The 57,671-nt window shown below is 65.5% G+C and carries 39 protein-coding genes and 3 tRNA genes (2 of these 42 running past the window's edge); 33 read left to right on the forward strand and 9 right to left on the reverse strand.

Annotation, left to right across the window (positions count from 1 at the left end; genetic code table 11):
- The 7 genes from BT115_RS12805 to BT115_RS12830 all read left to right on the forward strand — a co-directional run.
- Window positions 1-2,578: the 3' portion of a TonB-dependent receptor gene (locus tag BT115_RS12805; RefSeq protein WP_072322961.1), read on the forward strand. The gene continues 776 nt to the left of window position 1, outside the view; the window shows 2,578 of its 3,354 coding nt (coding positions 777-3,354); the start codon falls outside the window, past its left edge; it ends in the stop codon at window positions 2,576-2,578.
- A 189-nt stretch (window positions 2,579-2,767) separates the two neighbouring features.
- On the forward strand, window positions 2,768-4,165 hold the full coding sequence (gene ppnN / locus BT115_RS12810; protein ID WP_072322962.1) for a nucleotide 5'-monophosphate nucleosidase PpnN: 1,398 nt from the start codon (window positions 2,768-2,770) through the stop codon (window positions 4,163-4,165).
- A gap of 135 nt (window positions 4,166-4,300) precedes the next feature.
- The gene (locus tag BT115_RS12815) at window positions 4,301-4,456 is read left to right on the forward strand and encodes a DUF3309 family protein (protein ID WP_072322963.1); all 156 of its coding nucleotides are present in this window, start codon (window positions 4,301-4,303) and stop codon (window positions 4,454-4,456) included.
- A 74-nt stretch (window positions 4,457-4,530) separates the two neighbouring features.
- Window positions 4,531-4,665, forward strand: coding sequence for a hypothetical protein (locus BT115_RS18960; RefSeq protein ID WP_255369419.1), 135 nt, complete (start codon window positions 4,531-4,533; stop codon window positions 4,663-4,665).
- Window positions 4,665-5,267, forward strand: a complete 603-nt coding sequence (locus tag BT115_RS12820) for a DNA-3-methyladenine glycosylase (protein ID WP_072322964.1) — start codon at window positions 4,665-4,667, stop codon at window positions 5,265-5,267. The genes BT115_RS18960 and BT115_RS12820 overlap by 1 nt, the downstream gene beginning before the upstream one ends.
- An 83-nt stretch (window positions 5,268-5,350) precedes the next feature.
- On the forward strand, window positions 5,351-6,904 hold the full coding sequence (locus BT115_RS12825; RefSeq protein ID WP_072322965.1) for a PAS domain-containing sensor histidine kinase: 1,554 nt from the start codon (window positions 5,351-5,353) through the stop codon (window positions 6,902-6,904).
- A gap of 69 nt (window positions 6,905-6,973) precedes the next feature.
- Window positions 6,974-7,050 (forward strand) — tRNA-Asn (locus BT115_RS12830).
- 64 nt (window positions 7,051-7,114) lie between these two features.
- Here BT115_RS12830 and BT115_RS12835 read toward each other — a convergent pair.
- Window positions 7,115-7,636 (reverse strand): GspH/FimT family pseudopilin, encoded by a 522-nt coding sequence (locus BT115_RS12835; protein ID WP_072322966.1) that lies wholly within the window; start codon window positions 7,634-7,636, stop codon window positions 7,115-7,117.
- 130 nt (window positions 7,637-7,766) lie between these two features.
- Between BT115_RS12835 and uvrB the strand changes: the two genes are divergently transcribed.
- The 6 genes from uvrB to recD all read left to right on the forward strand — a co-directional run bounded on the left by uvrB (window position 7,767) and on the right by recD (window position 19,537).
- The gene (gene uvrB / locus BT115_RS12840) at window positions 7,767-9,791 is read left to right on the forward strand and encodes an excinuclease ABC subunit UvrB (protein ID WP_072322967.1); all 2,025 of its coding nucleotides are present in this window, start codon (window positions 7,767-7,769) and stop codon (window positions 9,789-9,791) included.
- Window positions 9,792-9,862: 71 nt separating this feature from the next.
- Window positions 9,863-9,937 (forward strand) — tRNA-Val (locus BT115_RS12845).
- A 166-nt stretch (window positions 9,938-10,103) separates the two neighbouring features.
- Window positions 10,104-10,523 (forward strand): CopD family protein, encoded by a 420-nt coding sequence (locus tag BT115_RS12850; RefSeq protein ID WP_072322968.1) that lies wholly within the window; start codon window positions 10,104-10,106, stop codon window positions 10,521-10,523.
- Window positions 10,524-10,590: 67 nt separating this feature from the next.
- Window positions 10,591-14,022 (forward strand): exodeoxyribonuclease V subunit gamma, encoded by a 3,432-nt coding sequence (gene recC, locus BT115_RS12855; RefSeq protein WP_255369420.1) that lies wholly within the window; start codon window positions 10,591-10,593, stop codon window positions 14,020-14,022.
- Entirely contained in the window at window positions 14,019-17,666 is a 3,648-nt protein-coding gene (gene recB / locus BT115_RS12860) for an exodeoxyribonuclease V subunit beta (RefSeq protein WP_072322969.1), read from the forward strand. The genes recC and recB overlap by 4 nt, the downstream gene beginning before the upstream one ends.
- Window positions 17,663-19,537, forward strand: a complete 1,875-nt coding sequence (gene recD / locus BT115_RS12865; protein WP_072322970.1) for an exodeoxyribonuclease V subunit alpha — start codon at window positions 17,663-17,665, stop codon at window positions 19,535-19,537. Before recB ends, recD begins: the two co-directional genes overlap by 4 nt.
- A 9-nt stretch (window positions 19,538-19,546) precedes the next feature.
- On the opposite strand, the gene BT115_RS12870 is transcribed toward recD, so the two are convergent.
- The gene (locus tag BT115_RS12870; protein ID WP_072322971.1) at window positions 19,547-20,557 is read right to left on the reverse strand and encodes an NAD-dependent epimerase; all 1,011 of its coding nucleotides are present in this window, start codon (window positions 20,555-20,557) and stop codon (window positions 19,547-19,549) included.
- A 233-nt stretch (window positions 20,558-20,790) separates the two neighbouring features.
- On the opposite strand from BT115_RS12870, the gene thrS reads away from it, so the two are divergent.
- The 9 genes from thrS (at window position 20,791) to BT115_RS12915 (ending at window position 28,380) form a co-directional block, all read left to right on the forward strand.
- Window positions 20,791-22,692 (forward strand): threonine--tRNA ligase, encoded by a 1,902-nt coding sequence (gene thrS / locus BT115_RS12875; protein WP_072322972.1) that lies wholly within the window; start codon window positions 20,791-20,793, stop codon window positions 22,690-22,692.
- 44 nt (window positions 22,693-22,736) lie between these two features.
- Window positions 22,737-23,264: a translation initiation factor IF-3 gene (gene infC / locus BT115_RS12880; protein ID WP_072322973.1), complete on the forward strand. Its 528-nt coding sequence runs from the start codon at window positions 22,737-22,739 to the stop codon at window positions 23,262-23,264.
- A 234-nt stretch (window positions 23,265-23,498) separates the two neighbouring features.
- On the forward strand, window positions 23,499-23,696 hold the full coding sequence (gene rpmI, locus BT115_RS12885) for a 50S ribosomal protein L35 (RefSeq protein WP_036114929.1): 198 nt from the start codon (window positions 23,499-23,501) through the stop codon (window positions 23,694-23,696).
- 14 nt (window positions 23,697-23,710) lie between these two features.
- Entirely contained in the window at window positions 23,711-24,070 is a 360-nt protein-coding gene (gene rplT / locus BT115_RS12890) for a 50S ribosomal protein L20 (protein ID WP_072322974.1), read from the forward strand.
- A gap of 111 nt (window positions 24,071-24,181) precedes the next feature.
- Window positions 24,182-25,174, forward strand: a complete 993-nt coding sequence (pheS, locus tag BT115_RS12895) for a phenylalanine--tRNA ligase subunit alpha (RefSeq protein WP_072322975.1) — start codon at window positions 24,182-24,184, stop codon at window positions 25,172-25,174.
- A 63-nt stretch (window positions 25,175-25,237) separates the two neighbouring features.
- A complete protein-coding gene (pheT, locus tag BT115_RS12900; protein WP_072322976.1) occupies window positions 25,238-27,619 on the forward strand; it encodes a phenylalanine--tRNA ligase subunit beta in 2,382 nt (793 codons plus the stop codon).
- A 1-nt stretch (window position 27,620) separates the two neighbouring features.
- Window positions 27,621-27,920: an integration host factor subunit alpha gene (gene ihfA / locus BT115_RS12905; RefSeq protein ID WP_036114917.1), complete on the forward strand. Its 300-nt coding sequence runs from the start codon at window positions 27,621-27,623 to the stop codon at window positions 27,918-27,920.
- Window positions 27,901-28,257: a MerR family transcriptional regulator gene (locus BT115_RS12910; RefSeq protein WP_036114913.1), complete on the forward strand. Its 357-nt coding sequence runs from the start codon at window positions 27,901-27,903 to the stop codon at window positions 28,255-28,257. The genes ihfA and BT115_RS12910 overlap by 20 nt, the downstream gene beginning before the upstream one ends.
- Before the next feature lie 46 nt (window positions 28,258-28,303).
- Window positions 28,304-28,380, forward strand: a tRNA-Pro gene (locus tag BT115_RS12915).
- A gap of 87 nt (window positions 28,381-28,467) precedes the next feature.
- Here BT115_RS12915 and BT115_RS12920 read toward each other — a convergent pair.
- Together BT115_RS12920 and BT115_RS12925 are read right to left on the reverse strand one after the other, a co-directional pair.
- The gene (locus BT115_RS12920) at window positions 28,468-29,898 is read right to left on the reverse strand and encodes a nitrilase-related carbon-nitrogen hydrolase (protein ID WP_072322977.1); all 1,431 of its coding nucleotides are present in this window, start codon (window positions 29,896-29,898) and stop codon (window positions 28,468-28,470) included.
- Window positions 29,882-30,463 carry a TetR/AcrR family transcriptional regulator gene (locus BT115_RS12925; RefSeq protein WP_072322978.1) on the reverse strand — a complete coding sequence of 194 codons (582 nt, stop codon included), beginning with the start codon at window positions 30,461-30,463 and terminating at the stop codon, window positions 29,882-29,884. Before BT115_RS12925 ends, BT115_RS12920 begins: the two co-directional genes overlap by 17 nt.
- Before the next feature lie 130 nt (window positions 30,464-30,593).
- Here BT115_RS12925 and BT115_RS12930 point away from each other — a divergent pair, with 130 nt between their 5' ends.
- Window positions 30,594-31,544, forward strand: a complete 951-nt coding sequence (locus tag BT115_RS12930; RefSeq protein WP_072322979.1) for a GGDEF domain-containing protein — start codon at window positions 30,594-30,596, stop codon at window positions 31,542-31,544.
- A gap of 16 nt (window positions 31,545-31,560) precedes the next feature.
- On the opposite strand, the gene serA is transcribed toward BT115_RS12930, so the two are convergent.
- Window positions 31,561-32,796 carry a phosphoglycerate dehydrogenase gene (serA, locus tag BT115_RS12935; RefSeq protein WP_072322980.1) on the reverse strand — a complete coding sequence of 412 codons (1,236 nt, stop codon included), beginning with the start codon at window positions 32,794-32,796 and terminating at the stop codon, window positions 31,561-31,563.
- A 110-nt stretch (window positions 32,797-32,906) separates the two neighbouring features.
- On the opposite strand from serA, the gene BT115_RS12940 reads away from it, so the two are divergent.
- A complete protein-coding gene (locus BT115_RS12940) occupies window positions 32,907-34,286 on the forward strand; it encodes an FAD-binding oxidoreductase (protein ID WP_072322981.1) in 1,380 nt (459 codons plus the stop codon).
- A gap of 86 nt (window positions 34,287-34,372) precedes the next feature.
- A complete protein-coding gene (pip, locus tag BT115_RS12945) occupies window positions 34,373-35,329 on the forward strand; it encodes a prolyl aminopeptidase (RefSeq protein ID WP_072322982.1) in 957 nt (318 codons plus the stop codon).
- A 247-nt stretch (window positions 35,330-35,576) separates the two neighbouring features.
- Here pip and BT115_RS12950 read toward each other — a convergent pair whose 3' ends face one another.
- The 4 genes from BT115_RS12950 to BT115_RS12965 form a co-directional block, all read right to left on the reverse strand.
- On the reverse strand, window positions 35,577-38,315 hold the full coding sequence (locus BT115_RS12950) for a lamin tail domain-containing protein (RefSeq protein WP_072322983.1): 2,739 nt from the start codon (window positions 38,313-38,315) through the stop codon (window positions 35,577-35,579).
- Between the two features lie 203 nt (window positions 38,316-38,518).
- Complete coding sequence (upp, locus tag BT115_RS12955; protein WP_072322984.1) at window positions 38,519-39,157, reverse strand: uracil phosphoribosyltransferase; 639 nt, start codon at window positions 39,155-39,157, stop codon at window positions 38,519-38,521.
- A 118-nt stretch (window positions 39,158-39,275) separates the two neighbouring features.
- Complete coding sequence (locus BT115_RS12960; RefSeq protein WP_072322985.1) at window positions 39,276-39,587, reverse strand: PsiF family protein; 312 nt, start codon at window positions 39,585-39,587, stop codon at window positions 39,276-39,278.
- A 118-nt stretch (window positions 39,588-39,705) separates the two neighbouring features.
- Window positions 39,706-41,205, reverse strand: a complete 1,500-nt coding sequence (locus BT115_RS12965; protein WP_072322986.1) for an aminotransferase class III-fold pyridoxal phosphate-dependent enzyme — start codon at window positions 41,203-41,205, stop codon at window positions 39,706-39,708.
- 216 nt (window positions 41,206-41,421) lie between these two features.
- Here BT115_RS12965 and BT115_RS12970 point away from each other — a divergent pair, with 216 nt between their 5' ends.
- From BT115_RS12970 to BT115_RS13005, 8 genes are all read left to right on the forward strand, one after another.
- Window positions 41,422-42,333 (forward strand): ABC transporter ATP-binding protein, encoded by a 912-nt coding sequence (locus BT115_RS12970; RefSeq protein ID WP_072322987.1) that lies wholly within the window; start codon window positions 41,422-41,424, stop codon window positions 42,331-42,333.
- Window positions 42,330-43,109, forward strand: a complete 780-nt coding sequence (locus BT115_RS12975; protein WP_072322988.1) for an ABC transporter permease — start codon at window positions 42,330-42,332, stop codon at window positions 43,107-43,109. Before BT115_RS12970 ends, BT115_RS12975 begins: the two co-directional genes overlap by 4 nt.
- 6 nt (window positions 43,110-43,115) lie before the next feature.
- On the forward strand, window positions 43,116-44,339 hold the full coding sequence (locus BT115_RS12980; protein WP_072322989.1) for a sensor histidine kinase: 1,224 nt from the start codon (window positions 43,116-43,118) through the stop codon (window positions 44,337-44,339).
- A gap of 38 nt (window positions 44,340-44,377) precedes the next feature.
- The gene (locus tag BT115_RS12985) at window positions 44,378-45,475 is read left to right on the forward strand and encodes a sensor histidine kinase (RefSeq protein WP_072322990.1); all 1,098 of its coding nucleotides are present in this window, start codon (window positions 44,378-44,380) and stop codon (window positions 45,473-45,475) included.
- Window positions 45,472-46,074: a response regulator transcription factor gene (locus tag BT115_RS12990; RefSeq protein ID WP_072322991.1), complete on the forward strand. Its 603-nt coding sequence runs from the start codon at window positions 45,472-45,474 to the stop codon at window positions 46,072-46,074. The genes BT115_RS12985 and BT115_RS12990 overlap by 4 nt, the downstream gene beginning before the upstream one ends.
- A gap of 85 nt (window positions 46,075-46,159) precedes the next feature.
- The gene (gene queA, locus BT115_RS12995) at window positions 46,160-47,209 is read left to right on the forward strand and encodes a tRNA preQ1(34) S-adenosylmethionine ribosyltransferase-isomerase QueA (protein ID WP_072323207.1); all 1,050 of its coding nucleotides are present in this window, start codon (window positions 46,160-46,162) and stop codon (window positions 47,207-47,209) included.
- 343 nt (window positions 47,210-47,552) lie between these two features.
- Window positions 47,553-49,244, forward strand: a complete 1,692-nt coding sequence (locus BT115_RS13000; RefSeq protein ID WP_072322992.1) for a ShlB/FhaC/HecB family hemolysin secretion/activation protein — start codon at window positions 47,553-47,555, stop codon at window positions 49,242-49,244.
- Window positions 49,245-49,290: 46 nt separating this feature from the next.
- Window positions 49,291-57,671, forward strand: partial view of a hemagglutinin repeat-containing protein gene (locus BT115_RS13005; protein ID WP_072322993.1) — the 5' portion only. 4,462 nt of this gene lie beyond the right edge of the window; the window shows 8,381 of its 12,843 coding nt (coding positions 1-8,381); its start codon is at window positions 49,291-49,293; its stop codon lies off the right edge, out of view.

Here is a 57,671-nt window from a genome sequence, read left to right on the forward strand (position 1 = left end):
CGGTTTCAAGAACGCCAGCAGCATGGTCGGCAAGGCCGGCTGGCTCGACAACAACCGCGACTACACCGAGTTCGACCGTAACTGGACGGCCGGTGCGACCGTCGGCGGCCCGATCATCAAGGACAAGCTGTTCTTCTTCGCGGGCTACGAGAAGGAAGAAGTCACGGGTCTCAGCTCGGGTGCCGTCAACGGCCTCGATCCGACGCTCAGCCGCTCGACCATCAACAAGGTCTCGCCGGGCGACCTGCAGAGCATCATCAATGCGGCGAACGGTCTCGGCCTGCAGCCGGGTACGACGAGCGCCAACGCCGGTACGCTGACCGACAAGCGCTACATCGCCAAGCTCGACTGGAACATCACCGACGGTCACCGCATGAACCTTGCGTACTCGCGTACCAAGGAAGTGAAGCCCAATCCGCAGGGCAACGGTACCTCGTCGATCGGCCTGTCCAGCTACTGGTACACCGTCAACTCCGACATCAAGAACTACACCCTGCAGTCGTTCGACGACTGGAGCGACATCTTCTCGTCGGAAACCAAGATCGGCTACAGCGACTACCAGCTCAACCGTTCGGTGCCGTACCAGCAGCCGCAGATCACCGTGCGTCTGAACAACACCGGCTTCGGTACCAGCGCCACCGGTCCGACGATCAACCTCGGCGAAGACCAGTTCAGCCACTACAACTCCGCGTCGGTGAAGAGCCTGAACGCGATGTGGGCGGGCACGCTGTACCTCGACGACCACACCATCAAGGGTGGCTTCGAGTGGGAGCGCAACCGCATCTACAACCTGTTCGGTCGTACCGAGTTCGGCGCGTACACCTTCGGTAACAACGGCCTGACCAACTTCGGCCCGGGCCTCTACAGCAACTACTCGCTGTACCAGCCGGCGCCGGGCTACTCGCTCGACGACATCGCTGCGAAGTGGGAGCTGCGTCGTCACACGTTCTTCCTGCAGGATACCTGGCAGGCGACCGATCAGCTGTCGATCCAGTACGGCTTCCGCGTCAACAAGTACCTGACCGACGACAAGCCGCTGTACAACGCTGACTTCCAGCGTACCTTCGGCTTCAGCAACGCCAACACGATCAACGGCAGCAAGCTCGTCGAGCCGCGCCTGTCGTTCAACTACAGCTTCGATAGCGAGTACAAGACGCAGCTGCGTGGTGGCGTTGGCCTGTTCCAGTCCGATCCGCCGACCGTGTGGATGACGAACCCGTACCAGAACAACGGTATCAACATCGTCACCTACTCGTACGATCGCCAGGCGAACGGCCTTTGCCGGCTCGGCTCGCAGACGGTTACGTGCCCGCAGTTCAGCGCGGACCCGTTCAACCAGCCGACCAGCGGTCCGGGTACGGTGCCTCAGCAGGCGGTCGACACGGTCGACAAGAACTTCAAGCTGCCGAGCGTGTGGAAGTCGTCGATCGCGTTCGATCGTGAGCTGCCGTGGCAGGGCATCATCGCCAGCATCGAGTGGCAGCACCTCGACGTGCAGGACGGCATCCTGTACCAGAACCTCAACCTCGGCGCCCCGACGGGCATCATGCCGGACGGTCGTTATACCTATGCCGGTTGCATCGGCGGTTCGACGGCACTCGGCGGCGCGACCGGCGCCAGCTGCGGCACCAACCTGGCGGGCGGCAACACCGGCGGAGCGAATGCCCGCTACCGTTCGAACGGCCGCTTCGCCCAGGGCGTGACCTACCTGACCAACACCCACAAGGGTGGTGCCGACACCGTGACGCTGTCGTTCTCGAAGCCGATGGCCGACGGTTGGTCCTGGAGCGTTGCCGCGACCGGCGGTCACTCGACCGAAGTGAACCCGGGCACCTCCAGCCAGGCGACCTCGAACTACTCGAACAGCGCCTGGTACAACCCGAACGAAGACGTCGCATCGACGGCGAACACCAACATCTCCAAGCGCCTCAACGCGTCGCTCACCTGGCAGCACAACTTCTTCGGTGACTACGCCACGAGCGTCAGCGTGTTCTACGACGGCCACACCGGCGTGCCGTACAGCTGGATCTTCGGCAACGACTCGAACGGCGACAGCTACTCCAAGGACCTGGCGTACATTCCGAAGCGCGGCGACGGTACGATCTTCCGCAATTCGGGTGGCACGGCCGCGGCCTCGCAGCAGTTGGTCGACCAGTTCTACAACTACATCCAGAACGACAACTACCTGCGCAAGGAGCAGGGCAAGGTTGCCAAGCGCAACGGCGCCACGTCGGCCTGGGTCAACCAGATCGACCTGAGCCTGAGCCAGGAAGTGCCCGGTATCTTCAAGGGCAACAAGGGCGAGATCCGTCTCGATATCTACAACTTCCTGAACCTGGTGAACAAGAACCTGGGCCAGCAGTCGTACATCGGCTTCCCGTACACCCGCACCCTCGCCAACTTCGGTGGCGTGGACCCGGCCACGGGCAAGTACATCTACAACCTGCCGACCGACGCCAATGGCAACTACCAGCCGGGCCTGAAGGGCATCTACGACGCCCCGACCGACAACAGCGCGACCAAGGTCAACCCGGTCTCCCGCTGGTCGGCCATGCTGACGCTGCGCTACACGTTCTAAGCGAAGGATTCGCTTGCTACACGACCGGCACCCGCGAGGGTGCCGGTTTTTTTGTGCGCCGACTGGGGCGCCCATGTCGCCGAGCCGCGGCTCTTGACCCCCGCCGACCTGTCGCGTGATGCTAGGCGGTCCGCTCCCGGGTGGGGGCGGGGTTCGCCGCTAATTCGCGGTCAGAAGGACAGTAACTCCATGAATGCCATCCACTTCGGGGAGCCGGTCAACGGCAAGACCGTCAGCGCTCGCGTATCGCCGGCCGGCGGCCTCGACATCCTTTCCCGCAACGAAGTCGCGCGTCTGCGCGACGCGAGCGGGTCCGGGCTGCACCAGTTGTTGCGCCGTTGCGCGCTCGCAGTGCTCACCTCGGGCAATCTTTCCGACGATCCGGGCTCGATCTTCGAGCAGTATCCGGACTTCGACATCCAGGTGCTGCAGGAAGACCGCGGCATCAAGATCGAGCTGAAGAACGCGCCCGAGCAGGCGTTCGTCGACGGCCGCATCATTCGCGGCATCAATGAACTGCTGGTCGCCGTGGTGCGCGACATCGTGTACGTGTCCACGCAGTTGGAAACCGGCGCGTTCGATCTCGACGATACCGTCGGCATCACGCATGCCGTGTTCGAGATCCTGCGCAATTCGCGCATTCTGCGCCCGCAGGTCGATCCCAACCTCGTGGTCTGCTGGGGTGGCCACTCCATCTCGCGCGACGAGTACGAATACACCAAGCGCGTGGGCTACCAGCTCGGTCTGCGCAGCCTGGACATCTGCACGGGCTGCGGTCCGGGTGCGATGAAGGGCCCGATGAAGGGCGCGACCATCGCGCACGCGAAGCAGCGCCGCAAGGGCAACCGCTACATCGGTGTGACCGAGCCGGGGATCATCGCGGCGGAATCGCCTAACCCGATCGTCAACAACCTCGTGATCATGCCGGACATCGAGAAGCGTCTCGAGGCGTTCGTTCGCCTCGGCCACGGCATCATCGTGTTCCCGGGCGGTGTGGGCACGGCGGAAGAAATCCTCTACATGCTCGGCATCCTGCTGCTGCCGCAGAACAAGGGCATTCCGTTCCCGCTGATCTTCACCGGTCCGCAGAACTCGGCGTCGTACTTCGAGCAGATCGATCGCTTCCTTCGCCTCGCGCTCGGCGACGAAGTGGCGAGCCACTATAAGATCATCATCGACGATCCCGCGGCCGTGGCGCACGCGATGGTGGCCGGCATCGACAAGGTGCGCAATCACCGTCTGGACAACAAGGACGCGTTCTTCTTCAACTGGGCCCTGGACATCCCGCTGCCGTTCCAGCAGCCGTTCCGTCCGACCCACGAAGCGATGGCTGGCCTCGCATTGCATCGCGGCCGTCCGCGCCACGAGCTTGCGGCCGATCTGCGTCGCGCGTTCTCCGGCATCGTCGCCGGCAACGTGAAGGAAGAGGGCGTCAAGGCGATCGCCGAACACGGCCCGTTCGTGATCGACGGCGAGACCGAGATCATGCTGGCGCTCGACGACCTGCTGAAGGCTTTCGTGGAGCAGCACCGCATGAAGCTCCCCGGCGGCACCGCTTACGAGCCGTGCTACGTGGTGCGTACGTAAGTCGAGCAGGACGGGACGGGCGATGCATCGCCCGTCCCGATGCTGAATGTGATGCGAGAGCACGTATCTCGCGTCACAAGGCCTAGACGGCCCCGCGGGCGAGGATGCGGCCACCAGCCACTGGCGGAGAGCCTCATGCTTATCACCATCCTTCTCATCGTCCTGATCATTGCCCTCATTGGCGGCCTGCCGACCTGGGGCTATTCCAGCTCCTGGGGTTACGGTCCCAGCGGCGGTATCGGTGTCATTCTCGCGATCGTCCTGATCTGCTGGCTGCTTGGCGTATTCTGAGCGTCCCGCCCCGGGGTGGCACCCACGTGGTGCGACCCTGGGACCGATGACGCGTAAGCGTCTCTGGAGCCGCCATGCCTCGCCCCCACCGCCCCGTGCCCGACACCGACAAAAGCCTTCCCGGCACGTCGCCGCCGCCCTTCGACCATGAACCGATCGAACGCCCCGGGCCGGATCCGGATACCGACGGCGAGCCCCTGGAGCCTTGATGGCGGGGCGTTCTCGCTGGCCCGGCAGCATCCTGCCCCGTGCGTTCTTCCAGCGCGATCCGCGCGTGGTCGGTCCCGAGTTGCTCAACAAGGTGCTCGCCTGTGCTGACGGGCGTGCGGGGCGCATCGTGGAAGTGGAAGCCTATTGCGGCGCCTTCGACCCCGCCGCGCACACCTATCGCGGCAAGACCAAGCGCAATGCCGTCATGTTCGGTCCGCCCGGGCATATGTATGTCTACTTCACCTACGGGATGCACTGGTGCTGCAACACGGTCTGCGGCGAGGACGGCGAGGGCTCCGGCGTGCTCATTCGCGCGCTGGAACCGCTGGCCGGTATCGAGCGGATGCGCGAAGCGCGGCCCAAGGTGCGCCGCGATCGCGAGCTGTGCAGCGGACCCGCCCGCCTAACCCAGGCCATGGGCATCACGGGTGCGCAGAACGGGATCGATCTCGTGCGTGCTCGGGATGGGTACACTGTCGTCGATGACGGAACCCCCGCTCCGGAGAACGTGCCGGGTTCGGCACGCATCGGTATCCGCGAAGGCACCGATCTCCTCTGGCGCTGGTTCGTTGCCGGCAACCCGAACGTCTCGCGACCCTGAATTCCGCGACGAGCTGAGTGAAGACGTCTTCACGTCTCCATGAGGGGTGCGCCGTTAGGTTGCCACCGCGGCCGAGGACATTCATGAAAAGTGACGACATCGACGAGCTAAGACGCAGCCGTGAGCAGTTCCGACTGCTGGTCCAGGGCGTCGCGGACTACGCGATCTACATGCTCGATCCCGAAGGGAACGTTTCCAGCTGGAACTCCGGCGCGGAGCGCATCAAGGGCTATCGGCCGGACGAGATCGTCGGGCTGCATTACTCGAGGTTCTTCGCCCCCGAGGACGTGGAGCGCCGCGAACCGTGGTCGAACCTGGCAGCAGCCAGGGCGTCCGGGCGGCTGGAAACGGAAGGCTGGCGGGTGCGCAAGGACGGCAGCCGTTTCTGGGCTCACGTGGTCCTCGATCGCATCGACGACGACGATGGGCAATTCGTCGGATTCGCCAAGGTGACGCGCGACGTCACCGAGCAGAGGAACACCGCCCTTGCCCTGGAGCAGGCGCGCAATGCGCTGTTCCAATCACAGAAGCTCGAGGCGGTCGGCCAGCTTACGGGCGGCGTGGCACACGATTTCAACAACTTGTTGATGGCGATCCACGGCAATCTGGACCTGCTCACGCAGCGTGACGACCTGCCCGATCGCGCGCGCCCGCTGGTGGCGAATGCGTTGAGCGGCGTGCGTCGTGGCGTGGCACTGGTGCAGCGGATGCTGGCCTTCGCGCGACGCCAGCAGCTTCATCTCGCCCCCGTGCTGCTGCCCGACCTCGTGCACGGCATGGCTGATCTCGTGCGTACGTCGCTGGGGCCGTCGGTGCTGGTGGAGGCGAGCTTTCCGTTGTCCTTGCCGCCGGTCATGGCGGACGCCAACCAGTTGGAGCTGTGCCTGCTGAACCTCGCAGTGAACGCGCGCGATGCGATGCCGGATGGGGGAACCCTGACCATCTCGGCCCGTGCGGAAAGCGTCCAGGATGGGCGTGCGCTCGGGATCGGCCCGGGACATTACGTCCGCCTGTCGCTGGCCGATACCGGCGAAGGCATGGATGAGGCCACGTTGAGCCGGGCCACCGAGCCGTTCTTCACCACCAAGGGGGTGGGCAAGGGGACGGGTCTGGGCCTGTCGATGGTGCACGGCATCGTGCAGCAGTGTGGCGGCGCTCTACGTCTGAGCAGCACGCGCCCGGGCGGCACGACCGTGGACATCTGGCTGCCGGTTGCCGGCGCCCTCGGTCTCGGAGCTGACGCTCCCCTGGCCATCGCGCCACCGACGCATTACGCCGCGTCCATGGATGGGCAGGCGACATCGATCCTTGTGGTCGACGACGACCCCCTGGTGCTCTCGACCACGGTCGAGATGCTTTGCTTTGCCGGCTACGAAGCCATAGGTGCGTCGTCCGGTGCGCAGGCGCTCAAAATGCTCGATGCATCACCCTCGGTGTCCGTAGTGCTTACCGACCACGCCATGCCCGGCATGACGGGCGTGGAATTGGCCTCACGGCTGGCGAAGACGCGTCCCGACCTGCATGTCGTCCTGGCCAGTGGCTACGCCGAATTGCCCGACCACACGCCCGGCATCCACGCGCGGCTGCAGAAACCGTACGGGCGCGAGGAACTGCTCGCCGCATTGCGCTTCGCATGAAATGCACCCGTGCCAGCGCTGCCAATGCTTGACAGCCCTACGGTACTTGCACAAAATACGTGGCTCCCCGCCCGAATAGCTCAGCCGGTTAGAGCACTTGACTGTTAATCAGGGGGTCGTTGGTTCGAGTCCAACTTCGGGCGCCAGATTGAGAAAGCCGTGCAGCCATGCACGGCTTTTTTCGTTTTAGAGCTGGCCCACAGCAGGTCGTCAGCGGCGCGTACCCGCCAGCGCGCAGGCGGTGGCGTCGTCGTCCTTGGCGTGTTCTCGCCGAGCAACGCCTGATTTGGGCACCACGATCGAGACCGCCGTGGCGGCTCGGCCGCGAACGCAAAGCGTGATCCTCTGGTTGTCGGCCGTCGTGCCGTCCTCGTCGAAGCGCACGGCAAGGCGGTGGCCGCGGTGGGCCGACAGGGCGGCATCGAGGGCATCTACGCGGTCGAACACCGTGTGTCGTTCCTCGTCGTAGGCGATCCAGCCGCGGGTCCAGTCCACCCAGTCCTCGCACGTACGGCCGTTGGCGCTCGCGCAGGTGCGCGTGGCATGGTTGCGCCTGACCGCAGCCGTGCGTGCGCGCTCCAGCGTGTCCAGCAGTGCCTCGGCGGAGGCCCCCAGGCGATGGCGCGCCATCGCTTCGGCCAGGCGGGGCAGGGCAATGGCCCCGATAAGGGCGACGATGAGCAGCACCGTCACCAGTTCGATCAACGTGAAACCACGGGAGCGCGGCGGCATGATTCATTCCGTAGTGGCCGGGGCCACGGGATGATCGCGGCCGGGCCCGACGCCGCCCATCGGGGAGTTACATCACGGCGTGTAGGCGTTCGCCGTTTAAACTCGACCTTCGAACCTGCATATAGCCGTCATGACCGATCGCTTCCAGCTCGTCTCCCCGTATAAGCCCTCCGGCGACCAGCCGGAGGCCATTCGCCGTCTCACCGAAGGTTTCGAAGCGGGCCTTGCCGCCCAGACCCTGCTCGGCGTCACGGGTTCGGGCAAAACCTTCACGATCGCCAACGTGGTCGAAAAGGTGCAGAAGCCCACCATCGTGCTGGCGCCCAACAAGACGCTGGCGGCGCAGTTGTACGGTGAGTTCAAGGAGTTCTTCCCGCACAACGCGGTGGAGTACTTCGTCAGCTATTACGACTACTACCAGCCGGAAGCCTACGTCGTGGCCTCGGACACCTTCATCGAGAAGGATTCGAGCATCAACGACCACATCGAGCAGATGCGCCTGGCAGCGACGAAGGCGCTGCTGTCCCGGCGCGATTCGCTGATCGTGGCAACGGTCTCGGCCATCTACGGTCTCGGCGATCCCGAAGACTACATGAGCCTGCGCCTCATTCTTTCGCGTGGCGAGCACATCGAGCAGCGGGCACTGATCCGTCAGCTCACCGAGTTGCAGTACGTGCGCAACGAAATGGAACTTCGTCGCGGTACCTATCGCGTGCGCGGCGAAGTGGTGGACGTGTTCCCGGCGGAATCGGAATCCGAAGCGCTGCGCATCGAGCTGTTCGACGGCGATGTGGAGAACCTGTCGCTGTTCGACCCGCTGACGGGTGAGGTGCTGCGCAAGGTGCCGCGCTACACGGTGTACCCGAAGACCCATTACGCCAGCACGCGGCAGAGCGTGCTGAACGCGATGGAGACGATCAAGATCGAATTGTCCGAGCGCCTCGAACAGCTCTATCGCGACAACAAGCTCGTGGAAGCCCAGCGGCTCGAGCAGCGCACGCGCTTCGATCTGGAAATGATGGCCGAGGTGGGCTTCTGCCAGGGCATCGAAAACTATTCGCGACACATGACCCGCCGCGGTCCCGGCGAGCCGCCGCCCACCTTGTTCGACTATCTGCCGCCGGATGCGTTGATGGTGGTGGACGAATCGCACGTGACCGTGCCGCAGCTCGGTGCCATGTACAAGGGCGATCGTTCGCGCAAGGAGACCCTCGTGGAGTTCGGTTTCCGCTTGCCGTCCGCGATGGATAACCGCCCACTGCGTTTCGAGGAATGGGAGCGTCGCGCACCGCGTGCGATCTACGTATCCGCCACGCCTGCGAAGTACGAACTGGAGCGCTCCGACAGCAACGTCGTGGAGTTGGTGGTGCGCCCGACCGGGTTGATCGATCCGGAAGTGGAGGTGCGTCCCGTGCGCACGCAGGTCGACGACCTGCTCGGCGAGATCCACAAGCGCGTCGCCATGGGCGATCGTGTGCTGGTCACCACGCTGACCAAGCGCATGGCCGAGAACCTTACGGATTACCTGTCCGAGCACGATGTGAAGGTGCGCTACCTGCACGCGGACATCGACACCGTGGAGCGCACCGAGATCATCCGAGACCTGCGTCTCGGCGAATTCGATGTGCTGGTGGGCATCAACCTGCTGCGCGAAGGCCTGGACATGCCCGAGGTCTCGCTGGTGGCGGTGCTCGATGCCGACAAGGAAGGCTTTCTCCGTTCGACCCGCAGCCTGATCCAGACGATCGGTCGAGCCGCCCGTAACGTGCGCGGCAAGGCGATCCTCTACGCCGACGAGATCACCGGCTCGATGAAGGAAGCCATGGAGGAGACGGCCCGCCGTCGCGAAAAGCAGGTGGAATACAACACGGCCCACGGGATCACGCCGAAAACCGTGGTTCGCCGCATTGCGGACATCATGGAAGGCGCACGCGCGGACGTCGGTTCGCGCGGTGGCAAGGGCAAGAAGGGAAGGGACGCGAAGAAGGTAGCCGAGGAAGCGCCGGACTACGGTTCGCTTACCCCGGAGCAGGTCGGCTCCACCATCAAGAAACTCGAGGCGCGCATGTACAAACACGCGCAGAACCTCGAGTTCGAAGAGGCCGGAAAGCTGCGTGACGAGATTCACCGTCTGCGCGAGCGGGCCCTGCGCTGACGCCAGGGCGCCGGATTTCCGCCCGACCTCTTGCAGGGGCGGGCGGCGGTCGGTAAACTGCGCAGCTCTTCGGGCGGTTAGCTCAGCGGTAGAGCACTACCTTGACATGGTAGGGGTCACAAGTTCGATCCTTGTACCGCCCACCACTTTCCCACAAGCGAAAAGTGGCTTGAAGACAAAGACTAAGGAGCCCGCAAGGCTCCTTTTTCGTTGCTCGGAGCCCGAGCACGAGGTCCGTCGCCGACATGTCCCCCGGCACTTAAGCCCCATGGCCGCTGGGCTACACTGACGTCTTTTGGTGGAGCGTCGCCAGTGGCCTACCTGCTGACCAAGTCCCTGCACATCGTCTTCGTCATCGCCTGGATGGCCACGGTGTTCTACCTGCCGCGGATTCTCGTCAACATCGCGGAGGCTGGCGCGGAGCCCGCCGTGAAGGCGCGTCTCGAGCTGATGGGGCGCCGGCTCTACAAGTTCGGCCACAGCATGTTCGGCCTGGCCTTTCTGTTCGGCCTCATCCTCTGGCTCTACTTCCACATCAGTGGCGGCTGGCTGCATGCCAAGATCGCGCTGGTCCTCGTGATGCTCGGCTATTTCATCTGGTCCGGGCGGTTGTTGAAACGCAGCATGGCCGGTGGCAGCCTCCCGCCGTCGCGCACACTGAGGTTGTTCAACGAATTGCCGGTGCTGGTGCTGCTCGCCATCGTCTATCTCGTCGTCGCCAAGCCGTTCTGAGGTCTCGCCCGGCGAGACGGGGATCGGCGATGATGCGACCCGACGTATTTCGCCCTGGAGGCGCTCGTTGAGCGACGCGCACGACATCGTGCCGGGCCTGATGGTCCTGCACGGCAATCGCCTTGAAGAACTGCGCGACGTGCTGGTCGGCTGGCTGGCGCGCACGCCGTTGCGTCCGCTCGAAGACGAGTGGGTGCTGGTGCAATCCAACGGCATTGCGCAGTGGTTTCGCATGGCGCTGGCGCGCGGTCGGGACGAGGGCGGCCTGGGCATCGCCGCGGCAGTGAATGTCGAGCTGCCGGGCCGTTTCCTGTGGGTTGCCTATCGCGCCGTGCTGGGCCGCGACGCCGTGCCGCCCGAATCTCCCTTCGATAAATCACGCCTCGTGTGGCGCTTGATGCGGCTCTTGCCCGCGGTGTCGCACGAGGCGGGTTTCGAGCCGCTCGCGGCATTTCTCGGCGCCGGCGACGACGCTCGCAAATGTCACCAACTGGCCGAGCGACTGGCCGACCTGTACGACCAGTACCAGGTCTACCGCGCCGACTGGCTCGACGATTGGGCCGCGGGGCGCGACGTGATGCGCGACGCGCGCGGTGGTGCACCGGACCTCGATGCGGGCGACCGCTGGCAGGCCGAACTATGGCGACGCCTTCTGGCGGACGTCGGCGACGCGGACGCCGATGGCCATCGCGCGGCCGTGCACGAGCGCTTCCTCGACGCGGTCGTCCATGCCGTGGAGCGCCCGACCGGGCTGCCTCGGCGGATCGTGGTGTTCGGCATGTCGTCGCTTCCTCGCCAGACCCTGGAAGCGTTATCGGCGCTGTCGCGCTGGTCGCAGGTGCTGCTCGTGGTGATGAATCCGTGCCGGCACTACTGGGCCGACATCGTCGACGATCGCGAGCTGCTGCGCGCAGAACGTCGCCGGCAAAGCGCGAAGCCCGGCATGCCGTTGCAACTGTCGGACGACGAATTGCATCTGCACGCCCACCCGTTGCTGGCGGCGTGGGGCAAGCAGGGGCGCGACTACATCCGTCTTCTAGACGAGTTCGATCACCCGGACAGTTACCGCGAACGCTTCACCGCGTGGGACCAGCGCATCGACCTGTTCGCCGAGCCGCGCACGGAAACGCTACTGGGCCAGGTTCAGGCGGCGATCCTGGATCTGGAGCCGCTGCCGGCGACGCCGCGCACGCTGGACGCCGACGACACCTCCATCGCCTTCCACGTGGCGCACGGTCCCCAGCGCGAGGTGGAGATACTGCACGACCAGTTGCTCGCGCGGTTCGAGGACGCCGCCCGTCGAGGCGATCCGATCCTGCCGCGCGACGTGATCGTGATGGTGCCGGACATCGAGACCTACGGGCCGCACATCGACGCGGTCTTCGGCCGCGTGCCGCGCGACGACGCGCGTTTCATTCCCTACAGCATCGCCGACCGCACGGCGCGCGGCACGGCGCCGATGATCATGGCGCTCGACATGCTGCTGGCGCTGCCCGAGTCGCGCTTCGGCATCGGCGATATGGCCGACCTGCTGGACGTGCCGGCAGTGCGTGAGCGTTTCGATCTCGGCGAGGACGACTTGCCGCTCCTGCAGCGCTGGATCAACGGCGCAGGGGTTCGCTGGGGCCTCGATGCATCGCAGCGCGCATCGCTGGACCTGCCGCCCCTCGAACAGAACACCTGGACCTTCGGCCTCCGTCGCATGCTTCTCGGCTACGCCGCGGGGCAGGGCGAGGCGTGGGGCGACATCGAGCCCTACGGTGAGGTCGGCGGCCTGGATGCGCGCCTCGTCGGACCGCTGTCGGATCTGCTCGATGCCTTGGGCGATCACTGGCGCGAACTTGCACAGCCGGCATCGCCGGCCGTGTGGGGCGAGCGCCTGCGTGCATTGCTGCGCGATCTGTTCGCGCCGTCCGAGCCCGAGGACCGCATGTTGCACATGCGTCTGCTCGATACGCTGGAAGCCTGGGAGCGCGCCTGCGCTGAGGCCTCGTTCGAACAGCCGCTACCGGTGGACGTCGTGCGTGAGGCGTGGCTCGCTCCTTTCGACGACAACGGGTTGTCCAAGCGCTTTCTTGCCGGCGCCGTGAGCTTCGGCACGTTGATGCCGATGCGCGCCATTCCGTTTCGCCTCGTCTGCCTGTTGGGCATGAACGATGGCGCCTATCCGCGCGCGCGGCCGCCGATGGATTTCGACCTGATGGCGCGCGGCGGCGCATGGCGTCCTGGCGATCGCTCGCGTCGAGAGGACGACCGCTATCTGTTCCTGGAAGCGCTGCTTTCCGCGCGCGATGCATTGCACGTCGGCTGGGTGGGCCGTAGTGCCCGGGACAACGCCGAGCTGGCACCGTCCGTCTTGGTCGGCCAATTGCGCGATTACCTCGCTGCGGGCTGGCGCGCAGCGAGCGGTGGCGACGCCTTGCCGGCGCTGACCGTCGAACATCCGCTGCAGCCATTCAGTCGCGCGTACTTCCAGGCGGGCGACCCGCGGTTGTTCACCTATGCCGGCGAGTGGCGCAGTGCACACGATACGCGCGACGAACATCGCGACGCGCCGCTCGAACCGCTCGTCGTCGAGCGGCCGCTGGCGATCGCCACGCTTCGCCGCTTCCTGCGCCATCCGGTGAGGGAGTTCTTCAACAGTCGCCTCGGTGTCCGCTTCGACGTGGCGGAAGCCGCGGCGGATGACAACGAACCGTTCTCGCTGGGCGGGCTCGATCGCTATGGCATGACCGACATCCTCTTGCGCGCCGCCCTGCGCGAGACGGAAAGCGATCCTCTCGCTGCCATCGGTGCCGCCAGTGCGCGCCTGCGCCGCAGCGGTGTGCTGCCCATGGGCGGCTTCGCCGACATGGCCGCGCAGACGCTGGAGGAAGGGGCACTGGCCGTCCACGCGCGCTACGTCGCCGAGCGCGCGCGTTGGCCCGTGGATGCCGGCAAACGCGAACTGAGCGTCGCCATCGATGGCCTGTTCATCGAGGACTGGCTGACGGGCCTCCACGCGGATGACAACGGCAGACTGGCAGCGCTGCGCGCGTCCCCGACGGCCGTGCTGGACAAGGAAGGCCGGCCACTTGCCCATCGCATGGTGGAGCCATGGGTCGAACATCTCGTGGCGCAGGCTGGCGGATTCGAGGTGGAAACGCGCTACGTCGGTCCGGATGCCACGGTCGTCATACCGCCGCTTCCGCTCGACACGGCGCACGCTTTTCTCCTGCGCGTGGTGCGTATGTGGCGAGAAGGCATGTGCCGTCCGCTGCCCGTCGCGTTGCGCGCGGCGCTGGCGTGGTTGGCCGAGGACGAGGCACGGGCAGAGACCGCGGCGCGGCTGGCTTATGGCCCGGCGATGCCGGGCAGTCTCGTGCCTGGCGAGGTCGACAAGGACGCGTATCTGCGTCGGGCGTATCCGTCGTTCGGTGTGCTGCTCGCAGCGGGCTTCGTCGACTGGCTACCGGCTTACGCGGAGTTCCTGGCGGCATTGCAGGTGGAGGCGGCATGAGCACGTCGATGCAGCCACTGCAGCCCGTGACCATGCCGTTGCATGGTGTGCGCCTCATCGAGGCGAGCGCAGGCACCGGCAAGACCTGGATCATCGCGGCGCTCTATGTGCGCGCCGTGTTGGGTCACGACATGCCGCAGCCCTTGCTTCCGCCGCAGTTGCTCGTGGTCACGTTCACCGAAGCCGCCACGCAGGAGCTGCGCGAGCGCATCCGCGCACGCCTTGTGGAAGCGGCTCGCGCGTTCCGCGCGTCGGCATCCGACGAGCCGTTCCTGGCCGAGCTGATCGCGACCTATCCCGTCGACGCGCACGCGTCATGTGCCCGACGTCTCGAACTGGCTGCGCAGTGGATGGACGAAGCGGCGATCTTCACCATCCACGGCTGGAGCCAGCGCATGCTCACCCAGCATGCCTTCGGCAGCGGACACGCATTCGCGCTCACGCTGGAACCGGACGAAAGCGAGTTGCTGGCCGATTGCGTTCGCGACTACTGGCGTCAGACGTTCTATCCGTTGCCGCCGCGGCAGGCCGAGATGGTGCTGGAAGAATGGCGCTCGCCCGACGACTTGCTGCGTGCGTTGAAACCACTGTTCTACGGTGGCGAAGTCACGCTGCGCGTGGCAGGCGAGGTGCTTGCCGACGCGACCGATCCGCGCGCGCTGATGGCCTCGCGCGGCGCATGGCAAGCCGAGCACGATCGACTGCTCGCGGAAGCGGCGGAGGCGTGGCGCAGCGATATCGATCGTATCGAAGCCCTGCTCACCGAGGCATCCACGACCAAGGTGTTGAACAACACGCGCTATCGTCCCGATCGTATGCCGGGCTATCTCGCCCCGGTGCGACGTTGGGCGTTCGGCGGTGAGGCGATCGAGGAAGCGCTGCAGCGTTTCACCGCCACGCGCCTGGCGGATGCCGCAGGCAAGGGCAAACAGCGTCCGGAACATCCGGCGTTTGCAGCGTTGGATGCCTGGCAAGCGTGGAATGAGCACAAGGTCGATATTCGCCACGCCTTGCTGGTCGACGCGCTGGCACGCGTGCGCGAACGGTTTGCTGCGCAGAAGCGGCGGCGCGCACAGATCGGGTTCGACGACCTGCTGCATCGTCTCGACGCTGCTCTTCGCAGCGACGCGGGAGACGCCTTGGCTGAAACTATTCGCCGGCAGTTCCCGCTGGCGTTGATCGACGAGTTTCAGGACACCGATCCCGTTCAGTACCGCATTTTCAGTCGCATCTATGCCGGTGTCCCCGACGTCGGCCTGTTGTTGATCGGCGATCCGAAGCAGGCGATCTACGCGTTCCGCGGCGCCGATATCCATACCTATCTATCGGCGCGCGCGCAGGCGCTCGCGCCGCACTACAGTCTGGACACGAACTACCGCTCGAGTCACGCCATGATCGAGGCGGTCAATGCCGTCTTCCTGCACGGCGAGCGGCATCCGCACGGCGCCTTTCATTTTCCGGATCGCGGCTTGCCCTTCGCGGCGGTGAGCGCAAAGGGCAGGGCGGAGCGCTTCGTCGTCGCAAGGGAATCGCAGCCGGCGTTGCGCCTCTGGCTGCTCGACGACGAACGGCCCGTCGGCGTGCGTCATTACCGCGAGCAGATGGCGGACGCGTGCGCCAGCGAGATCGTGCGCCTGCTGGAAGGGGCCACGCGCGGTGACACAGGGTTTGCCGAGGCAGAGGGGCGCATCGTGCCGCTCCGTCCGGCCGACGTCGCCGTGCTCGTGCGCAGCCGCTCGGAAGCGGCACAGGTGCGAGCGTCGCTGGCTGCCCGTCAGGTTCGCAGCGTGTTTCTGTCCGATCGCGATTCGGTCTGGGAAAGCGCGGAGGCGGAGGACGTACTCGCCTGGTTGCGTGCCGCCGCTGCCCCTGCGTCGGACACGGCGATGCGCGCGGCCCTGGCAACACGCACGCTCGACCTTGGCTATATCGAACTCGAACAGCTGAATGTGGACGAGGCCCATTGGGAGCGGCGCGGCGAGGAATTCCTGGCCCTGCGCCAGGTCTGGCAGCGTGCCGGCGTGCTTGCGATGCTGCATGCGCTGCTGCATCGCTTCGACCTGCCGGCACGCCTGCTCCTGCGTGCTGGTGGCGAGCGCGCGCTGACCAATGTGCTGCATCTGGCCGAGCTGTTGCAGCACGCGGCTTCCATGCTCGACGGCGAGCAGGCCCTGATTCGCCACGTGGCCGAACGCATCGCCGACACAGCCAGCCACCATGGCGACGACCAGCTCGTGCGCCTGGAAAGCGACGACGATGTGGTCAAAGTGATCACGATCCACAAGTCCAAGGGCCTGGAATACCCGATCGTATTCCTGCCGTTTGTCTGTGCCAGCGGCGGTCCGCATCCGGGCCAAACCGCTTATCGATATCACGATGGGACGGGTAGCCAGCTGGAGTTAGTGAGCAAGTCGAAAGGCGGCGCCGCTTCCGAACAGGCCAAGGACGCCGCGGATCTGGCGGCATTGCAGGAAGACCTGCGCCTGCTTTATGTAGCGATGACGCGTGCACGACACGCTTGCTACGTGGGTGTCGCGCCGGTGTGCCACGGCACCTCGCGTACACCGCAGGTGCATCGCAGCGCGTTCGGGCATTTGCTCAGCGGTGGCGAGGAGATCGGCAACGGTCGCATCGCGGGCCTGCTGCACGAGCTGGCGCAGGCTACGCCGTCGATCCGCGTGGAATACATGCCGCCCCCCGACGAGCGCCGTTTTGTCGCGCCGGATCGTCCCGAGGCAGCGCGACCCGCACGAGAGGCCACGGCGAGGCGCGCAGACCCCTGGCGCATCGCCAGCTACAGCGGCCTGCGCTATGCGGACGAGGTGTCTGCACCGGAAACCGCGACGGACGACGTCATCGTGGAATACGCCACCGAGCCCGTCGTCGCCGCTCCGACTGTAGCGGGTATCCACGCCTTCGAGCGGGGCGCGGAAGCGGGTACCTTCCTGCACGACCTTCTCGAATGGATCGCGGAGGAAGGCTTCGCCACCGTCGCCAGGGATTCCGCACGGCTGCGTGACACGGTGGCACGCCGTTGCGAACGGCGCGGCTGGAGTACATTCATCGATCTCCTGACGGATTGGCTGTCGATGCTTTTGCGGACGCCGCTGGCGCTGCCGGACGGCGGCCAGCTCGCGCTTGCGTCGCTCGACGATCCCTCGCGCTATCGTGCCGAGCTGGAGTTCCTGTTCGCCTCGCGTGGCGTCGATACGCTCGCCCTGGATCGCATCGTGCGCGAGCACACCTTGGATGGCGAGGCGCGCCCGACGCTGGCCGCGGACATCATCAACGGCATGCTCAAAGGCTTCATCGATCTCATCGTCGAGCACGAAGGCCGCTGGTACGTCGTCGATTACAAGTCGAACTGGCTTGGCGTGGATGCGCAGGCGTATACGACCGCTGCGATGCGCCGCTCCATTCTGGAAGCGCGCTACGAACTGCAATACGCGTTGTACCTGCTTGCATTGCATCGCCAACTGCGCGCCCGACTCGGTGACGCCTACGACTACGACACGCACATCGGTGGTGCGGTCTATCTCTATCTGCGTGGCGTGGATGGACACGGGCACGGGGTTCACGTGGAACGGCCGCCTCGGGCGATGATCGAGGCGATGGATCGGTTGTTCGAAGGAGCCTCCGCATGATCGCCGATGGCGTCGCATGGCTCGATCAAGCGCTTGCCGAGGGCCGGATCGAGCGCGTCGATCGGTCTTTTGCCCGTTTCCTGCGCACGCTGGACCCGGCGGTCGATCCGCGTGTTCAGGTAGCTGCCGCACTCCTGAGTCGCGAACTGGGCGAAGGGCATATCTGCATGCCGCTGACGACCTTGCGCGAGCGCGAGCCGGCGCTTGGCGATCCGTCGCTTTTTCTTTCCTCGACGCCGTTGGTGGCCTCAGCCGATGGCGATCCGTCGGCACCGTTGGTGCTCGACCACGATCTGCTCTATATGCGCCGTTTCTGGCGCGACGAATCCCGCGTTGCTCGAGCAATCGTCAGCCGGCTCGAGGTGCAGCCGGTGCATCCCGATCTGCCCGCGGAACTCGCGCGGCTGTTTCCATCCGACGATGCGCGACCGGACTGGCAGAAGATCGCCTGCGCGCTGGCAGCGCGGTCCCGCTTTGCCGTCATCACGGGGGGGCCGGGCACTGGCAAGACGACCACCGTCGTGCGCCTGCTCGGCTTGCTGCAGACCTTGGCGTTACGCGACGGCGGGAGTCGCCTGCGCATTCGCCTGGCCGCGCCCACCGGTAAGGCGGCGGCACGACTCAATGCGTCCATCGCCGGGCAGGTCGCGGAGTTGCAGGTCGATCCTGGGGTGAAGCAGGCCATCCCTGCCGAGGTGACCACGCTGCATCGTCTACTCGGTAGTCGCCCGGATACGCGGGCATTTCGCCACGATGCGGAAAATCCGTTGCACCTCGACGTGCTGGTCATCGACGAGGCATCGATGATCGACCTCGAGATGATGGCTGCAACGCTCGATGCCTTGCCGCCTACGGCACGGCTTGTGCTGCTCGGCGACAAGGATCAGCTTTCATCGGTGGAGGCCGGTGCGGTGCTCGGTGACCTTTGCGCTCGCGCGGACGTCGGCCACTACTCCTCCGCGACGCGTGACTGGATTGCCGCAGCCTGCGGCGAGGACGTGTCGGCCTGCACGGACGGTGACAGCGCACGTGCGCTGGATCAGCATGTCGCCATGCTGCGGCACAGTCGCCGCTTCGGCAGCGACAGCGGCATCGGCGCGCTGGCGACGGCGATCAATCAGGGCGATGCGCACGCAGCGCGCGCCGTGTTTGCGTCATTCTCCGACGTGACGCTCGGCGCGCCGTCGCCAAGCGCGATCGCCACCCTCGCCATCGAGGGGCGTGACGGCGCGCCAGGCTATCGGCATTACCTCGACGCCATCGAGAACACACGCCCCGCGGTCGGCGCGAGCGACGACGAACTGATGCTGTGGGGCCGTGGCGCCTTGCGTGCCTATGCCGGGTTCCAGCTGCTTTGCGCCACGCGCCTCGGCGAGCATGGCGTGCTCGCGCAGAACGCGCGCATCGCACAGGGATTGCTGGATCGTGGCCTGATCGAGGCGACAGGTGGCTGGTACGAAGGGCGCCCCGTCATGTTGACCCGCAACGACTACGCGCTGGGCCTCATGAACGGCGACGTGGGTGTGACGCTATGGGTACCCGATGGCCGCGGCGGCATGGCCTTGCGCGTGGCGTTTTCGGTGATGGACGAACACGGCGGCGAGCGCATTCGTTTCGTGGTGCCGAGCCGCCTGGTGGCGGTGGAGACGGTGTACGCGATGACGGTGCACAAGTCGCAGGGTTCCGAGTTCGAGCATACGGCGCTGGCCTTGCCGCCCGAACCGTCGCCGGTACTGACCCGCGAACTCGTCTATACCGGCGTGACCCGTGCGCGTCACTGGTTCACGCTGTTGGCCGCGCCGGACATCCTCGGCTACGCCGTGCAGCGGAAAACGCAGCGAGCCTCGGGGCTGCTGCGTCGTTTGCTCTGACTAACGCGTCTAGTCCGCCGCGTAGAAGCGCTTGTACCACTCGGCAAATTTCGCCAGCCCCTCGTCGATCGACGTCGAGGGCGCATAACCGACATCGCGACGCAGCGCCGACACGTCTGCCCATGTATCCGGTACATCGCCGGGCTGCATGGGCAGCAGGCGCTTTTCCACCGTGCGTCCGAGGTGTTTTTCGAGCGTGGCGATGAAATCGAGCAACTGCACCGGCTCGTCGTTGCCGATGTTGTAGACACGATACGGTGCGGCCGACGATCCTGCGTTCGGATTGACCGGATCGTAGGAAGGGTCTGGCGCAGCAGGATGGTCGAGCGTACGAATCACACCCTCGACGATGTCGTCGATGTAGGTGAAGTCGCGGCTGTGCTGGCCGTGGTTGAACACGTCGATCGGTTCGCCGCGCATGATCCGGCTCGCAAAGAGGATCGGCGACATGTCCGGGCGACCCCATGGTCCGTACACGGTGAAGAAGCGCAGGCCCGTCGTCGGCAGACCGAACAGGTGGCTATACGTATGTGCCATCAGCTCGTTCGATTTCTTCGTGGCAGCGTAGAGGCTCACCGGATGATCCACGGCATCTTCCACGGCGAAGGGCATCTTGCGATTGGCGCCGTATACGGAACTGGATGACGCGTAGACAAGGTGGCCCACTGCATGCCGACGGCATGCCTCCAGCACGTTGACGAACCCGACGAGATTGCTCTGCACGTAGGCATGCGGGTGTGTCAGCGAGTAACGCACCCCCGCCTGCGCCGCGAGATTGACCACGCGCTCGGGCTGGAAGTCCGCGAAGGCGCGGTCGACCGCCGCTTGCTCCGCCAGGTCGGCCCGCAGGTGGGTGTAATTCGGGTGGGCCGAGAAGCGCGCGAGGCGAGCTTCTTTCAGTGCCGGATCGTAGTAATCGTTGTGGTTGTCGAAGCCCAGTACGGTGTCGCCGCGGGCGAGCAGGCGCTCGGTTAGGGCCGAGCCGATGAAGCCGGCGCTGCCGGTGACCAGGATGCGCATGAGATGACCTGCGATGTGAGCGGCCGCACAGTGTAACGGAGGGGCCGATTGACACGGCAGCGGCCGTGATCTAGTTTTTGCCCGATATCCACGAAACGAAGGTGGCCCGCGGCAACGCCGGCCGAGTGTGCGACATGCGGACTACGAGCTTCCCAACCTGATCCCACGCCACGTCTTCGTCATCTTTCGAAGGGCGCCTGGCGCCCTTTTTGTTTGTCCGGAACCACGCATCCATGATCCAGATCACGCTACCCGACGGCAGCCAGCGCCCGTTCGAGCACCCCGTCACCGTTCAGGACGTCGCCGCCTCGATCGGCGCCGGTCTCGCCAAGGCCACGCTCGCGGGCAAGGTCGACGGCAAGCTCGTCGATGCCAGCTTCCTCATCGACCATGACGCCGCGCTCGAGATCGTCACCGAGAAGAGCCCGGAGGCGCTGGATATCCTGCGCCACTCCACGGCTCATCTTCTCGGCCAGGCCGTGCAGCGCCTCTTCCCCGGCGCGCAGGTCACGATCGGCCCGGTGATCGACAACGGCTTCTATTACGACTTCGCGTACGAGCGTCCCTTCACGCCCGACGACCTGGAAGCCATCCAGGCGGAAATGGAGAAGATCGTGAAGGAGCAGATTCCCGTCACGCGCTCGGTGAAGAGCCGCGACGAGGCCATCCGCTTCTTCCGCGACATGGGCGAGGAATACAAGGCGCAGATCATCGAGGGCATTCCCTCCAACGAGGAGCTCTCGCTCTATACCCAGGGCGAGTTCACCGATCTGTGCCGCGGCCCGCACGTGTTCAACACCGGCAAGCTGCGCGCGTTCAAGCTCATGAAGGTGGCCGGTGCCTATTGGCGCGGCGATTCCAACAACGCGATGCTGACCCGGATCTACGGTACCGCCTGGCTGAACGACAAGGACCTCAAGGCCTACCTGCTGCAACTCGAGGAAGCCGAAAAGCGCGACCATCGCCGCATCGGCAAGCAGCTCGATCTGTTCCACCAGCAGGAAGAAGCACCGGGCATGGTGTTCTGGCACCCGAAGGGCTGGGCCATCTGGCAGGCGGTCGAGCAGTACGTTCGCGGCGTCTACCGCCGCAGCGGCTACCAGGAAGTGCGCGGCCCGCAGATCATGGACGTGAGCCTGTGGAAGAAGTCCGGCCATTGGGACAACTACCAGGAAAACATGTTCTTTACCGAGTCGGAGAAGCGCACCTATGCGCTGAAGCCGATGAACTGCCCCGGTCACGTGCAGATCTTCAACACCAACCTGCACAGCTACCGCGACCTGCCGATCCGCTACGGCGAATTCGGTGGTTGCCATCGCAACGAGCCTTCAGGCGCGCTGCACGGCATCATGCGCGTGCGCGCGTTCACCCAGGACGACGGGCACATCTTCTGCACGCCCGCGCAGATCGAGGGCGAGGTCGCGGCCTTCCACGCGCAGGCCATGAAGGTCTACGACGATTTCGGTTTCAACGACATCGCGATGAAGATCGCGCTGCGTCCGGACAAGCGGATCGGCTCGGACGAGGTCTGGGACAAGGCCGAGCACGCGCTGCGCGCGGCGCTGTCGGCTGCCAGTGTCGCCTGGGAGGAACTGCCGGGCGAGGGTGCCTTCTACGGCCCGAAGATCGAGTACCACATGAAGGACTCCATCGGCCGCGCCTGGCAGGTAGGCACGATGCAGGTCGATTTCATGATGCCCGAGCGCCTGGGCGCCGAGTACGTCGACGAGCACAGCCAGCGACAGCACCCGGTCATGCTGCATCGGGCCATCGTCGGGTCGATGGAGCGCTTCATCGGCATCCTGATCGAGCACCATGCGGGCTTGCTTCCGACGTGGCTTGCCCCCATTCAGGCGGTGGCGTTCAGCATCACCGACGCTCAGGCCGATTATGTGCGTGAAGTGGTGCAAACCCTTGTCGGACAAGGCTTCAGGGTGGATGCCGATTTGCGCAACGAAAAAGTCGGATATAAAATCCGCGAGCATACGTTGCAGAAGGTTCCCTATCTCATCGTGGTCGGAGACCGCGAAAAGGAAACGGGTACCATTTCCGTACGTACCCGCGGGGGCGAAGACCTCGGCAGCATGCCGGTGGCACAATTCGTCGCACGTTTGGAAGCCGAGACCCGCCGCTAGGCCGCGGGTCCGGTATTGAGATCATTCTTCTGGAGGATAGCGGTATCGCTACGACCGATAACAAGGGCAATCGCAAGAACAACGACATTCGCGTGCCGAAGGTCCGCGTGCTGGGCGCCGAAGGCGAGCAGATGGGCATCATGGACACCCGTGATGCGATTCGTGCCGCCGAAGAGCTTGGCATGGACCTCGTCGAGATCCAGCCGAACGGCGATCCGCCGGTCTGCAAGATCATGGACTACGGCAAGTTCAAGTTCGAAGCCCAGAAGAAGGCTCAGGCCGCCAAGAAGAAGCAGAAGCAGGTCGAAATCAAGGAAGTGAAGTTCCGCCCCGTCACCGACGTGGGCGACTACGACATCAAGCTGCGCAAGATGCGCGAGTTTCTTGAAGAAGGCGACAAGGTCAAGGTCACGATCCGCTTCCGCGGCCGCGAGATGTCCCACCAGGACCTCGGCCAGAACCTGGCCCGCAAGATCCAGACCGACATCGGCGAGGAAGGCGTGGTCGAGCAGTTCCCGCGCCTCGAAGGTCGCCAGATGGTCATGATGATCGGGCCTAAGAAGAAGGTCTGATCTCTGGAATTGTGGGAGCCGCTATAGCGGCGAGAAGCCCACGGAGCCATGAAGCGGCGGGGCAGGTTGTCCTCGCCGCTATAGCGGCTCCTACACATAGCCTTAAGATTCGTGTATCATCGCCGGCTCGGTCCGTATGGATGGGCCGATTCACCGTACCCGGCAGGAAGGAAAGTGCAGGCGCTTCAACGCCTTGCCGCCGGATCAGTCAGCAACCGAATACGGAGCATTCCGATGCCCAAGATCAAGACCAACCGGGCGGCCGCGAAGCGTTTTCGCAAGACCGCATCGGGCAAGTTCAAGGCCGGTCACGCCTTCAAGTCGCACATCCTGACCAAGAAGTCGACCAAGCGTAAGCGCGGCCTGCGCGCTCCCAACCACGTCAAAGCGTGCGACACCAAGGGTGTAGCTCGCATGTTGCCGTATCTCTAAGGGAGGCTTGAACCATGGCTCGTGTTAAGCGTGGCGTTACCGCCCGTCGTCGTCACAAGAAGATCATCGGCCGTGCCAAGGGCTACTACAACGCCCGCCGCAAGGTATTCCGCGTAGCCAACCAGGCCGTCATCAAGGCCGGTCAGTACGCCTACATCGGTCGCAAGCAGCGCAAGCGCCAGTTCCGCGCGCTGTGGATTGTCCGTATCAATGCCGCCGCTCGTCAGTTCGGTCTGTCGTACAGCCGCCTGATCAATGGTCTGGCCAAGGCCAACATCTCGGTCGACCGCAAGGTCCTCGCCGACCTGGCCGTGCATGACATCAAGGCGTTTGGCGCGATCGCAGAGAAGGCCAAGGCCAGTCTGGCTGCGTAATCCGCTTTACCACGCGCGGTAGCAATGCCGCGCGATGATGGATGACGTGGGGAGAAGGCCTTGCCTTCTCCCCATTCTTTTTTTCCGGCCCAGGAAAAACCAGGAATTCCGATGGAATCGATCGAGCATATCGACGCATCGCTGCGGGACATCGAAGCCGCCTCCACGCTGGAAGCGCTGGACGCCGTGCGCGTCGCGCTGTTGGGCAAGAACGGTGCGGTCACGGCGGCACTGAAGGCCCTGGGGCAGCTGTCCGGCGACGAGCGCAAGGCACGGGGTGCCGAGGTCAATCGCGTCAAGGAGCGGTTGACCGACGCCATCGCCCAGCGCAAGCAGGCGCTGGAGCAGGCCGAACTGGACCGCCGCCTCGCTTCCGAACGCATCGACGTGACCCTGCCGGGACGCGACGGCGAATACGGCGGCATCCATCCCATTACCCGCGCGTTGGAGCGCATCGCCGACATCTTCGGTCGCCTCGGGTACCAGCGTGCCGACGGTCCCGAGATCGAGGACGACTGGCACAACTTCGAAGCGCTCAACTTCCCGCCGCATCACCCCGCGCGCGCGATGCACGACACCTTCTATTTCGGTGACGGTCGCCTGCTGCGCACGCATACCTCGCCGGTGCAGATCCGTTCGATGCAGGGGCGCCAGCCGCCGATCCGCATCATTGCGCCCGGCAAGGTCTATCGCAGCGATTCCGACCAGACCCACTCGCCCATGTTCCACCAGATCGAAGGGCTGCTCGTGGACGAGACGTCCAGCTTCGCCGATCTCAAGGGCACGCTGGCCGAGTTCGTGCGTGCGTTCTTCGAGCGCGATTTCGAGATGCGCTTCCGCCCGAGCTATTTCCCGTTCACCGAGCCCTCCGCGGAAGTGGACATCCGCTGGGATGCCGAAGATGGCAGCGCGCGATGGCTCGAGGTGCTCGGCTGCGGCATGGTCCACCCGACCGTGTTGAAGAACTGCGGCATCGATCCGGAGCGCTACACGGGCTTCGCCTTCGGCCTCGGTGTGGAGCGTTTCGCGATGCTCCGCTACGGCGTCGGCGACCTGCGCGCCTTCTTCGAGAACGACCTGCGCTTCCTGCGTCAGTTCGCCTGATCCGTCTCGCCGTATGGCCGGCACGAAGCCGGCCATCGATTCCACGTTCAACGAGTGGCTCTCATGAAATTCTCCGAAAACTGGCTGCGCGAACTGGTCACCATCGATGCGGATCGCGCCGCACTGGTCCACGCGCTGACGATGTCGGGCCTGGAAGTCGAAGAGGTCACCCCGCTGGGTGATGGCCTCGACGGCGTCGTGGTGGCCGAGATCGTCGCCGCCACGAAGCATCCCGAAGCCGATCGCCTGCAGGTGTGCACCGTGGATGCGGGGCAGGGCGCTCCACTGCAGATCGTATGTGGCGCACCCAACGCCCGCGTCGGCATTCGCGTGCCGCTCGCCATGGTCGGCGCCACGCTTCCCGGTGGCATCCAGATCAAGGCGGCGAAGCTGCGCGGCGTCGAGTCGTTCGGCATGCTGTGCTCGGCGAAGGAACTCGGCATCGACGCCGATGCGTCCGGCCTGCTCGAACTGCCCAGCGACGCGCCCGTCGGCAAGACGCTGGCTGAGTACCTGGGTCTGCCCGACGCCAGCATCGAGTTGAAGATCACGCCGAATCGCCCGGACGTGCTCGGCCTGCAGGGGCTGGCGCACGACGTGGCCGCGCTGTTCGGCAGCCGCGTGGAAGCCATCGGCGCGACCGATGCCGCCGTCACGATCGATACCGCGCGTGAGGTCAAGCTCGAAGCCGGCGCCGACGCGCCGCGCTATCTCGGTCGCGTCATCGAAGGTGTGGACGCAAAGGCACGTTCGCCGCTGTGGCTCGCCGAGCGCCTTCGTCGTGCCGGCATCCGCCCGATCAGCGCCATCGTCGACATCACCCAATACGTGATGCTCGAACTCGGCCACCCGCTGCATGCCTTCGACAATGACACGCTCACGGGTGCGGTGGTCGTCCGTCACGCGGCGGAAGGCGAGCGCCTGAAGCTGCTCGACGGTAACGAAGCCAAGCTGGACGCCTCGTTCGTCGTGATCGCCGACGACGCGCGTCCGCTGGCCGTCGCCGGCATCATGGGTGGCTTCGATTCGCGTGTGACCGACGCCACGCAGAACATATTCCTCGAAGCCGCGCATTTCGCACCGTCCGCCATCATGGGGCGCGCGCGCAAGCTCGGCCTGCATACGGATGCCTCGCACCGCTTCGAGCGCGGCGTCGACCCTGCCTTGCCGAAACGTGCCATCGAACGGGCGACGCAGTTGCTGCTCGAAATCGCTGGCGGCAAGGCCGGTCCGGTCACCGTGGCCGAGCGCCCGGAAGACCTCCGTGAGCACGCGCCTGTGATGCTTCGCCATGCGCGCCTTCGCCGCGTGCTGGGCATCGACGTCGCCGCCAGCGAGGTCGCGCGCATCTTCGTCGCGCTGGGCATGGGTGTCGTCGAGGTGGCCGATGGCTGGCGCATCACGCCGCCCACCAGCCGCTTCGACATCGAGCGCGAGGAAGACCTCATCGAGGAGGTCGCGCGCATCCATGGCTACGAGCGCATTCCCACCCACGTACCCGCGGGTGAGATCGCGCTGCGTGCGGAACCGGAGGCACGTCTCACCGAGATGGCGCTGCGCGACCAGTTGGCCGCGCGCGGCTACTTCGAGGCGGTGACGCTGTCCTTCGTCAACGCCGATCTGCTGCGCACCTGGGGCGTGGATCGCGATGCCGTCGCCCTGGCCAATCCGCTGTCGGCCGACCTCGCCGTCATGCGCACGTCCCTGTTGCCGGGCTTGGTCGAGGCGCTGCGCCACAATCGCGCGCGCCAGCAGGACCGCGTGCGCCTGTTCGAAGTGGCGCGCAGCTTCCACGCCACGGGCGCGGCCCCCGACGAGATCGGCCGCGTGGCCGTGGTCGCTTCCGGCGGCGCGCGCGCGGAGCAGTGGGGTGAGCCGTCCCGCCCCGTGGACTTCTTCGATCTGAAGGGTGACCTCGATGCGCTGATCGCCCATACCGGTGAACCGTCGCGCTGGTCGGTCGACGCTACTGACCTGCCGTCATGGCTGCATCCCGGTCGCGGTGCTCGCGTGCTGCGCGACGGTCAGGCGGCCGGCTATCTTGGCGCTCTGCATCCGGCGCTTGCCAAGGCGCTGGACCTCGGCCCCGACGTTCACGTCATGGAGCTGGCGCTCGAACCATTGCTCGCCCGCCGCCTGCCGAGCGCGGCGGCCGTGGCGCGTTTCCCGGCAGTTCGTCGCGACATTGCCGTGGAGTTGCCGGAAGAGGTGTCCTGGGCCGCCGTGGAAGCCGCCGTCCGCGGGGCGCTCGGCGATGTCCTCAAGGAGATTCGCCTGTTCGATCGATATGCCGGAAAAGGGATCGATGAAGGGCGAAAGAGTCTCGCTATGGGCTTGATTTTACAGGACGCTTCACGCACCCTTACTGACGACGATGCCGACGCCCGCGTGGCTGACGCGGTGGGGGCATTGGAGAAGACATGCAAGGCAAGATTGCGAGGATGAGATGGCGCTGACCAAGGCGGAAATGGCCGAGCGGCTTTTCCTCGACGTAGGTCTCAACAAGCGTGAGGCCAAGGAATTCGTGGACGCGTACTTCGAAGTCGTGCGCGAAGCGCTTGAGAGGGGCGAGCAGGTGAAGCTGTCGGGTTTCGGCAACTTCGATCTGCGGCAGAAGAATCAGCGGCCCGGTCGCAATCCCAAGACCGGCGAAGAAATTCCCATCTCTGCCCGGCGGGTGGTAACGTTCCGCCCCGGCCAGAAACTCAAGGTAAGAGTCGAGGGCTATGCTGGATCCAGGGAATAACACCGAACTTCCCGCCATTCCGGCGAAGCGCTACTTCACCATTGGTGAGGTCAGCGAGCTTTGCGGCGTCAAGCCGCATGTCCTTCGCTACTGGGAGCAGGAGTTTCCTGCGCTCAAGCCGGTCAAGCGTCGCGGCAACCGCCGTTACTATCAGCGCCACGACGTCCTCATGATTCGCCAGATCCGCTCGTTGCTGTACGACGAGGGCTTCACCATTACGGGCGCCCGCGCTCGCCTGGAAGGTCCGCAGGCGCGCATGGAAGCCAGCATGTCGCACCAGATCGTCCGCCAGGTTCGCCTGGAACTGGAAGAAGTCCTGACCCTCCTTCGCCGCTGATCGGCTTCCGCTGGTCGCGACGATGCTGTTACAATCGTTCGCTCGTCGGGGTGTAGCGCAGCCTGGTAGCGCACTACGCTGGGGGTGTAGTGGTCGCGAGTTCGAATCTCGCCACCCCGACCATTATTCGAAAAGGCGTCCTTCGGGGCGCCTTTTTTCGTTGCCGATGGCGGTGGCTTCCATCGGACGAGTGCCTCAAAGATGTCGTCTCTAGCGCGAGCGGCGAGAGGTCGGTGCGACCGCCATCCCGAGCAGCGCCAGCAACGCGACGACGTCGAGCCACGCGAACCAGTTCCCCCAGCGCGCATAGAGCGTCTGCGTCTCGCGCAGCGGCAGGTTGCCCACCCGTTCCGCGTCATCCTGTTCGCTGGATGCTTCGGCAACCACTCGCCCACGGTCGTCACTGAGCGTGAGTCGGCCGGAGCGAGCGGCGCGCGCGACGGCAAAGCCGCCTTCCACGCCACGCATGATCGCCATGCGACTGTGCAGCCAGCCGTCTTCCACGAAGTCCCACGCGGGCACGAGCAGCAGCTGCGCGTTCCCCTGCCCGTAGGCCTTCGAAAAGTCCTGAAAGTCCATGTCCTTGCAGATCGCCAGGCCGATTCGTGGCGTGCCCGTCAGCATCTGAAACGTGTTGCCTGGCGTGAACCGGCCCTCGAAACCAGGGATCAAGTGATGCTTGTGATGCATCGCAGGCGACACCGCGCCGGGTTGGAAGACCATCGCCGTATTGCGCTCCACGCCATGGTCTTCCTGCAGGTTGACGCCGACGTCGACGATCATGCCGTGCCGCTGCGCGAACTCCGCAAAGGCCGGAATGGATACGCCAGCAGCGAAGATGCCTTCCGGAAGCACTGCCATCTGCGCGCCTTGATCGGCGGCACGACCGAGCGCGGCGAGGTAACGATCCCGACGCGCCTGGCCTTCCGGCGAGTCGATGGCGACCGGCTTACCGGTCTGATCGAGCGCGATGAGCCCCACGCGAGCCTGAGACGTCGACGGCGCAGCGAGTCGCCAGATGCCGAAACCGAGGACGATGACGAGCAGCAACAACGCGCTCCCCGCCAGGGCGCGCCGCGTTCTTGCGTTCGCCTGAGAAGCGCTCAGCAAGGCCACGGCGGTCGCGACGAAAAGCATCAGCGCGCCGATACCCCAGATACCCGTGATCGCCGCCAACTGGATCACCGCCAGCGCGTCCATCTGCGTGTAAGCGATATCGAAGAAGGTGCCGTGAGGCGATATCAGGCTATTGAAGAACGCCAGCGCCACCCACGTGACCGGGATCGCCAAGGCGGCAGCGACGACGCGTCCACGTCGCAGCAGACGCTTATGCAGGAGCACGCAAAGCGCGAAGATCACGCCGGGCCAGAGCATGGCGAAGACGACGACACCGAAGGGCAGGCCAATGTGGCCGTGCATGTAGGACCACAGATTGCCCGAACCGGTCGCCATCGCGAGGAACGCGGAGGCAGCTGCCCAGCGCGTTCTTACCCTCGACGCCAGCCAGAGCACCGGCACGGGAGTAAGCCATGTGATCCACCACACGGGATGGGTACCGCTACCGAACCACCAGCCGATGGCGGTGAGGGCGGTCGCCAATATCCATACCGGCACTACGGAGCGTTCAGGGCGCAAAGGCATCGATCGTTCGTCCCAATGAGGCGAGGTAGAAGGTTCGGAAGCGCTTCTCGTCGAAGCTGAAGCGACCGCCCCGGTACAGCGCGATGAGCCCATGGGCATGCGCCCACAGGTCCATGGCCAGATCCCATTCGTCGAGCGTGCGCAAGGTGCCCTGAGCCATGCCTTCCGCGATCGCGTCGGCGATAAGGTTCAACGTAGGCGAGCGGCGAGCACGAAAGTCCTCGGGGAAGCGCCTGGCGTCATCACGGGGCAGTCCGAAAGCGTGGTCGAACAGGTGCGGATGCGTGAGGGCGTAATCGAGGTAAGACTCCAGCATGGCCAGCAGACGGCGGTGCGGGTCGTGCTGGCGCGCGTGGCTCGCCCAGGTGCGCGCCGCGTCTTCGAAGCTGTCGTTGGATAGCCGCGCCAGCAACGCTTCGCGATTGGGAAAGTGTCGGTAGATCGCCATGGCCGACAGGCCGACATCCGCCGCCACGCGACGCATGGTCACGGCCTCCGCACCGTGCGCGTCGAAGAGGGCATGAGCAGCGGCGAGGATGCGGTCGGCAGTGGTGTCGGTTGGCATGTTTACAGTGTAAACATGCTTCGCGAGCGAGCGCAATGGCTCCGAATGGTTCAAGCTTTACCAAGCTCCGCCGATAAGGGGTGGACGACTATTCGCGGCTGAGGCCGCTGCCAGGGGGGGGATCGCTGCCATGAGCGTCGAAGACGCGCTGCTTTACGAGGATGCGGGGGTCTACAAGACCTTGCTGGAATCCACGCGCGCCATTCCCTGGAAACTCGACTGGGCGACGCTCGGCTTCGCCTACATCGGTCCGCAGATCGAAGATCTGCTTGGCTGGTCGGCGTCGTCCTGGACCACCGTGCAGGACTGGGCCGATCGCATCCATCCCGAAGATCGCGAACGGGTCTTCAACTTCTGCGTGGCGCAGTCGCAAGCCGGCATGGATCACGAGGCCGACTACCGTGCCCTGCGCAAGGATGGCGAATTCGTCTGGATTCGCGACGTGGTGCACGTGGTGCGCAACGACGACGGCACGCCGAACGCGCTGGTCGGCTTCATGTTCGACATCAGCGAACGCAAGCGGACCGAAGAGCGATTGTTGGACATGCAGCGCGAACTGGAAGAGCTGTCCTACAAGGACGGCCTGACCGGTGTGGCGAATCGCCGCCGCTTCGACATGATGATGACCGTGGAGTGGCGCAATGCGCAGCGACTGCGCCAGCCCTTGTCGGTGATCGTGCTCGACATCGATTACTTCAAGCAATACAACGATCACTACGGTCACCTGGAAGGCGACGAATGCCTGAAACGCGTGGCGAAAGCGCTCCAAGGCGTGGTGCGCGGCCAGCGTGACCTGCTCTGCCGCTTCGGCGGCGAGGAGTTCGTGCTGCTGCTGCCGGATACCGACGAAGCCGCCGCGATGGCGCTCGCCTGGCGCTGCCTCGACGCTGTGGACAAGGCACTGATTCCGCACGTCGGCCTGGGTCCGGGCAAGCGCCTCACGCTCAGCGCAGGCGTGCACACGGCCATACCCGGTGAACACGACGAGACCACGCCCTTCATCGCCGTGGCCGATCGCCGCCTCTATCTCGCCAAGGAGCGAGGCCGCGCGCGGGTCGTATCCGACGGCGGCCTCGTCTAGAGCCCGTGGCGCGCCCTCAGTAGAGAACGCGCGCCCTCAGCGTTCCGTCGATCGCGGCCAGCTCGTTGCGCAGGGCTGCCGCGTGTTCCTCGGTCGTGGTCACGTCGATGACCACGTAACCGACTTGCGGCGACGTCTGCAGGTACTGGCCATCGATGTTCACCGCTGCGCGCGAGAACACGTCGTTGACGCGCGACATCACGCCGGGGATGTTCTGGTGGATATGCAGCAGGCGCCGGCTCGTCGGGTGGCCGGGCAGGGACACTTCCGGGAAATTCACCGCCGACAAGGTGCTGCCGTTGTCGCTGTAGCGCACCAGCTTCGAGGCAACCTCGATGCCGATGTTCTCCTGCGCCTCGGCCGTGCTGCCGCCTACGTGCGGGGTGAGGATCACGTTGTCCATGCCCACCAGCGGCGAGACGAACGGATCACTGTTGCCTTGCGGCTCGACCGGGAAGACATCGATCGCAGCGCCGGCCAGATGCTTCGAGCGAAGCGCGGCGGCGAGCGCGTCGATGTCCACCACCGTGCCGCGCGATGCATTCACCAGCATGGCGCCCGGATGCATCCGGGCGAGCTCGGCGGCGCCGATGAGGTTCTTGGTCTGCGGCGTCTCGGGCACATGCAAGGTCACGACATCCGCGCGTTCCAGCAGATCGTCCAGGCTGGCCGCGGGGCGTGCGTTGCCCAGCGACAGCTTGGGTTCGATGTCGTGGAAGATCACGCGCATGCCGAGCGCCTCGGCCAGCACGCCCACCTGGGTGCCGATGTGCCCGTAGCCGACGATGCCGAGCACCTTGTCGCGGACCTCGAAGCTGCCCGCGGCCGATTTGGACCAACCGCCGCGGTGGCATTGCGCATTCTTTTCGGGGATGCGCCGTACAAGCAGAATCGTCTCGGCGATAACCAGCTCGGCGACGCTGCGGGTATTGGAGTAGGGGGCGTTGAAGACGGGGACGCCGAGGCGTTCCGCTTCTGCGGCATCGACCTGGTTGGTGCCGATGCAGAAGCAGCCCACGGCGATGAGCCGGCGCGCCTCGGCGAGCACTTCAGCGGTCAGGTGCGTGCGCGACCGGATGCCCACGATGTGCGCATCCGCGATGCGCTCGCGGAGTTCGTCCTCGGGCAGCGCTTTTTCGTGGAACTCGATCTGCGAGTACCCGGCCTGGCGGAAGGTGTCGAGGGCGCTTCGGCTGACGCCTTCGAGCAGCAGCACCTTGATGTCTTCCTTCGGATACGACGTACGCTTCATGGCGGCGCTTAAGTCCCAGGGATTGGACGATCACTATGCCAGAACGTGGCGTTCATGTTGCGGCGCACCCAACGGAGTGGCACCCTCGGCCGACATCGAGCGAGAACCCCATGACCGACCGCCTGGCCGAACTGACCCGCCTGCTTCCCGACCTCAAGCTGTCGACCGATCCGGGCGACCTGGAGCACCATGGCCGCGACTGGACCCGGCGCTGGACGCCTGCGCCGCTGGCGATTGCCTGGCCGGCGTCGATCGACGAGGTGCAGGGCATCGTGCGTTGGGCGAACCGGCACGGCGTGGCGGTGGTGCCTTCGGGCGGTCGCACGGGGCTGTCCGGTGGCGCGGTCGCTGCGAACGGCGAACTGGTGCTGAGCCTCGATCGGATGAATCGCGTGCTCGACTTCGACCCGATCGACCGCACGCTGACCGTGCAGGCGGGTATGGCACTGGAAGCAGTACACAACGCCGCCCGCGAGCACGGGCTGATCTACCCGGTGGACTTCGCCGCGCGCGGTTCCTGCCAGATCGGTGGCAACGTGGCGACCAACGCGGGCGGCATCCGCGTCATCCGCTACGGCAACACGCGGCAATGGATCGCCGGGCTCAAGGTGGTGACCGGTACGGGCGAACTGCTCGACTTGAACCGCGGCCTGATCAAGAACGCCTCGGGCTACGATCTTCGGCACCTGGTGATCGGCTCGGAAGGCACGCTCGGCATCGTGGTCGAAGCGACCCTCGCGCTCACGGCACCCCCGCCGCCGTCGCAGGTCATGTTGCTGGCGATTCCCGCGATGGACGCCTTGATGAAGGTCTTCGCGGAAGCGCGGCACCGGTTACGTTTGGAGGCATTCGAGTTCTTCACCGACCGCGCGCTGCACCACGTGCTCGCCCACGGTGCGCAGCGACCATTCGACGATGCGTACCCCTTCTACGTGGTGAGCGAGTTCGACGCCGCGGATGCCGAGGCCGAGGCGGCGGGGCTCGCTTTCTTCGAGTTCTGCCTCGCCGAGGGCTGGGTGGTGGATGGTGCGATCGCGTCCAGCGACGCGCAGGCGGCGGCGCTATGGCGATTGCGCGAAGGCATCACCGAAAGCCTCGCGCCGCACAAGCCGTACAAGAACGACGTCTCCGTAAGAATCTCCGCGGTACCGGCGTTCATGGCTGAGATGCAGGCCTTGCTGACGCGCGAGTACCCGGACTTCGACGTCGTCTGGTTCGGGCACATCGGTGACGGCAACCTGCACATCAACGTGCTCAAGCCGACGGATCTCGACAACGCGTCGTTCGTGGAGCAATGCGAACACGTGACCTCGATGCTGGTGGACACCCTGGCCCGGCACGGCGGCAGCATCTCGGCCGAGCACGGCATCGGTCTGGTGAAGAAGCCTTGGCTGGGCAGCGTGCGCAGCGAGGCCGAGATTGCACTCATGCGCGGCATCAAGGCCGTATGGGACCCGAACGGCATCATGAATCCGGGCAAGTTGCTGTAACCGGCGTCCCGGCCGCGGGTCGGCCGCTGGCGTGGCGCGCCCGTGCCCGCTAGCCTTGACGGTCTCCCTCCCCAGGAACCCGCCTCATGGCCCAGGACGCTCCCGACCTCTACCCCGCGATCGAGCCGTACGACAGCGGCATGCTGCAGGTCTCTCCGCTGCACACGCTGTACTACGAGCAGAGTGGCAATCCACATGGCAAGCCGGTGGTGTTTCTGCACGGCGGCCCGGGCGGTGGCACGAATCCGCGCTGCCGGCGTTTCTTCGATCCGGCGAAGTACCGCATCGTGCTGTTCGACCAGCGCGGGTGCGGTCAGTCCACGCCGCACGCGGAACTCACCGACAACACCACCTGGGATCTCGTCGCCGACATCGAGCGGGTGCGCGAGCACCTCGGCATCGATCGCTGGCAGGTCTTCGGCGGCTCGTGGGGCTCCACGCTGGCGCTGGCCTATGCCGAGACGCATCCCGAACGCACGACGGAACTCGTGCTGCGTGGCATCTTCATGCTGCGTCGCTCGGAGCTGGAATGGTTCTACCAGTCAGGCTGCGACCAGCTCTATCCGGACGCGTGGGAAACCTATCTGTCTGCGATTCCGCAGGCGGAGCACGGCGATCTCATTAGTGCCTACCACCGCCGGCTGACCAGTACGGACGCTGCGACGCGCGTAGCAGCGGCAAGGGCGTGGTCGGTGTGGGAGGCGGCGACGAGCTACCTCTATCAAGACCCCGGCCACATCGCATCCAGCGGTGAGGACGAGTTCGCGCTGGCCTTCGCGCGCATCGAATGCCACTACTTCGTCAACGCAGGCTTCTTCGAAGTGGACGGTCAACTGCTGCGCGACGTGCATCGCATCCGGCACATTCCTACCGTGATCGTGCAAGGTCGTTATGACGTGGTGTGTCCGGTGCGCAGCGCGTGGGATCTGCACCGCGCATTCCCCGAAGCCGACCTGCGCATCGTGCAGGACGCGGGGCATTCGGCGTTCGAACCGGGCATCGCGCGTGAACTGGTGAAGGCCACGGATCGCTTCGCAGGGTAAGCCAGACACAGGTGGGAGCTTGCCGGTAGGAACTAGCTGGTGGGAGCCAGCCTGCTGGCGATAAGAGCTTGCGGTGGGAGCCAGCCTGCTGGCGATGGGAACTTGCCTTGCCGCTTCACCGCTTCGTTGGCTCTTCGCCACCAGGGTGGCTCCCACCGAGCTTTGATTCATCGCCACCAGGGTGGCTTTCACCTTTGCTGTTTGCTTCCCAATGTAAAAGGGGTGCCCCGGAGGGCACCCCTTAACATCAGAGCAGAATCGTCGGCAGCGCCAGCATGTCCACCACGAAACCGTCGTGGTCGGACGAACCCATGGCCTTCTGCACGCCGGTCGCCTTCGCCGCATCGTCCAGCGTCTGCACCGGTGCGTCGAGGTTGCCGCGACCGTACTTCATCTGCAGGAACAGGCCTCGCGCGATCGTGTTCAACAGCGCGTGGTCGAGCACCTGATGCGTCGGTACCTGACGCGGCGCCTGGCCCTGGATGTTGCCGAAGTTCTCCGTGAACAGGAACGAGTAGCGGTCCTGCGAAGGCACGGAGTCCACAGCGTTCCACAGCGTGGGCTTCACGATGTTCGTGCCGAGCTTCAGCAGGTTCTGGCTATCGTCGTACTTGCCGGAGATGAGGCCGACCACGTCGGTGAAGCCATCCGTGAACTGATAGGCGTTGAAGTCGCCCACCACCAACAGCGGTGCGAGGCGGTTCTTCCGGTCGGTCTGGAGGGCCTGCACCTGCGTCGCCAGCGACTTGGCCTGGAGGAAGCGCTTCTGCCGATCGCGCTCCGCCGTGGTGCCCGTCTTGTCCACGTTCTGGCGCGCCTTCGGATGCACTGCGATCACGTTGATGCGCATCCGACCCACGATCGACGGCACTTCCGCCGTCAGCAGCAGCGGCGGGTGGTCGTGGACGAATGCCGTCTGGCCTTGGTCCTGCCACGTCTCGTCGGCGCCAAGCTGACGTACGTCGAGCACGCGCACGCGATCCGTCCGCACCAGGAACCCGACGTTGATGCCGCTGGGGTCATGGCCCGGCTGCAGGAACGCTTCGTACTGGACCGGATAATCGTCACCAAGCTGCTTCGCGAGGCCCTGCAGCACCTGCAGGCTCTTCACTTCTTCCACCGAGAGGATGTCCGGCAGCTTCAGCACGCCACCGATGTACGCCGAGAGGCGCTCGGTCTTCAGCTTCACCTCGTCCGCCGTCGGTTCGGTATCGCTACCGCTGCAGGTAAAGGTCGTGTTGAATTCCGTGTCGCAGAAACGCTCGGTGTTGAAGGCGCCGACACGCACCGCGTAGAACGGACGCGGATCGACAGCTCGCGGCAACGCCGCTGCCTTCTTGATGGTGAACGAGGTCGGGATGAACGTGTACGCGCCGAATGCGTAGGAGATCACACCTTCCGCGCGGAACGTGGTGCCGGCGTTGAACGGCGTGTTGGGTGCCACGGCACCGAAGTCGGCCGTGTTCATCTTGAACACCTGCGGATTACCCGACCAGTTCGGCAGGTTCACGCCGTCCGGCACGGGCACCGTGTAACGTACGCCCGGTTCGCGCAGCGAGCGCTTGCCGTTGGCGGTGACATACACCTCGGCAAACGGTTCGTTGCTGAAACGCAGGTTGCCGGTGGTGATCATGCCGTTGTCGATCGACACGCGCATGCCCACGTAGCACTGGAAGTTCGTGTCGCCGCACGAGAGCGCGTTCGGATCCGACGAAGGCACGTTGTTGCCGAAAACCACGGGCTTCGGCAGGCGCGCGCCGTGCATGGTCGTGGTAATCGAGGCGTTCTTCAGTTCCGGCAGATTGAAGTAGTTGTCCACCGTGGCCTCGACGTCCACGAGGTCGCCCGTCTTCACGGTCGGGGCGCTACTGGTGAAGACATAGATGCCGTTGGAGGTCAGGCGATCGTCATCCGCGCGATTGTCCGGCGTCTGCATCGTGAAGCCCGCCGGTCCGACGGCCGTCACCACGTTGCCGTGCGTCGCTACGCGCTTGCCGACCAGCGGCGAGACCTGACCGCGGCCCGTGATCTGCCAGATCTCGGCAGCAATGGGAATCTCGTTGAGGATCGCGCCGATCGCGGAGGACTTCGCAATGCGGACGTCGCCACCCGTGGCATCCGACAGGTTGACGCGGAACGCCTTGTCCGGGCCCGCGGCCTTCGCGCCATGCACGGTGACATTGACAGTGGTGCTGGTGCTGCCGGCCGGAATGGTCAGCGTCGTGTCGACGGCATCGTAATCGCCGGCTGCCACGGTCGCCGTGTCATCGGCGGTAACCGCGTGCACGGAAACGTCCGCCTGTGCCGGCTGGCTCAGCGTGACCGTGAACGGCATCTGCTGGTCGTCGGCATTGCGCACGCTGACGGTGGCGTCGGCGATCGACAGGCTGAGGCCCATCACGGCACAGGGCGACGCACTCGAACGCGGAGCGGTCGGGGCAACCTTCACCCAGTCAGCGGCATTGTTGCCGGTGGACTGCGGCAGGCCGGAGCCGTCGGTCTTGCGGCTATAGCCCTGATCCTGGTTTGCGCTACCGAGGCTGGCGAGCGGCGTACCGAGCTTGTACGCGGAGCCGGCGCTGAGGCCGACCTGGTCGATGATCGTGCCCGAGGCATCGAGCATGGCGAGGCCGCCGTCATCGGTAACACCGGTGGAATACTTCAGATCCGGCGTCACGCTGCCCGAGTAACCGGAGCTGGCGCCGTTGGCGAGCAAAAGGAAGCAGCCCGGCGCCACGGTGGTGCCCGCAGGAAGGGTGAAGCGCGTCCCGGTCGTGCCGCTCGCGTTGGAGGCGTTGAGCTTGTAGCCCGACACGTCCAGCGGGGCGCTGCCGGTGTTCTGCAGTTCCACGAATTCATCGTTGCCACCCGCGGGGCCGCGGACGCGGAACTGGGTGATGGATAGATCGGCCGCCTGTAGCGGAAGCACGGCGGAGAGTCCTGCCAGCGCTGCCCACAGGGCGCGCCGTGACGTAGTCGAACGCATTCGAATGTCCCCTCGATCGAGTCGATTGTTGGTGTGCGACTCGAAGCGCCGCGCATCCCCTGCGTGACGTTCCCCCTGTCGAGCCCACCTGCGGAGTGTGCCGCAAATTTATGACAGAGGAATGTGACCGACCCGCCGAGACCCGCGCCGAGGGTAGGGCGCGGGCGGCTTCTCAGCCGGGCGCGAGACGCCCAGCGGCCGCTTCAGGCCGATTTCTGCTTGGTACCGAAGATCTTGTCACCGGCGTCGCCCAGACCCGGCAGGATGTAGCCGAGTTCATTGAGCCGGTCGTCGATAGAGGCGACGTAGATCTCGATGTCCGGATGCGCCGCCTCGATACGCTTTAAGCCTTCTGGTGCCGCGACGAGGAACAGGCCCTTGATCTTCTTCGCGCCCGCCGCCTTCAGCATGTCCACGGTGGCGACCAGGGTGCCGGCGGTCGCCAGCATCGGATCGACGATGATCGCCGTGCGCTCATCCATGCCGCCGCTGAGCTTTTCGTAGTACGCCACCGGTTCCAGGGTTTCCTCGTCGCGCTGGAGGCCCACGACGCTGACCTTTGCGGCGGGGATCATTTCCAGCACGCCTGTGAGCATGCCCAGCCCTGCACGCAGGATCGGCACGATGGTGACCTTCTTGCCCTTGATGTGCGTGACTTCGACCGGGCCTGCCCATCCGTCGATCGTCTTGCACTCGGTTTCCATGTCTGCAGTGGCCTCGTAGGTCAGCAGCGCGGCGACTTCGGAGGCAAGCTCGCGGAACTCCTTCGTGCTGATGTCGGCGCGGCGCATGAGGCCGAGCTTGTGCTGGATGAGGGGGTGGCGGACTTCTACGATCTTCATGGGCACACTTCGTTCGGCGGTGACGATGCATTGTCGCATTGGCGCGACGCAAACGGCATGCGCTGCGGCGAGGCGTCAGGGCCTCGCCGCGGGAGGCGAAAGCATGTGAAGCGAGGCGTCAGCCCTTGAGGCACGTGCTCATGAACTGCTTGCGTTCGTCGCCCTTGAGGCTCTTTGCCGAGGCGTCCTTGTTGCAGGATTTCATCTTGTCCTGCTGCGAGGTCTTCGCAGGCGTTTCACCCTTCAAGCAACTGCTCATGAAGGTCTTGCGCTCGTCGCCTTTCTTACCGGCGGCCTGCGTGTTGCACGTGCTCATGCGCTGCTGCTGCGGCGTGAGCTCTTTCTTGGCGGGAGTCTGTGGCGCGGCGACGGTAGCCGCGGCGAAGACGAGGAGGGAGACGGCGGCAAGGACACGAATCTGCGTACGCATGGCGAACCCCTACGTGACGCCGGTGAATCCGGCCGCTGGAGCTTACCGCGATCCGGCGCGTGCTTCTGCGAACCAAGCGCCGGGAGAGCCAGGGCCGCTCAGGGCCCCGGCAACCGTATCAGGCGGCCTTGGTCGATTCCGCGCGGCGCGGACCGGCGGTGAGTGCGTGGCGGATCTCTTCGACGATCAGGTCCACTTCGGCGCTGGTCACGCGGAAGTGCGGCGTGAAGCGGAGCGAATTGGCACCGCCGTGGATGACGCCCACGCCGCGCTCGCGCATGTACTCCTCGGTGGAGCCTTCGCCGTAGCACTTGAATTCCGGGGCCAGCTCGCAGGAGAACAACAGGCCGGTGCCCTGCACCTTGGTGATGAGGCCGCCGAGTTCACCCTTCAGGATCTCGATCTTCTTCAGGAACTCCTGCCCGCGCTCACGGATGTTGCGGCGAACCTCGTCGGTCAGCTCGGCCAGCGTCGCCACGGCGACGTCGAGCGCACGCGGGTTCGCGGTCATCGTGTTGCCGTAGATGCCCTTGCGATAGAGACCCGCCACGCGGTCCGTCACCGCCAGCACCGAAAGCGGGTACTGGCCGGCGTTGAGCGCCTTGGAGAAGGTCTCCATGTCCGGTGCTTCGAGTGCCTCGAAACCGGGGTAATCCACGATCGAGAGCACGCCATGCGCGCGCAGGCCGGCCTGGATGGAATCGACCAGCAACAGCGTGCCGTGCTCGCGGGTAAGTTCGCGCGCCGCCGCATAGAACTCCGGCGTCAGCGCACGGCCCGGATCGCCTTCGCCCATCACCGGCTCGAGGAACATCGCTTCGATGAACCAACCCTGCCGGTCGGCTTCGGCGAACGCGGCCTTCAACTGCGCCACGTTGTACGGCTCGACGGTGATTAGGGTGTCTTCGTTGCGGAAGCTGGCGAGGTGCTGCTGATAGTTGCGACGCGAAGAATCGGAATAGAGCGCCGGGCGCTCGGTACGACCGTGGAACGCGCCCTTGACCGCCAGGCGCTTGATCGTGCGGCCCGCGTGGCGTGCGCCCGGATCGGTCATCAGGCGCGCGTTGACGTCGGCGATGCGGCCGGCGAGCGTGACCGACTCGGAGCCGGAATTGAGGCAGAGGAAATGCGAATAGGGGCTGCCGCCGCGCGTATGACCGAGTTCCTTGCGCAGCGCGTTCGAGAGACGCAGCTGCGAAACGTTAGCGGTCATCACATTGGCCATGACCTGCGGTCGCGACATCGCTTCGAGCACGTGCTCCGGATTGTGGCCGAAGCCGAGCATGCCGTAGCCGCCATCGTCGTGAAGCACCGCGCCCTTGAGCGTCACCACCCACGGACCGCGCGCAGAGGCGGGGAGATACGGATTCACGCCGTCGTCGGGATAGAAATTGACGAGACCCGCCTGCACACGCTTGATCTGCTCGGCTTCGTCCAGGCGAAGCAGGTCGGCCATGTCCTCGCGTAGGGCGCGGTGATAGGCCACGGCTTCTTCGATGGCGCGCACCAGCAGCGCATCGGTAGCGGCGAAGCGGACGATGACGTCGTCGGGCAGGCCCCGGGTGCGCGGCGAACCGCCAAAATCGCGCAACTCACGCAGAAGACCGATAACGTCCATAGACCCACTCCTCGTACTGGATGACGCGGCACTGGTGCGAAACGATCCCTTAAGAGGCCGCTAAGTATCTATATGTAAAGGGATTATTTTCCCAGCATAGCACGCGGTTTTTGGCCGCGTAACCCCCGGGTGACGCTTGTCACATCCGCACAATGACGCAAACGACTGCCGCCAAGGGGTTGCGAACGAATATGTTGCGTCGCAAGGAGGGGACCCATGAACCAAGACACGCAAATCGCACGGCTCCAGAACGTCCGCAAGCTCTACGGCGCGGTGACCGCGCTCGACGGCATCGACCTCGAAGTGCACCGCGGTGAGGTGCTGGCGCTGCTGGGCCCGAACGGCGCCGGCAAAAGCACCAGTATCGCCATGCTGCTTGGACTCCAACGCCCGGACGCCGGATCGGCGACCTTGTTCGACAAGGACCCGCAGGCGATCGAGGCCCGCCGACGCATCGGCGTCATGCTGCAGTCGGCGACCCTGCCAGCCACATTGAAAGCCGGCGAGTTGATCCGCCTTACCGCCAGCTATTACCCGCAGCCGCGCTCGCTCATGGCCTGCGCCGAACTTGCCGGTGTGGTCGATCTGCTCGGGCGGCAGTACGGCGGGCTGTCCGGCGGCCAGCAGCGCCGCGTGCAGTTCGCGATGGCGATGGTTGGGGGGCCGGACATTCTGTTTCTGGACGAGCCCACGGTCGGCATGGATATCGATGCCCGCCAGTCGTTGTGGGCCGCGATCCGGCACATGGTCTCGGAGGGGTGCGCCGTGGTCTTGACCACGCACTACCTCGAAGAGGCGGAAGCGCTCGCCGATCGCGTCTGCGTCTTCGCTGCCGGAAAAGTGGTGTCGCAAGGCACGGTCGACGCGCTGCGAGCGCAGGTGGCCCTGCGCAAGATCCGCTGCGTCACCTCCGTGAGCGAAACCGTCATATCGAATTGGGAGGGTGTCGCTTCCATCGAAATCCACCACGGCCGCAAGGTCATCGCCACCGCCGATGCCGAAGGCGTCGTGAGGAAGCTGCTCGCTGCCGACCACGCGCTTTCCGAACTCGAAGTGCAGCGCGCCGGCCTCGCCGACGCGTTCCAGGAAATCACCCGCAGCACCGACACCGCGAAGGAGGCTGCATGACCACGATCGATAGCGTCGCCACGCCCGTCATGACCACGCCGCAGGTCATCAACGCCTATGTGCAAGAGGCCCGCGCCGAGTGCCTGCGCTACCTGCGCAATCCGGGCTTCCTTCTGCCGACCCTGCTGTTCCCGTCGGTGTTCTACCTGATGTTCGGCATCTTCCTTGCGCACGCGAACAGTGCGGACGCGCCACGTTACCTGCTGGCGTCGTACGGCACGTTCGGCGTCATGGCGCCGGGCTTGTTCGGCTTCGGCGTGTCGCTGGCGCTGGAACGCGACACGGGCCTGCTCACCTTGAAGCGCGCGCTGCCGATGCCGCCCGGTGCGTATCTGCTGGGCAAGATGTGCATGGCGCTCCTGGTCGCGGCCATCGTGGCTGTGCTGCTCCTGTGCATGGCGATCTTCCTGGCGGGCGTGCACCTTCCAGCCTCGCGCGTCGGTACGTTCTTCGTGGTGGAGGTGCTGGGCGTGCTGCCGTTCGTCGCGCTCGGCCTGCTGTTGGGCACGCTGGTGAAGGGGCAGGGCGCGCCGGGCATCGTCAACCTCGTCTACCTGCCCATGGCGTTCCTGTCGGGCCTGTGGTTCCCGTTGTCGGTCATGCCGTCGTTCCTGCAATCGATCGCGCCGATCTGGCCGGCCTACCATCTCGACCAGCTGGCGCTCTCCGCGGTGGGCCTCGGCCAGGGGCGGGAAGGGATGCATGTGGCGGCGCTCCTTGGCTACACCGTGGTCTTCGTGACCATCGCCGCGCGTCGCCTGCGCCGCTACGGTTGAAGTAGCATGACTGCACGTCTCTCCACGGATACACCCATGTCGCTCTCGTGGTTCAAGCCGACCCCGGACTCGCTCTGGAACCGCTTCCGCGATCGACCGAGGCAGCGCATCTCTGGTCTGCTCAACCTGGTGTGGGCGGTGTATGTCTTCGGGGACCTCATCTTCGCCAATGAGCTGGGCCCTGGGTGGGGCCTGGCTACGGCCATATCGTTTCCGATCTTCCTGCTGCTCTACGCGGCGGCGTATATCCGTCCGCTTCGTCACGTAACCTGGTATGCCGGTGCGGTGGCGTTGCTTTCGTATGCCACGTTGAAGTTCAACCACACCGGCGGCGCGTCGTACATCATCTACGCCTGCGCCATGCTCGGATTCGAAGGCCAGCCTAAGAAATGCTTCGTCGGCATGGCCGCCGTCGTTGGCGGCTTCGTCGCCGTGACGTATCTCATGATGGACTGGTCTCTCGCCGTCGTTGCCATGATGTCCTTCATCGCCCTGTCGGTGGGAACGGTAAACGTGGTGTATCGCTTCAACGCGCAGCGCGACGTGGAGCTGAAACTGTCCCACGACGAGGTGCGCCGGCTTGCCGCGACGGCGGAGCGCGAGCGCATAGGCCGCGATCTTCACGATTTGCTGGGTCATACGCTTTCCCTGATTACGTTGAAGCTCGAATTGTCGCGCCGCCTGTTCGATCGCGACGCCGACGCCGCCCGTCGCGAAATCGAGGAAGCGGAGCAGGTCGCGCGACACGCACTGGCCGAGGTACGTTCGGCCGTCACCGGCATACGCGCCTCCGGTGTCGTGGCCGAACTGGCTTCCGCGCGTCTGCTCCTGACTGCCTCGATGATCGATTTCGTCTACCGCGCAGACATCCCCGAGCTTCCGCCGCGGGTCGACAACGAGCTTGCCCTCGTGCTGCGCGAAGCCGTGACGAACATTCATCGTCACGCTGGCGCCACATTCGCCGAAGCCACCGTCAGCATGGACGATCGCGCTTGCACGATGACCATCGTGGACAATGGCCGCGGCCTCGCGAGCGGTGAGGGCAACGGCATCTGCGGCATGCGTGAACGTGTGCGCGCGCTCGGCGGCACGCTGGCCTTCGAGTCCGCGGCGCAGAAGGGCACCGTCGTACGCATCCATGTGCCGCTCGTACCCGCCGACCGGCTCCCACCCGTTGATACGCGGCAGGACGAGTCGCTGCCGTCCGAACGCGACAGGCTGGCCTCGTGATCCGTATTCCGTCGCCGCACAGGGACTCACTTCTTGGAGTGCTCCGCTCGCCGGTCTATCTGCGCTGGCAGGCGGGTCTGCAGGTGTTCTGGCTGATCGCGCTGATCCAGGCACCGCTTGCCTTAAGGGGCTTCCAGTGGGACTGGATGGGGCCGACCCTCGCTTCCCTTCCCGTTTATCTGGTGTGCTACGTCGCGGTGTATACGGCCCCCGTGGCCCGCCTTCCGTTCAATGCGATCGCCATTAGCGCGCTCGGTTTCGTCCTGTGGCCCGTCAACCCGCTCGCGCTTGGGTATGTGGTCATCGGTGTCACCTTGCTGGCTTACTCGAATCGTCCGCGCCTGTGGTTGGGTGGCGTCGCGGTCGCCACACTCGTGACGCTTGTCTGGCGATATGCCTTCGACGTGCCGCTGGTGCACGTGGCCGTCGTCTTCGGCGCAGGGCTGGCGGCGGGCTTCAGCAATTATCTTTACGTACGCGGCGCACGCCGCGACGCTGAGCTGCGCCTGTCGCAGTCGGAAGTGCGGCGGCTCGCCACGCTGGCGGAACGCGAGCGCATCGGACGCGATCTGCACGATCTGCTGGGTCACACGCTGTCGCTCATCACCTTGAAATCCGAACTGGCGAAGCGGCTTGCCCTGGACGATCCATCGCGGGCACGGCAAGAAATGGAAGAAGTGGAGCGCGTCGCCCGGCATACGCTGGCGGAAGTGCGTAGCGCGGTCACAGGCCTGCGGGCCGGCGATCTTTCCAGCGAACTGGTGTCGGCCCGCTTGATGCTGGAATCGTCCGGTATCGCTTTCACCGCGGAACTGCCCGCCGAACTCGAACTGCCAGAGCAGACCGAAGCCACGCTGTGCCTCGTGCTGCGCGAGGCTGTCACCAACATCCACCGTCATTCGCGCGCCACGGAGGCGCGCGTTGTCATCGCCCGGAACGGGCAGGAGTTTTCGATGCGTATCACGGACAACGGCTGCGGCGGTCTCGCGGCGCACGGTAATGGCGTTTCCGGCATGCGCGAGCGCATGCGCCAGATCGGCGGCCGCCTCGCCATCGATTCCCCCGCACGACACGGCACGGCTTTTGAGATCGGGGTGCCTTTCGCGGCGACTCATCGCATGGAGCGCCGCGCATGATCCGCGTGCTGCTGGCAGAGGACCAGGCCATGGTGCGCGGCGCGCTGTCTGCGCTGCTCAACCTCGAATCGGACATCGAGGTCCTGGGATCGGCTGCTGACGGTGAAACCGCGTGGCGCGAGCTGCAACGGCTGAAGCCCGATGTGCTGGTGACCGACATCGAAATGCCCGGCCTCACCGGTCTGGAGCTCGCCCAGCGGATACGCCGCCACGAGATGCCGATCAAGGTCATCATCGTGACCACGTTTGCGCGCCCAGGCTTTTTGCGCCGTGCGTTGGATGCCGGCGTCGGTGGGTATCTGTTGAAGGATGCTCCCGCGGAAAACCTCGCCGAGGCACTGCGCACGGTGCATCGCGGCGGTCGTGCCATCGATCCGCAGCTCGCGCTCGAAGCCTGGTCGGACGCCGACCCGCTCAACGATCGCGAACGCCAGGTGCTGCGTCTGGCGGGCGAGGGTCAGTCCGCCAGCGATATCGGCGCTCAGTTGAATCTCTCGCACGGCACCGTCCGCAACTACCTTTCCGAGGCCATCGGCAAACTCGGTGCGGCGAATCGCATCGAGGCCTATCGTCTCGCCAGGCAGAAGGGCTGGCTCTAGTCCCCAAGCGACACCGGAGGCGCCGTCGCTTCCGGTGCCGGGGATCGGCGATAATCCGCCATCCACCGCTTTCCCCGGCCGTACCGTGAAGAAATCCGATTTCGACTTCGACCTGCCGCCCGAGCTGATCGCGCAGGCGCCGCTGGCCCGCCGTTCCGCAAGCCGGCTGCTGGTGCTCGACGTTGACGCGCAGAGCAAGCAGGACCGTCAGTTCAGCGACCTGCCGGAGATGCTGCAGCCGGGCGATCTCCTGATCTTCAACGACACGCGTGTGCTGCCCGCACGACTCTACGGCCGCAAGGAATCCGGCGGTGCCGTGGAAATCCTCATCGAGCGCGTTACGGGTGCGCACGAGGCACGTGCGCAACTGGGCGTGAGCAAGAAGCCCAAGGAAGGCGGGCGCATCGAACTCGCTGACGGCAGCATGGTGACGGTACTGGGTCGCGAGGGCGAGTTCTTCCTGCTCCGCTTCGACATCGACGAGCCGCTGGAACGTCTTTTGTCGCGCCTCGGCGAAATGCCGCTGCCGCCGTACATCGAGCGCGGTGCCGGCGAAGCCGACAAGGAGCGTTACCAGACCGTGTTCGCGCGCGAGCCCGGCGCCGTCGCAGCGCCGACAGCCGGCCTGCACTTCGACGAGGAGTTGCTCGAACGCCTGCGCGCACGCGGAGTGGAAACGGGTTACGTCACCTTGCACGTGGGCGCAGGCACGTTCCAGCCGATGCGCGCGGACGACGTCCGCGACCACGTCATGCATCGCGAGTGGCTCAACGTCGGCGCGGCGCTGGTCGAGAAGATCCGCGCGACACGTGCTGCCGGAGGTCGCGTCGTTGCCGTGGGAACCACCGTGGTGCGTGCACTGGAAAGCGCCACGGTCGAGGGCGTGCTGCGCCCCTTTGCCGGCGAAACCCAGATCTTCATCTTCCCCGGCTACAAGATCACGAGCATCGACGCACTGATCACCAACTTCCACCTGCCGCAATCCACGCTGCTGATGTTGGTCTCGGCGCTGGCAGGCAAGGAGGCCATCCTCGACGCCTATCGCTACGCCGTGCAGCAACGCTACCGCTTCTTCTCCTACGGCGACGCGATGCTGATCCTTCCGCCGAAGCAGAACGGTTCCGCAAATCCCTAGCGGCTCCCACAGCTCCCACAGGTGTGCGGCGCTCTTGTAGGAGCCGCCGTGGCGGCGAGGAAAAGCTTACCGGTGGGAGCCAGCCTGCTGGCGACGGGAGCCATGCCTCATGGCTACACCGCTTCGTTGGATTCTTGCCGTCGTCGGTGGCTACCGAGACCTACGAAGCAGATCCTCATAGGACTACCGCAGCGCAAGCGCAGCGCGGACTGCCCGGATATCCGCGAAGAACCTAAAGTTTCCGCGTCACCTGCCGATTAGGGGCACTTGAAGAGCCGGGCCGCGGCACCCGAGAGTGTTCCCGCGCGCCCTTGAACCAGGACGGTTTGGAGTACCAGGACTAATGAGGGTTACAGGGGAGAGCCGTTGGCGCACAACGGCGTGTGCACTCGCGTCGCTGCTTGCGTTGGGTGTCGGCGGTGCAGCGATAGCGCAGCAGAGCACGCTCGACAAGCAGGAACAGCTGCGTCGCGCTCAGCAGCTTGATGAGAAGGAGGAGGCGCGCCGTGACGCGCCCTTCCAGCCCGGACAACCCGCACCGGCCGAGCGGCTCGATGCGCCGTTGCCGAAGGACACACCTTGCTTTCCGCTGCAGAGCCTTCGCCTCGAAGGCGACCGCGTGGCGGATTTCGCCTGGGCGCAGCGCTACCTCGATCGCTTCGTCGGCCAGTGCGTGGGCCGGAACGGACTGGAAGCCTTGCAGCGCCGTCTGTCCAACCTGGTGATCGCGCGCGGCTTCGTCACCACCCGCGTGGGCGTGCCGGCGCAGGACATTTCCAACGGTCAACTGCGCATGCTGCTGGTGCCCGGCATCCTGCGCCGTATCCGCTTCGCCGCCGGCTCGCCGGAGCTCGACTGGCGTACGGCCTTCCCGATCCGCGAAGGCGATCTGCTCAATCTCCATGCGATCGAGCAGGGGCTCGAGCAGCTCAAGCGCGTGCCGTCGCAAGACGTGACGATGGACATCGCACCCGCCGAGAAAGTGGGTGAGTCCGATGTGGTGCTGACCGTTCACACCACGCGTCGTTGGCACGTGGTGGTGGATACGAGCGACGCTGGCCTCAAGGGCACGGGGCGCAACCAGGGCAACCTCAACGTCTCGTACGACAACCCGCTCGGGCTCAACGATCTGTTCTCGATCGGCGCGGGCCACGCCTTGTTCACGCACGCTGACGGTGGCAGCACGTTCAGCGAGAACGCGACATACAGCATCCCCTGGGGCTGGTGGACCTTCAGCGGGTCGATCTCCACCTACCGCTACCGGCAGTGGATCGAAGGTTTCCAGAGTCGATTCCGTTCCACCGGCACGTCCACGTCGAGCGACATCACCGTGCAGCGTCTGCTGACTCGCGGCACGTCGAGCAAGACTTCGCTGGAAATGCGGCTGGCCGGACGCAGCGCGCACAGCTACATCCAGGGCGTGGAAGTCGGCATCCAGCGCCAACGTGTCGCCAGTGCGGAGCTGGCCCTGGTGCATCGCCACTACATCGGTCAGGCGCAGCTCGACGCGCGCCTGGGCTACCAGCGCGGCACGCCATGGTTCGGCAGCCAGTGGAACGGTTACGACCCATCCATTGGATTTCCGACCAATCGCTACGGGCTGACCACGCTCGATCTGTCGCTGAGCCAGCCGCTGAAATTCGGTACGCATCAGGCGATCTGGGACAGCAGCCTGCGCGTGCAGCGCTCCACCGACCATCTTCCCGCCGCCGAACTCATCACGATCGGCGGGCGCTACTCGGTGCGCGGCTATGACGGCGAGCAGACGCTCGCTGGCGAACGCGGCGCCTACCTGCGCAACACGCTCACGTTGCCGCTGGGCGTGTTGGCGCCGTACCTCGGCGTGGACGTCGGTCGCGTCTCCGGACCATCCACGCAGGCAGGCCACCGCCAGTTGACCGGCGGCGTCGTCGGCTTGCGTGGCAGCTACAGCGGCTTGAGTTGGGATCTCTTCGCGGGGCGGCGGATCCATGCGCCGCGCGGCTTCGACACCGCACACCCGACCACGGGCTTCCAGTTGATCTACCAGTACTGAACACGGGCAGGGGCACCGGCGCGGTGCCCGACAAAGGGACAAGGTCATGACGATCAAGGCAACGATGGGGCGCCGGTACGGTGCGGTAGCGATCTCGACAGTGCGCTCGCTGGCCCTTGCGGTCGTGCTGGCGACGCTGGGCATTCCCGTGGTGTCGTGGGCACAGCAGGTGCCGGACGCGGCGGCAGGAGCGCATCGCCCGACGATGGACTCGGCGGCCAATGGCGTGCCGGTGGTCGATATCGTCGCGCCGAACGCGCGGGGCGTATCGCACAACAAGTACCAGCGCTTCGACGTCGACCAGCGCGGCGTGATCCTCAACAACAGCGCCAACATCGTGCGCACCCAGCTCGGCGGCTATGTCGCCGGCAACGACAACCTCAAGGGCGGCGAAGCGTCGCTGATCCTCAACGAGGTGACGTCGGCCCTGCCGAGCAGCCTGCGCGGCTACATCGAGGTGGGCGGCAAGGCCGCGCCAGTCGTGATCGCCAACCCCTATGGCATCACCTGCGACGGTTGCGGCGTCATCAACAGCCAGCGCTTCACGCTGACGACCGGCACGCCAATGTTCGGAGGCAGCGGTAGCCTGGATGCCTTCCACGTCACCGGCGGCAGCATCGCCATCGGCAGCGGTGGCCTCGACGGCTCGGTCGTGGATCGCACCGATCTGATCGCGCGCGCCGTGCAGTTGAACGGTCAGCTGTGGGCGAAGGATTTGTCCGTCGTCACGGGCACCAACGACGTCAATTACGCAGATGCTGGCGTGCGCGCGAACGAGGCAGACGCCGCCCGTCCCGCCGTTGCGATCGACGTGGCCGCACTCGGTGGCATGTACGCGGAAAAGATCCGCCTTGTCGGTACGGAAGCAGGTGTCGGCGTGGTCAGCAGCGGCGCAATCGCTGCGCAGGCCGGTGACCTGACGCTGAGCAACGCCGGTGAAGTGCGTCTGAGCGGCACAACCGTGGCGTTCGGCAATGCCTCGCTCGATGCCAGCGGTCCGGTGATCGTCGACGGCACATTCGGCACGCAGAATGGCGCGGCGTCCCTGACCAGCGGCAGCACACTCACCGTTCCCGGCCGCGTGATCGCGGGCGGTGCGCTCACGGTGAATGCCGCGGGAGACGTGATCTCGTCCGGACGGTTCAGCGCGGGAGGGAATCTTGCGGTCTATGCCGCAGGCGCCGTGCGCAATGCAGGACTCATCTACTCCGATCAGGCGTTCGACCTGCGTGCGAATGCGCTGCACAACGAAGGCACGATCTACGGGCTTGGCGGTGGCTCGATTCTCGCCAATGGCCTCTTCGATGCCACGGCGGCGAGCACGCTGCATGCTGGCGGCGCGTTGGCGATCGACGCGGGTGGCGTCGCCACGAACGGCATCGTGGATGCAGGCGGTGCATTGACGCTGTCCAGCCGTAGCGATGCCAACTTGGCGGGTGCGGTACAGGGCGCCGGCAGCGTCGCCGTACGCGCGACGAACCAATTGAACAACGGCGCGACGATCGTCTCGGGCGGTCGCCTCGATCTGCGGGCCGCCCGGGTCAGCAACCTCGCTTCGGGCATCGTGTCCTCGGGCAGCGATCTGGTGGTGAACGCGGCAGGCGACGCCTTCAACCAGGGCACGCTCTACGCCGCCGGTGGCGTGGTGGTCAACGCAGCGTCGCTCACACAATCGGCGGCGGCTCAGCTCCATGGCGTCGCCGGTGCGCAGGTGACGTTGACCGGGAACCTGGCCAACAGCGGCATGCTCGTGGGTGGCGGTGGGCTTGCATTAACCGCGGGCTCCGTCTCCAGCGATGGCGAGCTAGGCACCCAGCAGGGCGATGCGGCGCTGGTCAGCGGGTCCGATATCGCGCTCGCAGGCACGACCGTGGTGGGTGGGAGCTTGAGTCTGCGAGCACCGGGTACGGTCACTCAGCAAGGCCAGCTCACGACCGTCGACCTCGACGCCGAGGTCGGTTCGCTCGCAAACAACGGCGAAACATATGCGCGCGGCAATGCACAGCTGCATGCCTCGCACGATGTATCCAACACGGGTTCGTTGTATGCCGACGGCCAGCTCACGCTCGGTGCGGACGGCACGCTGACCAACAGCGGCACGCTTCATGCGGGCACCGATCTCGCGCTGCATGCCGCATCGATCGACAGCTCCAAGCAGATCGACGCGACCCGCGACGTCACCCTCGATGCGCAGTCGATGCGTCTTGCAGGCAACGTGCAGGGCGGTCGCGATGTGGCGTTGACCGTGGCGGGTGGCGTAGATAACGCGGCGGCCGTCGTTGCGGGGCGTGACGTTACCGCACAGGCAGGTTCGCTGACGAACAGCGGTGCGATCTCGGCGACGCACGACCTTGCCCTCGATGTTCAGGGCGACGTCGACAACGCCGGTCAGCTATACGCAGGTCATGGACTCGACATCAACGCGCATGCCTTGACCGTCGGCACGGGTGGGGCGGTCAGTGCCGCGGATACGGCGACGCTGACACTGCAGGACATGCTCCGCAATGCCGGTAGTGTGGTGGGCGTGAAGTCGCTGGCCGTCGATGCGCAGAGTATCGATTCCACCGGCTCGGTGGGCAGCAGCATGGGCAGCGCGGCGCTGACGACGCGCGGTGATCTTCACCTTGGCAGCGTGGCGTCAGCTGCAAGCGCGTTCTCCGCTCATGCAGCGGGCAACGTACTTCTCGACGGTACGCTCACGGGCACGTCGTTGGATCTGGCTGCACAATCGATGACGCTCGCTGGCGCGATCCATGCCACCGGCGACGCCGTATTCGACGCGGCCCAGAGCATCGCCCTCGGTGGCGATGCCTATGCCGATGGTGCGCTGACGGTTCATGCGGCCAGCATCGACCAGTCCGGTACGACACACGCCGGTGGCGACCTTGCACTGAATGCGGCGAGCATCGTCACGCACGGTACGCTCGACGCCGGCAACGATCTGTTGTTGACCGCCGACGCCGCGTCGCTGGCAGGCCGTCTGCAGGCAGCGCGCGATGTGCATGTCCAGACGAGCGGCACGCTGACGCAGGCAGCGACCGTGGTCGCGGCACGCGATGTCTTGCTGAATGCGGCGCACTTCGATGGCGCCAAGGACGCCGCGGTCAGCGCGGGGCGCAATCTCACGCTTACCGCATCGCAGGACGTCGTCAATGCGGGTGTGCTCTATGCGGGCAATCTTCTCGCATTGAACGCCGCCAGCTTCACCCAGACGAGCGACGGACAGGTTCATGCGGCCGATCATGTGTCGCTGGATGTGTCGGACGCGCTCGACAGCGCAGGCGCCATCGTCGGTGGCAACGGTCTCTCCATCAACGCGGGTAGCCTGAGCAGCACGGCGCAACTGGGCAGCACGGCCGGCGACGTGGCGATCGCGACGACACTGGGCGATCTCTCGCTGGCGGGTACCACGGTCTCGGCAGGTCGACTGGATGCGACATCCGCAGCTGCGTTTGCTCAGTCGGGTGCGCTGAGTGCCGCCGCCGCGACACTGACCGCCGCCACGGACATGACCTTGGCCGGCGACATGTCGGCCAACGGCGCGGTGGCGTTGAACGCGGGGCGCGACCTTCACAACACCGGCAGCGTCTACACGTCCGGCACGTTGAGCCTGCAATCGACGGGCAATATCGACAATCGCGGCAGCCTGGCGTCGGAGCAGGGCCTTACCGTCGATGCGGGCGCGTTGACGCAGGCCACGAACGGCGCCTTGCAGACGAACGGCAATCTGTCCGTTACGGCGGGAAGCATCGACAGCAAGGGCACGCTGGCGAGCGCACATGACATCTCGGTGGCCGCGCAGGGCGATGTCAGCCTATCCGGAACCACGCAGGCCGGCGGTGCGCTGGGCATCGCCACGACCGGTGCGATGAACAACGCCGGCAAACTGCTGGCCTCGACCTCGCTGGCGGTAACGGCGGCGAACATCGGCAACACCGGCGCGCTGTCGACCGACGGCACGCTCGACCTGCACGCCATCGATGCGCTGGACAACCAAGGCACCGCTTACGCGGGCCGCAAGATCACGCTCGGAGCGAACGGCCTCACGCAGGGCGCCTTGGCCGAACTCACAGGCGCGGACGATATCGCCATCGACGTGGTCGGTGCGGTGAACAACGCCGGCAAGATCGTCGCTGCGAAATCGCTCGATCTTAAGGGCGGCAGCGTATCCAGCACCGGCACGCTCGGCACGCAGCAGGGCGACCTGGATCTTCAGGCGCGCCGGGGCGATCTCGTGCTGGGCGGCACGGTCGTTTCGGCAGCGGCATTGAATGGAACGGCCTCAGGCGCGATCCGCCAGAGCGGCCAGTTGTCCGCCAACGCGCTGAGCTTGCATGCCGACGGTGACCTCAATGCGCAGGGCGACATCAGCGCGCTCACGGCATCCCTCACCAGCGGCGCCACGCTGACGCAGAACGGCACACTGTCCGCGAACACGATCACGCTCGATGGCGCCGCTGTGAGCAACGGCGGCAAGACATTGTCGTCGGGCGATCTCACCGTGCATGGCGGCACGGTCGACGCCTCCGGTGTACTGGCGGCAGGCGTGAAGGCCGACGGTACGCTCGACAGCGTCGGCGACCTTCGCGTGTCCGCCGGTGGCGCGTTGACCGCGCACGGCAGCCTGCTTGCCGGCCACATGCTCGACACGAGGGCGAATGCGCTCGACCTGTCGTATGGCACGCAGCGGGCCGGGACCGATGCCACGTTCGTGGCGCGCGCAGGCAACATCGACCATACGGCCGGCGATCTCGCCGTCGGCGGCGCGTTGACCGCGCAGGCCTCCGGAACGCTGCTGAATCGCGGTGTGGATGGTCGCGCTGCGCGGATGCAGGCAAACACACTGCTGCTCAGCGCCGCGTCGATCGACAATGGCCGCGGCCAGTTGCTGCAAACGGGCAACACGGCCTGGACGCTGACCACCGGCACACTGGACAACACCGGTGGCACGATCGCCACGAACGGCAACGACCTGACGGTGCATGGCACGCGCGTCGTCAATCGCGGCGGCAGCATTCAACTGGCCGGGACCGGGCTACTCGACGTCAAGGCCGACCAGGACATCGACAACACCCAAGGCACCCTCGCAGGCAATGGCGCGACACGCGTCACCGCGGCGACCAACCTGCTCAATGATGGCGGTCTGATCAATGCGCATGGCGCCACCACGATCGCCGCCGCGTCGCTCAGCAATACGGCGAACGGCGCGATATCGGGCAGCGCGTTGGGTGTGACCGTCGGCAACGGCGTAAACAATGCGGGTGGCCTGCTCCAGGCGACGGCAGGCGACCTCATGCTGTCGGCCGCTGATCTGTCCAATGCTGGCGGCACGATCCAGTCCGCACCTGCTGCCGTGACGCTTGGCGTCAACGGCACGCTCGACAACGCGACAGGCACCATCGCGGCCGGCACGCTGGCCAAGCTCACGGCGGCCCAGGTGAACAACGCCGGTACCGTCACGGCCGGCCAGCTCAGTGTGCAGGCAACCAACACGATCGCCAACGTCGGCGGTCGTCTGCAGAGCCGCGGCGCGCTCGACCTTCGCGGCACCAACGGCATCAACAACAACGCGGGCAGCATCGAGGCGAACGGTGCCACCACGCTGACCTCGGCATCCGTCTCCAACGTCGGCGGGCGCATCGCGAACGCCAGCGGCGCATCGACCCAGGTCACCTCGGGTGGCGGCATCGACAACCGTGGCGGCACGCTCGGCGGCCAGGGCGACGTCACCCTTTCCGGTACGTCGATCTCGAATGCCCAGGGCGGCACGCTCGTGGCGGCGGGAAGCATGACGCTCGGCACCGGCCAGTTGGACAACAGCAACGGCACGGTCTACGCCGGCAACACCTTCAACTTCGTCAATGCCGGCGCATCGGCAATCAACGCGGGCGGCAAGATCACCGCGGGGCAGCAGCTCAACCTCACGCTGGCGAGCCTGAACAACAGTGGCGGCACCTTGCAGGCCGGCATCGATGGTGTGGGTGGTGTCGGCAACGTCATGCTCGACATCCGCAGCCTCGTCGGCCAGGGCACCATCGTCGCCAACAACACGCTCGGCATGCACCTGGTGGGCGACTACGTCCAGGCAGCAGGATCGAGCATCAAGGCCAGCGGAGGCTTCAGCCTCGCGGTGGACGGGCAGTTCGTCAACAACGGCAGCATCCAGGCCGTGAACGGGCTGACGATCAGCGCGGCGAACATCACCAACAACGCGGGAGCGCTGCTCAACTCCGCCAACACGCAGCTCAACACGGGCGGCACGATCACCAACGCCGGTAGCATCCAGGGCAATACGGTCGGCATGACGGCCGGTGCGGTGAACAACACCGGCACGATCATGGGCGGCAACGTCACGATCCAGGCCGGTAGCGTGGTCAACGGTGCCGACTTCGGCCAGGCGACCGGCAACGCGGCTTATCAGAGCGGGACGATCGCCGCGACGGGCAGCGTAGATATCTACACGAACTACCTGCTCAACCGCGACGCGCAGATCTTCAGCCTCGGCAACATCAACGTCGCGGGGGCGCGCCGTAACGGCCAGGGTTTGTTCGATACCCGCGCGGGTCAGATCGACAATATCTCCGGGTCGATCCAGGCGCAGGGGAGCATCCTGCTCGCTGCGAACCAGATCAACAACGTACGCCGTGTGCTGAACACGACCGACCATGTGCTGTCGGCTGAGGAATCGGCCGCTTCGCAGCCCTTGCCGGTTTCGGACTATAAGCACTCGGTCAACAAGGTGCAGGAGTACGAGACCTACACCGAGTACCACACCATCCAGGAGACCGTGGTCAATGCGGCCAGCGCGCAGTCGCAGATCCTGGCCGGCGGAAACATCTCGCTCTACGGTTCGGTGACGAACAGCACCTCCACCATCGCGGCCAACGGCTTTCTCGCCGTGAACCAGCAGGGCGCCGGTGGCGGGACCGGGATGGTGCTCGGTAACGAAAACGTCGCCAACCAGTCGCTCGCAGCGGGCCGCACCATTCAACAGGTGGCCGTGACCCATCACATTCGTTGCGGATGGGATCCCAGCCTGTGCGACCCGGAAGACGAAAAGGAGTACTACACCTACCGACCCAACACGGATCCCTCGACCTACCTGCACGACAACTACACCGCACTCGGCGCGGTGATGACGGGCTCCGGTGGTGTCGCCATCAGCGGTGTGAACGTCTCCAACGGCGGTGTCACGCCGGATGGCCGTTCGGTTGGTAACACGCGCCTGGACCCCAATGCGCAGGCCATCGGCCTCGCATCGTTGAACAAGGGCAGCGCGCAGGGTGCGGCGGGTCTGCCGGTCGGTGCGCAAGTCGATCCGGCAACCGGCCACGCGCCGCAGGTGCTTGGTGGCGCAGGACAACCGTTGGCCGGCGTGACGCTTCCCACGGGGGGTATCTACAGTGTTCGCGGTGCGAGCGGCAGTGACAGCGTAGCCGTCGATGGGCCGTCCGCAGGCGGCCAGATTACCGCCGCCAGTGCCGGCGAACGCACGGCCGTCGGCAATGTCGGCGCGGATCAGCTCTCCGCACTGGCGGGCGGTGTCTCGGCGCGCAACGTCGGCCTGATGGGTAATGCGTACCTCACCGCATTGCTGGGCCATCCGCCCAGCGGCAACTACCTCATCGAAACCAATTCGCGCTTCGTCGACTACAGCCAATTCATCAGCAGCGACTACCTGCTGGACAAGCTAGGCGTCGACCCGGCACGCACGATGATGCGTCTCGGCGACGGCTTCTATGAGCAGCAGCTGGTGACCCAGCAGGTGACGCAGCTCACTGGCCGCACCTATCTCTCCGACTATTCGAGCGGGTTGCAGGAATACCAGTCGCTGATGAACAACGCCACGCACGTGGCGCAGGCGATGAACCTGAGCGTGGGCGTGGCACTGACGGCGGAACAGGTCAGCGCACTCACCCAGGACATGGTCTGGATGGTGCAGCAGAACGTGGACGGCCACGAGGTGCTGGTTCCGGTGGTCTACCTGGCGAACGGCACCCTGGGCCTCACGGCGCAAGGCGCGGTGATCGCGGGCAAGGACGTGAGCATCGAGGCGTCGGGCGCGCTGTCCAACGGTGGCTTGATCCGCGGCGAAAACAGCACGCTGCTCACCGCGCAGGATCTGCTCAACAGCGGTCGCATTTCCAGCGGCGGCCTCACGGCGATCAGCGCTACCGGGAATGTAACCAACCTCAACGGTCGCATCGACGGTGCTGGCGTCAGCGTGATCGCGGGAGGCGATATTCGCTCCGAGAACGTGGGCGGACTGATCGGTCGCGGCATGGATGGTGCAAGCATCACTGCCACGCAAGGCCTGCAGATCAGCGCAGGACATAACCTGTCGCTCGATCACACGGCGGTTACCGCAGGCGGCGACGCGCTGCTGACGGCGGGCCATGACCTCAGCTTGGCCGGGCAGGGCGTGTC

Origin of the sequence: Luteibacter sp. UNCMF366Tsu5.1, assembly GCF_900119235.1 — a bacterium.
Classification (GTDB): Bacteria; Pseudomonadota; Gammaproteobacteria; order Xanthomonadales; family Rhodanobacteraceae; genus Luteibacter; species Luteibacter flocculans.

Coding starts and splice junctions, on each gene's coding strand:
- serA (WP_072322980.1), bottom strand. CDS start 32,796: ATGAAGCGTACGTCGTATCCGAAGGAAGACATCAAGGTGCTGCTGCTC.
- BT115_RS12965 (WP_072322986.1), bottom strand. CDS start 41,205: ATGGACGTTATCGGTCTTCTGCGTGAGTTGCGCGATTTTGGCGGTTCG.
- BT115_RS12960 (WP_072322985.1), bottom strand. CDS start 39,587: ATGCGTACGCAGATTCGTGTCCTTGCCGCCGTCTCCCTCCTCGTCTTC.
- BT115_RS12950 (WP_072322983.1), bottom strand. CDS start 38,315: ATGCGTTCGACTACGTCACGGCGCGCCCTGTGGGCAGCGCTGGCAGGA.
- recD (WP_072322970.1), top strand. CDS start 17,663: ATGATCGCCGATGGCGTCGCATGGCTCGATCAAGCGCTTGCCGAGGGC.
- BT115_RS12980 (WP_072322989.1), top strand. CDS start 43,116: ATGACTGCACGTCTCTCCACGGATACACCCATGTCGCTCTCGTGGTTC.
- BT115_RS12940 (WP_072322981.1), top strand. CDS start 32,907: ATGACCGACCGCCTGGCCGAACTGACCCGCCTGCTTCCCGACCTCAAG.
- BT115_RS12910 (WP_036114913.1), top strand. CDS start 27,901: ATGCTGGATCCAGGGAATAACACCGAACTTCCCGCCATTCCGGCGAAG.
- BT115_RS12815 (WP_072322963.1), top strand. CDS start 4,301: ATGCTTATCACCATCCTTCTCATCGTCCTGATCATTGCCCTCATTGGC.
- BT115_RS12925 (WP_072322978.1), bottom strand. CDS start 30,463: ATGCCAACCGACACCACTGCCGACCGCATCCTCGCCGCTGCTCATGCC.
- BT115_RS12820 (WP_072322964.1), top strand. CDS start 4,665: ATGGCGGGGCGTTCTCGCTGGCCCGGCAGCATCCTGCCCCGTGCGTTC.
- rplT (WP_072322974.1), top strand. CDS start 23,711: ATGGCTCGTGTTAAGCGTGGCGTTACCGCCCGTCGTCGTCACAAGAAG.
- BT115_RS13000 (WP_072322992.1), top strand. CDS start 47,553: ATGAGGGTTACAGGGGAGAGCCGTTGGCGCACAACGGCGTGTGCACTC.
- ihfA (WP_036114917.1), top strand. CDS start 27,621: ATGGCGCTGACCAAGGCGGAAATGGCCGAGCGGCTTTTCCTCGACGTA.
- pheT (WP_072322976.1), top strand. CDS start 25,238: ATGAAATTCTCCGAAAACTGGCTGCGCGAACTGGTCACCATCGATGCG.
- ppnN (WP_072322962.1), top strand. CDS start 2,768: ATGAATGCCATCCACTTCGGGGAGCCGGTCAACGGCAAGACCGTCAGC.
- BT115_RS12825 (WP_072322965.1), top strand. CDS start 5,351: ATGAAAAGTGACGACATCGACGAGCTAAGACGCAGCCGTGAGCAGTTC.
- uvrB (WP_072322967.1), top strand. CDS start 7,767: ATGACCGATCGCTTCCAGCTCGTCTCCCCGTATAAGCCCTCCGGCGAC.
- rpmI (WP_036114929.1), top strand. CDS start 23,499: ATGCCCAAGATCAAGACCAACCGGGCGGCCGCGAAGCGTTTTCGCAAG.
- BT115_RS12930 (WP_072322979.1), top strand. CDS start 30,594: ATGAGCGTCGAAGACGCGCTGCTTTACGAGGATGCGGGGGTCTACAAG.
- BT115_RS18960 (WP_255369419.1), top strand. CDS start 4,531: ATGCCTCGCCCCCACCGCCCCGTGCCCGACACCGACAAAAGCCTTCCC.
- pip (WP_072322982.1), top strand. CDS start 34,373: ATGGCCCAGGACGCTCCCGACCTCTACCCCGCGATCGAGCCGTACGAC.
- BT115_RS12990 (WP_072322991.1), top strand. CDS start 45,472: ATGATCCGCGTGCTGCTGGCAGAGGACCAGGCCATGGTGCGCGGCGCG.
- upp (WP_072322984.1), bottom strand. CDS start 39,157: ATGAAGATCGTAGAAGTCCGCCACCCCCTCATCCAGCACAAGCTCGGC.
- thrS (WP_072322972.1), top strand. CDS start 20,791: ATGATCCAGATCACGCTACCCGACGGCAGCCAGCGCCCGTTCGAGCAC.
- pheS (WP_072322975.1), top strand. CDS start 24,182: ATGGAATCGATCGAGCATATCGACGCATCGCTGCGGGACATCGAAGCC.
- BT115_RS12870 (WP_072322971.1), bottom strand. CDS start 20,557: ATGCGCATCCTGGTCACCGGCAGCGCCGGCTTCATCGGCTCGGCCCTA.
- BT115_RS12970 (WP_072322987.1), top strand. CDS start 41,422: ATGAACCAAGACACGCAAATCGCACGGCTCCAGAACGTCCGCAAGCTC.
- recB (WP_072322969.1), top strand. CDS start 14,019: ATGAGCACGTCGATGCAGCCACTGCAGCCCGTGACCATGCCGTTGCAT.
- BT115_RS12975 (WP_072322988.1), top strand. CDS start 42,330: ATGACCACGATCGATAGCGTCGCCACGCCCGTCATGACCACGCCGCAG.
- BT115_RS12920 (WP_072322977.1), bottom strand. CDS start 29,898: ATGCCTTTGCGCCCTGAACGCTCCGTAGTGCCGGTATGGATATTGGCG.
- BT115_RS12835 (WP_072322966.1), bottom strand. CDS start 7,636: ATGCCGCCGCGCTCCCGTGGTTTCACGTTGATCGAACTGGTGACGGTG.